This window comes from Clostridium sp. AM28-20LB, assembly GCF_003480665.1.
GTDB lineage: Bacteria > Bacillota > Clostridia > Lachnospirales > Lachnospiraceae > Otoolea > Otoolea fessa.
Genome location: NZ_QUJN01000003.1, coordinates 223,951 through 281,621, shown reverse-complemented (window position 1 = coordinate 281,621; position 57,671 = coordinate 223,951). Strand labels below are relative to the sequence as shown.

49 protein-coding genes and 2 pseudogenes (2 of these 51 only partly in view) are annotated in these 57,671 nt (G+C 47.9%); 36 read left to right on the top strand and 15 right to left on the bottom strand.

Annotation, left to right across the window (positions count from 1 at the left end; translation table 11 throughout):
* Together DW739_RS08925 and DW739_RS08915 are read right to left on the bottom strand one after the other, a co-directional pair.
* Positions 1–633, bottom strand: partial view of a tyrosine-type recombinase/integrase gene (locus DW739_RS08925; RefSeq protein WP_243023754.1) — the 5' portion only. The gene continues 315 nt to the left of window position 1, outside the view; only the first 633 of its 948 coding nucleotides appear in the window; it begins with the start codon at positions 631–633; its stop codon lies beyond the left edge, outside the window.
* Positions 634–835: 202 nt separating this feature from the next.
* Positions 836–1,336 carry a MarR family transcriptional regulator gene (locus DW739_RS08915; protein WP_118742920.1) on the bottom strand — a complete coding sequence of 167 codons (501 nt, stop codon included), beginning with the start codon at positions 1,334–1,336 and terminating at the stop codon, positions 836–838.
* Between the two features lie 259 nt (positions 1,337–1,595).
* Between DW739_RS08915 and ftsH the strand changes: the two genes are divergently transcribed.
* The 8 genes from ftsH to guaA all read left to right on the top strand — a co-directional run bounded on the left by ftsH (position 1,596) and on the right by guaA (position 15,371).
* Complete coding sequence (ftsH, locus tag DW739_RS08910; protein WP_118468261.1) at positions 1,596–3,473, top strand: ATP-dependent zinc metalloprotease FtsH; 1,878 nt, start codon at positions 1,596–1,598, stop codon at positions 3,471–3,473.
* A gap of 428 nt (positions 3,474–3,901) precedes the next feature.
* The gene (locus DW739_RS08905; RefSeq protein WP_118742919.1) at positions 3,902–5,095 is read left to right on the top strand and encodes a BMP family ABC transporter substrate-binding protein; all 1,194 of its coding nucleotides are present in this window, start codon (positions 3,902–3,904) and stop codon (positions 5,093–5,095) included.
* A 192-nt stretch (positions 5,096–5,287) separates the two neighbouring features.
* Positions 5,288–6,844 (top strand): ABC transporter ATP-binding protein, encoded by a 1,557-nt coding sequence (locus tag DW739_RS08900; RefSeq protein WP_118742918.1) that lies wholly within the window; start codon positions 5,288–5,290, stop codon positions 6,842–6,844.
* The gene (locus DW739_RS08895; RefSeq protein ID WP_022360157.1) at positions 6,841–7,917 is read left to right on the top strand and encodes an ABC transporter permease; all 1,077 of its coding nucleotides are present in this window, start codon (positions 6,841–6,843) and stop codon (positions 7,915–7,917) included. Before DW739_RS08900 ends, DW739_RS08895 begins: the two co-directional genes overlap by 4 nt.
* The gene (locus tag DW739_RS08890) at positions 7,914–8,876 is read left to right on the top strand and encodes an ABC transporter permease (protein WP_022360158.1); all 963 of its coding nucleotides are present in this window, start codon (positions 7,914–7,916) and stop codon (positions 8,874–8,876) included. The genes DW739_RS08895 and DW739_RS08890 overlap by 4 nt, the downstream gene beginning before the upstream one ends.
* 329 nt (positions 8,877–9,205) lie before the next feature.
* A complete protein-coding gene (locus DW739_RS08885) occupies positions 9,206–10,009 on the top strand; it encodes a formate/nitrite transporter family protein (protein ID WP_182427965.1) in 804 nt (267 codons plus the stop codon).
* Positions 10,010–10,309: 300 nt separating this feature from the next.
* On the top strand, positions 10,310–13,162 hold the full coding sequence (gene uvrA / locus DW739_RS08880) for an excinuclease ABC subunit UvrA (RefSeq protein WP_118742916.1): 2,853 nt from the start codon (positions 10,310–10,312) through the stop codon (positions 13,160–13,162).
* 667 nt (positions 13,163–13,829) lie between these two features.
* Positions 13,830–15,371 carry a glutamine-hydrolyzing GMP synthase gene (gene guaA, locus DW739_RS08875; RefSeq protein ID WP_117796206.1) on the top strand — a complete coding sequence of 514 codons (1,542 nt, stop codon included), beginning with the start codon at positions 13,830–13,832 and terminating at the stop codon, positions 15,369–15,371.
* Between the two features lie 292 nt (positions 15,372–15,663).
* On the opposite strand, the gene DW739_RS08870 is transcribed toward guaA, so the two are convergent.
* The gene (locus tag DW739_RS08870; RefSeq protein ID WP_009247529.1) at positions 15,664–16,194 is read right to left on the bottom strand and encodes a helix-turn-helix transcriptional regulator; all 531 of its coding nucleotides are present in this window, start codon (positions 16,192–16,194) and stop codon (positions 15,664–15,666) included.
* A gap of 448 nt (positions 16,195–16,642) precedes the next feature.
* On the opposite strand from DW739_RS08870, the gene DW739_RS08865 reads away from it, so the two are divergent.
* Both DW739_RS08865 and DW739_RS08860 read left to right on the top strand, forming a co-directional pair.
* Complete coding sequence (locus DW739_RS08865; RefSeq protein WP_009247528.1) at positions 16,643–16,831, top strand: transcriptional regulator; 189 nt, start codon at positions 16,643–16,645, stop codon at positions 16,829–16,831.
* Positions 16,832–17,821: a site-specific integrase gene (locus DW739_RS08860; protein ID WP_118051342.1), complete on the top strand. Its 990-nt coding sequence runs from the start codon at positions 16,832–16,834 to the stop codon at positions 17,819–17,821.
* Positions 17,822–17,844: 23 nt separating this feature from the next.
* On the opposite strand, the gene DW739_RS08855 is transcribed toward DW739_RS08860, so the two are convergent.
* The 3 genes and pseudogenes from DW739_RS08855 to DW739_RS08845 all read right to left on the bottom strand — a co-directional run.
* Entirely contained in the window at positions 17,845–19,386 is a 1,542-nt protein-coding gene (locus DW739_RS08855; protein WP_117468782.1) for a recombinase family protein, read from the bottom strand.
* Positions 19,371–21,020, bottom strand: coding sequence for a recombinase family protein (locus DW739_RS08850; protein ID WP_118742915.1), 1,650 nt, complete (start codon positions 21,018–21,020; stop codon positions 19,371–19,373). Before DW739_RS08850 ends, DW739_RS08855 begins: the two co-directional genes overlap by 16 nt.
* Positions 21,021–22,478, bottom strand: a pseudogene (locus DW739_RS08845) (recombinase family protein); the annotation flags it as partial.
* A gap of 301 nt (positions 22,479–22,779) precedes the next feature.
* Between DW739_RS08845 and DW739_RS08840 the strand changes: the two are divergent.
* From DW739_RS08840 to DW739_RS08755, 18 genes are all read left to right on the top strand, one after another.
* Positions 22,780–23,763, top strand: a complete 984-nt coding sequence (locus DW739_RS08840; protein WP_118592083.1) for a DUF6017 domain-containing protein — start codon at positions 22,780–22,782, stop codon at positions 23,761–23,763.
* Between the two features lie 23 nt (positions 23,764–23,786).
* On the top strand, positions 23,787–24,005 hold the full coding sequence (locus DW739_RS08835; RefSeq protein ID WP_005422968.1) for a DUF5348 domain-containing protein: 219 nt from the start codon (positions 23,787–23,789) through the stop codon (positions 24,003–24,005).
* Positions 24,006–24,099: 94 nt separating this feature from the next.
* Positions 24,100–24,576, top strand: coding sequence for a PcfB family protein (locus tag DW739_RS08830; RefSeq protein WP_118592084.1), 477 nt, complete (start codon positions 24,100–24,102; stop codon positions 24,574–24,576).
* Positions 24,573–26,354 carry a VirD4-like conjugal transfer protein, CD1115 family gene (locus DW739_RS08825; RefSeq protein WP_118592085.1) on the top strand — a complete coding sequence of 594 codons (1,782 nt, stop codon included), beginning with the start codon at positions 24,573–24,575 and terminating at the stop codon, positions 26,352–26,354. Before DW739_RS08830 ends, DW739_RS08825 begins: the two co-directional genes overlap by 4 nt.
* Positions 26,351–26,563, top strand: coding sequence for a hypothetical protein (locus DW739_RS08820; protein WP_005928546.1), 213 nt, complete (start codon positions 26,351–26,353; stop codon positions 26,561–26,563). The genes DW739_RS08825 and DW739_RS08820 overlap by 4 nt, the downstream gene beginning before the upstream one ends.
* A gap of 210 nt (positions 26,564–26,773) precedes the next feature.
* A complete protein-coding gene (locus DW739_RS08815; RefSeq protein WP_005928550.1) occupies positions 26,774–26,989 on the top strand; it encodes a Maff2 family mobile element protein in 216 nt (71 codons plus the stop codon).
* 16 nt (positions 26,990–27,005) lie between these two features.
* On the top strand, positions 27,006–27,875 hold the full coding sequence (locus tag DW739_RS08810) for a VirB6/TrbL-like conjugal transfer protein, CD1112 family (RefSeq protein ID WP_005928553.1): 870 nt from the start codon (positions 27,006–27,008) through the stop codon (positions 27,873–27,875).
* A 20-nt stretch (positions 27,876–27,895) separates the two neighbouring features.
* On the top strand, positions 27,896–28,306 hold the full coding sequence (locus DW739_RS08805) for a PrgI family protein (protein ID WP_035290041.1): 411 nt from the start codon (positions 27,896–27,898) through the stop codon (positions 28,304–28,306).
* Positions 28,254–30,683: a VirB4-like conjugal transfer ATPase, CD1110 family gene (locus DW739_RS08800; protein ID WP_118592087.1), complete on the top strand. Its 2,430-nt coding sequence runs from the start codon at positions 28,254–28,256 to the stop codon at positions 30,681–30,683. Before DW739_RS08805 ends, DW739_RS08800 begins: the two co-directional genes overlap by 53 nt.
* A complete protein-coding gene (locus DW739_RS08795; RefSeq protein ID WP_118592088.1) occupies positions 30,680–31,561 on the top strand; it encodes a site-specific DNA-methyltransferase in 882 nt (293 codons plus the stop codon). The genes DW739_RS08800 and DW739_RS08795 overlap by 4 nt, the downstream gene beginning before the upstream one ends.
* Before the next feature lie 38 nt (positions 31,562–31,599).
* On the top strand, positions 31,600–33,666 hold the full coding sequence (locus DW739_RS08790) for a CHAP domain-containing protein (RefSeq protein WP_118742941.1): 2,067 nt from the start codon (positions 31,600–31,602) through the stop codon (positions 33,664–33,666).
* A 33-nt stretch (positions 33,667–33,699) separates the two neighbouring features.
* A complete protein-coding gene (locus tag DW739_RS08785; RefSeq protein ID WP_118592089.1) occupies positions 33,700–33,957 on the top strand; it encodes a DUF4315 family protein in 258 nt (85 codons plus the stop codon).
* On the top strand, positions 33,947–34,648 hold the full coding sequence (locus DW739_RS08780; protein ID WP_170158610.1) for a DUF4366 domain-containing protein: 702 nt from the start codon (positions 33,947–33,949) through the stop codon (positions 34,646–34,648). The genes DW739_RS08785 and DW739_RS08780 overlap by 11 nt, the downstream gene beginning before the upstream one ends.
* Complete coding sequence (locus DW739_RS08775; protein WP_118592091.1) at positions 34,645–36,741, top strand: DNA topoisomerase 3; 2,097 nt, start codon at positions 34,645–34,647, stop codon at positions 36,739–36,741. Before DW739_RS08780 ends, DW739_RS08775 begins: the two co-directional genes overlap by 4 nt.
* A 202-nt stretch (positions 36,742–36,943) precedes the next feature.
* Complete coding sequence (locus tag DW739_RS08770) at positions 36,944–40,987, top strand: YodL domain-containing protein (protein ID WP_118592092.1); 4,044 nt, start codon at positions 36,944–36,946, stop codon at positions 40,985–40,987.
* Between the two features lie 3 nt (positions 40,988–40,990).
* Positions 40,991–41,935, top strand: coding sequence for a hypothetical protein (locus DW739_RS08765; RefSeq protein WP_118592093.1), 945 nt, complete (start codon positions 40,991–40,993; stop codon positions 41,933–41,935).
* A 2-nt stretch (positions 41,936–41,937) separates the two neighbouring features.
* A complete protein-coding gene (locus DW739_RS08760) occupies positions 41,938–42,144 on the top strand; it encodes a transposon-transfer assisting family protein (protein ID WP_173795101.1) in 207 nt (68 codons plus the stop codon).
* Positions 42,141–42,506, top strand: coding sequence for a cysteine-rich VLP domain-containing protein (locus DW739_RS08755; RefSeq protein ID WP_118592095.1), 366 nt, complete (start codon positions 42,141–42,143; stop codon positions 42,504–42,506). Before DW739_RS08760 ends, DW739_RS08755 begins: the two co-directional genes overlap by 4 nt.
* A 181-nt stretch (positions 42,507–42,687) precedes the next feature.
* Here DW739_RS08755 and DW739_RS08750 read toward each other — a convergent pair whose 3' ends face one another.
* The 3 genes from DW739_RS08750 to DW739_RS08740 all read right to left on the bottom strand — a co-directional run bounded on the left by DW739_RS08750 (position 42,688) and on the right by DW739_RS08740 (position 44,945).
* Positions 42,688–44,037 (bottom strand): relaxase/mobilization nuclease domain-containing protein, encoded by a 1,350-nt coding sequence (locus DW739_RS08750; protein ID WP_118592096.1) that lies wholly within the window; start codon positions 44,035–44,037, stop codon positions 42,688–42,690.
* Positions 43,998–44,327 (bottom strand): plasmid mobilization relaxosome protein MobC, encoded by a 330-nt coding sequence (gene mobC, locus DW739_RS08745; protein WP_118592097.1) that lies wholly within the window; start codon positions 44,325–44,327, stop codon positions 43,998–44,000. The genes DW739_RS08750 and mobC overlap by 40 nt, the downstream gene beginning before the upstream one ends.
* Positions 44,328–44,591: 264 nt before the next feature.
* The gene (locus DW739_RS08740) at positions 44,592–44,945 is read right to left on the bottom strand and encodes a helix-turn-helix transcriptional regulator (protein WP_118592098.1); all 354 of its coding nucleotides are present in this window, start codon (positions 44,943–44,945) and stop codon (positions 44,592–44,594) included.
* Between the two features lie 160 nt (positions 44,946–45,105).
* On the opposite strand from DW739_RS08740, the gene DW739_RS15135 reads away from it, so the two are divergent.
* The 8 genes from DW739_RS15135 (at position 45,106) to DW739_RS08690 (ending at position 53,658) form a co-directional block, all read left to right on the top strand.
* The gene (locus DW739_RS15135; protein WP_118592099.1) at positions 45,106–45,294 is read left to right on the top strand and encodes a helix-turn-helix domain-containing protein; all 189 of its coding nucleotides are present in this window, start codon (positions 45,106–45,108) and stop codon (positions 45,292–45,294) included.
* The gene (locus DW739_RS08730) at positions 45,291–45,977 is read left to right on the top strand and encodes a response regulator transcription factor (protein WP_118742914.1); all 687 of its coding nucleotides are present in this window, start codon (positions 45,291–45,293) and stop codon (positions 45,975–45,977) included. Before DW739_RS15135 ends, DW739_RS08730 begins: the two co-directional genes overlap by 4 nt.
* Before the next feature lie 8 nt (positions 45,978–45,985).
* Positions 45,986–47,023, top strand: coding sequence for a HAMP domain-containing sensor histidine kinase (locus tag DW739_RS08725; RefSeq protein ID WP_118742913.1), 1,038 nt, complete (start codon positions 45,986–45,988; stop codon positions 47,021–47,023).
* A gap of 71 nt (positions 47,024–47,094) precedes the next feature.
* Positions 47,095–47,778 carry an ABC transporter ATP-binding protein gene (locus tag DW739_RS08720; protein ID WP_118592102.1) on the top strand — a complete coding sequence of 228 codons (684 nt, stop codon included), beginning with the start codon at positions 47,095–47,097 and terminating at the stop codon, positions 47,776–47,778.
* Entirely contained in the window at positions 47,775–50,102 is a 2,328-nt protein-coding gene (locus DW739_RS08715; protein WP_118592103.1) for an ABC transporter permease, read from the top strand. The genes DW739_RS08720 and DW739_RS08715 overlap by 4 nt, the downstream gene beginning before the upstream one ends.
* Before the next feature lie 474 nt (positions 50,103–50,576).
* On the top strand, positions 50,577–51,017 hold the full coding sequence (locus DW739_RS08710) for an RNA polymerase sigma factor (RefSeq protein ID WP_118592104.1): 441 nt from the start codon (positions 50,577–50,579) through the stop codon (positions 51,015–51,017).
* Positions 50,998–51,249: a helix-turn-helix domain-containing protein gene (locus DW739_RS08705; RefSeq protein WP_118592105.1), complete on the top strand. Its 252-nt coding sequence runs from the start codon at positions 50,998–51,000 to the stop codon at positions 51,247–51,249. Before DW739_RS08710 ends, DW739_RS08705 begins: the two co-directional genes overlap by 20 nt.
* Positions 51,250–51,981: 732 nt before the next feature.
* Entirely contained in the window at positions 51,982–53,658 is a 1,677-nt protein-coding gene (locus tag DW739_RS08690) for a recombinase family protein (protein ID WP_118742912.1), read from the top strand.
* A gap of 63 nt (positions 53,659–53,721) precedes the next feature.
* On the opposite strand, the pseudogene DW739_RS08685 reads toward DW739_RS08690, so the two are convergent.
* From DW739_RS08685 to DW739_RS08655, 6 genes and pseudogenes are all read right to left on the bottom strand, one after another.
* Positions 53,722–53,895: pseudogene (locus DW739_RS08685) on the bottom strand (recombinase TnpX); the annotation flags it as partial.
* A 135-nt stretch (positions 53,896–54,030) separates the two neighbouring features.
* Positions 54,031–54,246 carry a DUF6870 family protein gene (locus DW739_RS08680; RefSeq protein WP_005361189.1) on the bottom strand — a complete coding sequence of 72 codons (216 nt, stop codon included), beginning with the start codon at positions 54,244–54,246 and terminating at the stop codon, positions 54,031–54,033.
* A 600-nt stretch (positions 54,247–54,846) separates the two neighbouring features.
* Positions 54,847–55,269, bottom strand: a complete 423-nt coding sequence (locus tag DW739_RS08670; RefSeq protein WP_015542925.1) for a hypothetical protein — start codon at positions 55,267–55,269, stop codon at positions 54,847–54,849.
* Between the two features lie 505 nt (positions 55,270–55,774).
* Complete coding sequence (locus DW739_RS08665; protein ID WP_117504585.1) at positions 55,775–56,167, bottom strand: winged helix-turn-helix domain-containing protein; 393 nt, start codon at positions 56,165–56,167, stop codon at positions 55,775–55,777.
* Between the two features lie 131 nt (positions 56,168–56,298).
* Complete coding sequence (locus DW739_RS08660; protein ID WP_117504583.1) at positions 56,299–56,556, bottom strand: sugar ABC transporter permease; 258 nt, start codon at positions 56,554–56,556, stop codon at positions 56,299–56,301.
* Positions 56,557–57,131: 575 nt separating this feature from the next.
* On the bottom strand, positions 57,132–57,671 hold the 3' portion of the coding sequence (locus DW739_RS08655) for a VanZ family protein (protein WP_025580950.1). It continues 84 nt past the right edge of the window; 540 of the gene's 624 nt are visible here — the last part of the coding sequence; the start codon falls outside the window, past its right edge — the gene reads right to left on this strand; the stop codon is at positions 57,132–57,134.

Here is a 57,671-nt window from a genome sequence, read left to right as displayed (position 1 = left end):
GGTTCGGAGTGACTGTGGGATGTAGATGCGCCGGACTTTATTTCCTTTGGAATAGATGTCCTTATAGCCGGAGAAAATATCTTCTGCCTGGAGCTGAATCACCTCGCTGACCCGGACGCCGGTTGCCGCCATGAAACGGATGAGAAAATAGTAAGTGTACCGTTCATCCCGAAGCAGGCAGCGTTTCAGGTATTCATAATCCGCCTCGCTGATCATGTGATCCAGATAGGTTTTCTGCTGGATTTTTACCATGGGAAGATGCCCGGGATAGAGCTTTTTAAAATCCAGGTAGGCATTCAAAGCCCGGATCCGCTGGTTGATGGTCTGCGGCTTGTAGTGCTCGAGCAGAAAGATTTTGTATAGCTTTAAATTGGGGTAGGTAATGTCACGGTAATAGGTAAAATACTGCCGTACCGCATAAGTGTAAGCGCGGAGTGTCTCATCGGCAAGGTTGCGCGTGAGCAGGTAGCGGGCAAATTCGTCCGCGGCCTTTTGGGCTCTTGCAGGTGTGGCAGCATGCGTTTGACCGGAAAGGCGTGGAATGGCAGCAGAAGTTTGCCTGGATGAGAGGGGGAGAGTGTGCTTGCTATGAGTAGCGTGTGGAAAAATATGATTTTCTATCATTTGTGGCATAATATGTAGGAACCTTCTTTCTGTATCATTGAGAAACGTCCATTGGCACAGAAAGAAAACTCTGCCGAGGTGTGGAACACACCGGAACGGATGAAAGGATGAAATGGCAGAGAAATCAATCCGGAATGCTGCTGGACGTTACAAAAGTCAATTATACAGGATTTAAAAGAAAGCGGAGAAAAAAGTGTCTCCGGTGTCTTTATCATATGGATACATTCTTCGCAGGTTCATCGGTTTCACAGTTGAATTTCTTCATTAATTCCATCAGGCGGCACAGGCACTCGTCCATCGATGCCAGTTCTTCCGGGGTGTAAGCGCGCAGCCCAAACAGGGTGGAAGACAGCATTTCCTGCTTCATCTGGTTCATCATCTCACGGCCGGAATCGCAGATGCGGATGTAGACGCGGCGGCGGTTGGCTGTATCATGGATCCGCTCGACCAGACCGCGTTCCTCAAGAACCTTGATCATATGGGAGAGCTGCTGCTTTGTGATACTCAGCTTGTCCGCCAGCTCAGACATGGTATAGTCCTGATCTGCCCAGCTGTCGAGCGCGATCAGGGCGAAAAATGGAAGCGAGTTGACTTTCATATCATGGCTTGGCTGGTAGTGGCATTTCGCCAGGGAGAGAAAGCCGAGTGCAAACTCCAGGAAGTGGATACCGGTGTTTTTTAAAAGATTTGAATTTTTTTTGCCTGGATTCATAGGAAAACCTCCAAATTTAAATATCAAAGTAATAAAATGCGGTCCATTTCACAAACATAAATTGCAAACAAGGAAACATCAATTTACTTGTACTCTAGCACATCCAGACAAAAAGGTCAACAAATATAAAAAGTAAATAAATATTTACTATTGTGGATTGACAAATAACACAGAATGCTGTATATGTTAATGTATCACGAAACGATGTGACAGAAACACAGAACCATCTGTCACAGACTCACAATAAGGAGAACAATCTATGGTAGAGAACACGAACGGCGGCGGAAAGCAGCCGCCCAGAAAATCATTTTTATATTATTATGGATTGGTTATGCTGATTGTCATGCTGTTAAATATTTTCCTCTTTCCATCTATGATGGATCGGACGCAGCAGGTGCGGTTTGACCAGTTCAGCGATCAGTTGAAGGAAGATAATGTCGATGAAGTGTATGTGACGACGAACAATGAGATCGTTTATACGCTGAAAAATGACAATAAAAACACAGCGTGGAATGTCACCTACAAAACCGGCGAGATTCCGGGTGTCAACCTGTATGATCTGCTGGATGGTAAGGATGTGAAATACAGTGCGGAGATCAACACACAGGCGTCACCGCTGCTGAATTTCCTGCTGACCTGGATCCTGCCGCTGGTTCTCTTTGTGGGAATCGGACAGCTCATGGGACGTTCGTTGATGAAACGGATGGGTGGCGGACCTGGCAACGCAATGACGTTTGGCAAGTCGAATGCGAAGATTTATGCAGAATCCGAGACGGGTATCACATTTGCAGATGTGGCTGGCGAGGAAGAGGCGAAGGATGCATTAAAAGAGATTGTCGATTTCCTGCATAAGCCGGAAAAATACTCGGAGATCGGTGCGGTGCTACCGAAGGGCGCCCTGTTAGTCGGACCTCCAGGAACCGGTAAAACGATGCTGGCGAAGGCCGTTGCCGGGGAAGCACACGTTCCGTTCTTCTCGATCTCCGGTTCGGAATTTGTTGAGATGTTTGTCGGCATGGGTGCGGCGAAGGTGCGTGATTTATTTAAACAGGCCAATGAAAAAGCGCCGTGTATCGTATTTATCGACGAGATCGATACGATTGGTAAGAAGCGTGACGGCGCCGGCATGGGCGGCAATGACGAGCGCGAGCAGACGCTGAACCAGCTTCTGACTGAGATGGATGGTTTTGACGGCAAGAAGGGCGTTGTCATTCTGGCGGCGACCAACCGTCCGGAATCCCTCGATCCGGCGCTGCTTCGTCCGGGACGTTTTGACCGCCGGATTCCGGTTGAGCTGCCGGATCTGAAAGGCCGTGAGGCAATTCTGAAAGTCCATGGCAAAAAGGTTAAAGTGGATGAGAGTGTGGATTACAATGAGATCGCCCGTGCCACCAACGGTGCGAGCGGCGCGGAGCTGGCAAATATTGTCAATGAGGCGGCGCTGCGGGCAGTACGGATGGGACGAAAGACCGTGTCCCAGCAGGATCTGGAAGAGAGTGTCGAGACGGTTATTGCCGGATATCAGAAGAAGGATGCCGGTGTTTCCGGGGATGAGAAGAAGATTGTCTCCTACCATGAGATCGGTCATGCACTGGTAGCGGCGCTGCAGACGCACTCGGCTCCGGTCCACAAGATCACGATTGTGCCGCGAACCTCCGGGGCACTCGGATATACGATGCAGGTGGAGGCGGATCAGCGCTTCCTGATGAGCAGGGAAGAGGCGTTCAACAAGATCGTGACACTGACCGGCGGCCGTGCGGCGGAGGAGCTGATCTTCCATTCTATCACGACAGGGGCTTCGAATGATATCGAACAGGCAACCAAGATCGCCCGTGCGATGGTGACGCGTTACGGCATGAGTGACCATTTCGGCATGGTAGCGCTCGAGACGGTCAACAACGCCTACTTAGGCGGCGATACTTCCCTGGCTTGTTCGGCAGAGACGGCGGCGAGGGTCGATGAGGAAGTGATTGCGCTGGTAAAGAGCGCGTATGAGAAAGCGAAAGCTATTCTTTCCGGGCATGAGGATAAGCTTCATGAGCTGGCAGACTATCTTCTGGATAAGGAGACGATCACCGGTGAGGAGTTTATGAAGATTCTGGAAGAGAAGAAAGAGGATGGCGAGGCAGAGGCTTAAAACAGAGCCGTGTATTATAAGGTGGACGGTTACGTGTTTGCCGAAGTTATAAGAGAAATCAGTTACAGTGAGCTGAGCAGGTATCAGGCATTTTGAAAGGAAATGTCTGGTGCCTGTTTTTGTGTTGTCTGCGTCGAAAAAAGATGCTGGCAGCTGATTCCTCCGGTGTTCCCTTCCTGCATATCGGGGGATTACAGGAGAGAAAAAGAAATAAGTAAAACTTATGAAAAGAGATTAATAAATATCACAGTAAAAATCAGGCAAATTCCTTGAAAATCGTCTGTAAATATGCAATAATATTTCCTGTATCGATCCAAATTTTCGGGAATGCGGTTTTATTTTCGGATTTCAGGTTCTGCGAGGGAATTCTGACAAACGATGAGAAAGGGAGAGAACCGCATTCGCAGGCATTCTTAGGAGGAAATGTTATGAGAAAAGTAGTAAGCGTGTTACTGAGCGCTGCCATGGCGCTGTCCCTGTGTGCAGGCTGTTCTTCTTCGTCTTCTGATACAGCAGATACGAAGGCAGCGGAGGAAAAGGGAGCTGACGCGGCAGACACAGAAGCAGGCGAGGCAGCAGAGGGCGTGATGCCGGCAGTTGCTAAAGAGGATCTGAAGGTCGGAGTGATTCATATTGGAAATCCGGCGGATGGTTCCGGTTACAGCTATACGCATGATCAGGGTATCGTAGCGATGCAGAAAGCCGTTGGTCTGGAGGATGATCAGATTATCCGCAAGAACAACGTAGCGGACGATGATCAGACTGCCATCGAGACAGCAATGCGCGAGTGTGTCGAGGAAGGATGCCAGATTATCTTCGCGACAAGCTGGGGCTACATGGATGCATGCGAGGCACTGGCAGAAGAATATCCGGACGTTATCTTCTCCCATGCAACCGGCTACAAATCCAACGGTGTGAACTTTAACAATTATTTTGGACGGATTTATCAGTCCCGTTACCTCACTGGTATCGCGGCTGGTTTAAAGACAGAGAGCAATAAGATCGGTTATGTCGGCGCCTGGGGCAAGGACAATGCCGAGGTTACCGGCGGATGTGACGCATTTGCAATGGGTGTATATTCTGTAAACCCGGATGCAACCGTTTTCATCAAGACCACCAACAGCTGGTACGATCCGGAAGGTGAGAAACAGGCAGCCGTAGCCCTGATCAACGAGGGCTGTGATGTCATTGGACAGCACTGCGATACACCGAACCCGCAGCTGGCAGCTGAGGAAGCTGGCGTATTTGGTGTTGGTTACAACTCTGATATGAGCAAGGATGCTCCGAAGGCAGTTCTGACCTCCACCGTTTGGAACTGGGGCGCTTACTATACCAAAGCTGTACAGGATCTGATTGATGGTACATGGACAGGCGAGAACTACTTCGGCGGTCTGGAGGAAGGTCTGGTAGACATTTCCCCGTTATCTGACCTGTGCGTAGATGGTACGCAGGAGAAGATCGACGAGGCACGTGCGAAGATCGAGTCTGGCGACTGGGATGTATTTGACGGCGTGATCGAGTGCAACGACGGAACCACCGTTGGCACCGAGGGCGAGCATATGTCTGATGCAGATATCACAGGCAATATCCACTGGTACTTCAAGAACATCGTAGAGAAATAATCACGGAATTATATACTTGGAAGCGATGCTGAAACAGGTTCGGAAACGCTTCCGGGTGTTGCAGATTTCAAGAGTATATAACAGATAAAAGGAGGCAGCTTCAAATGGATCCACTTTCATTTGCGGCACCTCTTTTTTCTTTTTTAAGAAATTGATTAAAAAATTGGTTAAATATTCATTTGAGGTGACGATATGACAGAACAGTATGCCATTGAGTGTAGGCAGATCACGAAAGCATTCGGAAGCGTCGTGGCGAACGATAAGATTGATCTGACCGTCCGGTACGGCGAGATTATGGCACTTTTGGGAGAAAATGGTTCCGGTAAGACAACGCTCATGAACATGCTTTCCGGTATCTACCACCCAGATGCCGGTTCGATTCTGGTTGGAGGAAAAGAAGTCTCCATAAATTCGCCGGTAGATTCGAGAAATTTAGGAATAGGTATGATTCATCAGCATTTCAAACTGGTGGATGTGTTCAGTGCGATGGATAATATCGTGCTGGGAACCAAGGGAAAACGGCTGGGAAGAAAGGCGTTGCGGGAAAAAATTGAAGCGCTTGGACAGTCATTTGGACTTGAAATTGAACCGGAGAAAAAGGTCTACGACATGTCGGTCAGCGAGAAGCAGACGGTCGAGATCCTGAAGGTATTATATAGAGGCGCCCAGATCCTGATTCTGGACGAGCCGACGGCAGTCCTGACGCCGCAGGAGACGGAGCGGCTGTTTAAAATCCTGCGCCGGATGCGGGAACAGGGTTGTGCGATTATTATTATTACCCATAAATTAAATGAGGTCCTTTCTATCAGTGACCGTGTCACGATTCTGCGAAAAGGAAAGAGCATCGAGACGGTGGAAACTGCCGGATGTGATGAGAAGAAACTTACGGAGCTTATGGTTGGACGACCAATCAGCCTGAATATCGAGCGCCCGGAGATGGAGAAGAGAGAGACTATTTTGAAGATTGTCGATCTGACCGTCGATAAGAGTGACGGCGGCGTGGCGCTGGATGATATTTCTTTTGAGATTAAAACAGGCGAGATTCTGGGCGTTGCCGGTGTTGCCGGAAGCGGCCAGAAAGAACTCTGCGAGACGCTGACCGGGTTGATGGACGCGAAAAAGGGCGCTATTTTGTACCGTAAGGAAAATATCATTGGTAAGACTCCGGCGGAGATCATCCGCCTCGGAATCAGCATGAGTTTCGTGCCGGAGGATCGTCTCGGCATGGGACTGGTTGCTTCAATGGGGATGGTTGATAATATGCTGCTCAAGTCCTATTCGGAAGGGAAAGGATTGTTTGTAGACCGGAAACCGGCGAGGAAGATGGCAGAACGTCTGATCGGAGAACTGGGAATCGTGACGCCGGGCGTTGATACGCCGGTGCGTATGATGTCGGGGGGCAATGTCCAGAAGGTACTTTTGGGACGTGAGATTGAGTCGAGCCCGCAGGTGCTGATCACGGCTTACCCGGTGCGAGGGCTTGATATTAATTCTTCCTATCTGATTTACGACCTCCTGAACCAGCAGAAGAAAAAGGGTGTGGCGGTTGTCTATATCGGCGAGGATCTGGATGTGCTTCTGGAGCTTTCAGACCGGATCATGGTACTCTGCCATGGAACGATCACGGGTATCGTGGATGCGAAGAAGCTCACGAAAGAACAGCTGGGACTGATGATGACCGGTACCGAAGCGGGCGAGCTGGGGCTGGATAAGAGTATGGCATCCGAAAAGAAGGAGGAACAGGCATGAAAGAACCGTGGATCCGCGTTGTAAAAAAGGCGGAACTTGGAAAAAGAGAAACATTGATCCTCCGTCTGGAGGCGATCGTGCTGGCTCTGGTGGCAGGCGGATTCTTTATCCTGCTGATTGGGCAGAATCCATTTGTCATTTATCAGACGATTGTAACCGGAGCGCTGCGAAGCGAGATGGCGATACAGGCAACGGTCAAAATCATGATTCCACTTTTAATTGCGTCGCTGGGCGTGACGCTGGCATTTAAAATGAAATTCTGGAACATCGGAGCCGAGGGACAGATCATTATGGGCGGTATTTTTGCCTCGTATTTTGCACTGTTCCATGCGAACTGGAATCACTGGCTGCTGGTGATCGTGATGTTTCTGGCAGGCGCGATCGGCGGAGGTCTGTGGGGACTCATTCCGGCGTGGTTTAAGACCCGGTATGATACGAACGAGACGCTGTTTACGCTGATGTTAAACTATATCGCGCTGAATGTCATCGTATTTTTGAGAGAGGGCGCATGGCGTGACCCAGGTTCCCAGGGATATGCGAAGATTGCCCGTTTCAATAAGAATGCGGCGCTCGATAAGGTGTTCGGCATCCAGTTCGGCTGGGTGATTGCGCTGATTCTTGTGGTAGTGATAGCGGTTTACTTAAATCGTTCCAAGCAGGGATATGAGATCAGCGTCGTGGGAGAGAGCCAGGAGACAGCCCGCTATGCCGGCATGAATGTAAAAAAAGTGGTTCTGCGGACGATGTTTCTGTCCGGCGCTGTCTGCGGCATCGGCGGCATGGTGCAGGCGACCGGTTCGGATGTCACGCTGACGACGGCAGTTGCCGGAGGTGTCGGATTTACGGCGATCATCGTGGCATGGCTGGCACAGTTAAATCCGCCGGTGATTCTGCTGGTTACCTTTTTGTTCAGCGTGCTGGAAAAAGGAAGCAGCGTAGTTCAGTCTTCATTCGGATTGTCCTCGGACTGCGCGGATGTGCTGCAGGGAATCATCCTGTTCTTCATTCTGGGATGTGAACTGTTTATACGGTATCAATTTGTATTTCGCGGAAAAGGAGGTACACGCGCATGAGCAGCGAGATCGTAATTAAATTTCTGGTGGCGGCTGTATTGGCGGGTACGCCTTTCCTGTTTGGCACGGTTGGCGAAATTTTGAGTGAGAAGGTCGGACACCTGAATCTGGGCGTCGAGGGCATGATGTCGATTGGCGCGTGCGCCGGATTCATGGTCGGCTATCAGACGGATAACTTTGTTGCGGCGCTGTTAGCTGCGGCGGTGGCTGGAATGCTGTCGGCATTGATTTACGGTGTTTTGACTGTCACATTTATGGCAAATCAGAACGTAACGGGATTGACCCTGACGATTTTCGGCGTCGGATTAGCCAATTTTATCGGCGTCTTTATGCTGGAAAAATCAGAGAACGGCACCCTGAAACTTCCGGATGCGGTGACGGCACAGATGCGTAACATCCACATCCCGGGACTCAGTGATCTGCCGGTGGTCGGAGAATTATTATTTTCCTATAACCCGTTCGTTTATCTTGGAATCATCATCGCGATTGTGGCGAGTTTCTACTTATATAAAACACAGGTTGGTTTAAATGTGCAGGCGATCGGAGAAAATCCGGGCGCAGCAGATGCGGCAGGTATCGAAGTTACAAAGTGGAGATACATTAATATCCTGCTATCCGGTGCGATCTGCGGTATCGGCGGCGCATATTGCTCGATGATCATCAACGGCGGCGTGTGGCTGCGCGACAGCGTCGGCGGTCTTGGCTGGATTTCCGTTGCCCTCGTTATCTTCGCGGCGTGGAAGCCGATCAATGTTATTTACGGTTCCTTTATTTTCGGGGCGCTGCGCGTGCTGAAATACTATGTGCCGAAAAACACGTATGCGATTCCGACGGCATTTTTCGATGCCCTTCCGTTCATTATCACCGCATTGGTGCTGGTGATCGCGTCGATGCGTAAGAATAAAGGGGCACATATCCCGGCGCATCTGGGCGAGAATTATTTCCGGGAGGAACGGTAGGAAAATGAAGGGGAACTTATAGGATTTGTGGGAGGGCTGCAAAAAGTAGTCACATGAAATAATAAGGGAAGCCCTTGATAGGTGATGTCAGATGGCGGCTTGAGATGATAGGACGACATCAGAAATGATATAGAAATAATAGAAAAGACGGTTGTTTGTCAAAGATTTTAAATGGATAGAACAGAAAGATCGGACGAAAACCGTCTTTTTCTGTTTGAAATGGAAGGAAAGGTTATAAAACGATGTGGCAGGTTCGGAAATTCAGAAGATAAAAGGAAGAATTTGAAAAATGAATTTCGGACATAGAAAGGCTGATGGGAGGAAAATCTATGGTTGCATCGAAACAGATTGCAGAAAATTATGTGGAGACGGGCAGAAAAAAGGCGGAACTTCCGGTGTCTCATATGCTGATACTCGGCTTTTTCGCCGGAATGTTCATCGCGCTGGCAGGCGCGGGGGCTTCGGTTGCCTCGGCAGCAATGACAAATGCCTCGGCATCGCGGATTGCTTCGGCACTCGTATTCCCGGCAGGATTGGCGCTGGTGGTCTGCACCGGGGCGGAACTTTTCACTGGGAACTGCCTGATGACGATCTCGGCGCTGCAGAAACGGATTTCCGTGGACGGGCTGTTTAAAAATCTTCTGTTTGTCTATCTGGGAAATCTGATTGGCGCGATCTTTGTGGCGGTTTTATTTGTCTACGGGCATATTCCAAGCCTGTACGGCGGCGATCTGGCGCAGGTTCTTCTGAATACAGCCGTTTCCAAGGTGACCCTGACGCTGCCGGAGGTGCTGTGCCGTGCGATCCTCTGTAATGTGCTGGTTTGTATTGCAGTCTGGGCGTCGATGAGCTCCGAGCAGGTATCTGGCAAAATTCTGGCGCTTTATCCGCCGGTGGCGATTTTTATTCTCTGCGGCTTCGAGCATTGCATCGCCAATATGTTTTACATCCCGGCGGGGCTGATGATCATGGGCGAGTACGGTCTGGCAGCGGAAGGGCTGACGATCGGAACCTTTATTCTCAATAATCTGATTCCGGCTACGATCGGAAATATGATCGGCGGGATGCTGGTGATTGGAGGCGGGTACTGGCTGGTGTATCTTCGGGGAACGAAAAATCGTGAAATAAAATGAATGCGTGAAAAAATGAAATAGGGCGAAAGGGTATTTTTGTCTGGTCTCCATGTTAGGTTTGGAGTCGGGCGGAGGTGCCCTTTTTGTATTAGAATTGATGAAAAGTTTGACTTCTATTCCCAAGGAATATCTATGTTTAGCTGATTCAATTTCATCAAACAGAACAAATGTTTGCAAAGACTTTTGGAATGTGTTATACTAAGCATAATTACAGGGAAGACTGTGACTATAATGACTATAAAATAAGTCAGCAGCGACATGATAAAACAGAGCAGAGTCAATGATAATTGAGGTACAGATATGGCGAAGCAATATATAAAGATACGAGGTGCCAATGAGCACAATCTGAAAAACATTTCCATTGATATTCCGAGAAATGAGCTGGTCGTCCTGACCGGACTTTCTGGTTCGGGTAAATCATCTCTGGCATTTGACACGATCTATGCCGAAGGGCAGCGGCGGTATATGGAGTCCCTGTCGTCCTATGCGCGTCAGTTCTTAGGTCAGATGGAAAAGCCGGATGTCGAGAGCATCGAGGGCTTGTCCCCGGCGATCTCTATCGACCAGAAATCGACGAACCGGAATCCGCGTTCGACGGTCGGCACAGTGACGGAGATCTATGATTATATGCGTCTATTGTACGCACGGATCGGTATTCCGCATTGCCCGAAGTGCGGTCGTGAGATCCGCCGTCAGACGGTCGATCAGATGGTTGACCAGATCATGGCGCTGCCGGAGCGCACGAAGATCCAGCTTCTTGCCCCGGTCGTGCGCGGGCGGAAAGGACGCCACGAGAAAGTGCTGGAGCAGGCAAAGAAGAGCGGTTATGTCCGTGTGCGGGTGGACGGCAGCTTATACGAGCTTTCCGAGGAGATCACGCTGGATAAAAATATCAAGCACAATATTGAGATTGTGGTCGATCGCCTGGTGGTCAAGCCGGGGATTGAGAAACGCCTTTCGGATTCGATTGAAACGGTCATGGGTCTCTCCAATGGTCTGATGCTGACCGATACGGCGGTGCGGGATAAAAACGGCGAAGAAAAGCACGATACCCTGACGTTCAGTCAGAATTTTTCCTGCCCGGACTGCGGTATCAGCGTGGATGAGGTCGAGCCGCGCAGCTTCTCTTTCAACAACCCATTTGGTGCGTGCCCGGACTGCTTCGGTCTGGGATATAAGATGGAGTTTGATGAGGATCTGATGATTCCAGACAAGAGCCTGAGCATCAATCAGGGTGCGATCACGGCGATGGGATGGCAGTCCTGCACGGACAAAACGAGCTTTTCCGGCGCGATCTTAAATGCATTGGCAAAAGAATACGATTTCAGTCTGGATACCCCGTTTGAAGATTATCCGAAGGAGATCCATGATATTTTAATTTACGGAACCGGCGGCAAGGTTGTGAAGGTGTATTACCGTGGACAGCGTGGCGAGGGAATTTATGATATTGCCTTTGAGGGGCTGATTCAGAGCATGAACCGCAAATACCGTGAGACGTTCTCTGATTCAATGAAGGCGGAATATGAGACATTTATGCGGATCACGCCGTGTCCAGCCTGCAAGGGGCAGCGATTAAAGAAGGAATCTCTGGCAGTCACGGTTGGCGGGAAAAATATTTTCGAGGCGACCGATATGTCGATCGTCAAATTTCGCGAATTTATCGATGCGCTGGAGCTGACGCCGATGCAGCAGGCGATTGGTGCGCCGATTTTGAAAGAGATTCGGGCGAGGATCAGCTTCCTTATCAATGTCGGTCTGGAATATCTTTCCCTGTCGCGTGCGACTGGCACGTTGTCCGGAGGCGAGGCGCAGCGAATCCGCCTGGCAACCCAGATCGGATCCGGTCTGGTCGGTGTGGCATATATTCTGGACGAGCCGAGTATCGGACTTCACCAGCGGGACAACGACAAGCTTCTGGATACCCTGAAACACCTGCGGGATCTGGGAAATTCAGTTTTGGTGGTTGAGCATGACGAGGATACGATGCGCGCGGCAGACTGTATCGTGGACATCGGTCCGGGCGCGGGCGAACACGGCGGCGAGGTCGTGGCGATCGGCACAGCGGAAGAGATCATGAAAAATGAAAAATCGATCACCGGCGCATATTTGAGCGGGCGCATTCAGATTCCGGTGCCGTCCGAGCGGAGAAAACCGGCCGGCTGGCTGACGGTGAAAGGCGCAGCGGAAAATAATCTTAAAAATATCGACGTCAAATTCCCGCTGGGCGTGATGACCTGCGTCACTGGCGTTTCCGGCTCGGGAAAGAGTTCACTTGTCAATGAGATTCTTTATAAAGCGCTGGCAAAGAAGCTGAACCGAGCACACACGATTCCGGGAAAACATAAATCCATTGAGGGCGTCGAGCAGCTCGATAAGATTATCGCGATCGACCAGTCTCCGATCGGGCGGACGCCGCGTTCCAATCCGGCAACCTATACGGGGGCATTTGATCTGATCCGGGATCTGTTTGCGGCATCTACGGATGCCAAGGCAAAAGGCTACAATAAAGGCCGTTTCAGCTTCAATAAAAAAGGTGGACGCTGTGAGGCGTGCTCCGGCGATGGAATCATCAAGATCGAGATGCATTTCCTGCCGGATATCTATGTGCCGTGTGAGGTTTGCGGCGGCAAGCGCTATAACCGGGAAACGCTGGAGGTCAAATATAAGGGGAAAAGCATCTATGATGTCCTCAATATGACGGTCGAGGAGGCGATGAAATTCTTCGAAAATGTGCCGTCCATACACCGGAAGATTGCGACACTCTACGATGTAGGACTTTCCTATATCCGTCTGGGACAGCCATCCACCGAGCTGTCCGGTGGAGAGGCACAGCGAATCAAGCTGGCGACGGAGCTGAGCAAGCGTGGAACCGGCAAGACGATCTATATTCTGGACGAACCGACTACGGGACTTCATTTTGCCGATGTACACCGTCTGATTGAGATATTAAGACGTTTGTCGGATGGTGGAAATACCGTGGTTGTCATTGAGCATAACCTGGATGTCATCAAAACTGCTGACTACCTGATCGACATCGGACCGGAAGGCGGCGAGGGCGGCGGAACCGTGATTGCGAAAGGAACACCGGAAGAGGTGGCAGCGACGCCGGGATCGTATACGGGGAAGTATGTGAAGAAATATTTAAATGTTTAGGACAATAAGCGGGAATCCTCGGCAATTCAATTACCGAGATGAAAGCGCAGGGTGTGCATATCTGCACAATGCAAATAGTATAATAATTCTCATCCTTTGCTCTCAGTTGAGAAGCCCCACCTCTTTAGGTGGCGAGTAATAACAAATTTGTCTTGGTGGGAGTTAGGTCTCCGGTTGAGATAAACGCTCCGCGAGGATGCGCAGTGATTCTGCATAGAATATGCATTTTTACTTGCGGATAGGAATTTTCTGCACTGAAAATTCCGTACGATATCATACTGATAGCGGATTTTGCCGATGCTTCGCTGACCAGAATCACGCGCCAAGTCTCACGGACGTTCGACTTGAATTGAATCGAAAAGCATTTTTCTGGAAAAAGTGCCTGAAAATACTGTAAAAATGGCTTGTCTTTAATTGCCGGGTATTTTATAATAAAAGTTACAGGAATTGACAGGAAGAGAACGTGGTATAGCTGCTGAACAGATTGCGACCGGTTATTTTTCGATTGGCGGCGATGGGGCTGGAACGGAGTGATTACCTGCGGCAGCAGTATGACTGTTACAGTTCACATGTTGTGCAAGCGTGTGACCATAAATCCTGGAAGTTGATTCGAAGCTACAAGTTGATGAAGTACGGATCGCAGCATAAAATTATAGGAGGAATACTCGTGGAGAAAGAGATGATCATTGTACTGGACTTTGGCGGACAGTACAATCAGTTGATTGCCAGAAGAGTAAGAGAGTGTAACGTATATTGTGAGGTTCATCCTTACACCCTGCCGCTGGAAAAAATCAAAGAGATGAACCCGAAGGGTATCATTTTCACCGGCGGACCGAACAGTGTATACAAGGAGGAATCTCCGAGATGTTCAAAGGAAATCTTTGATCTGGGAATCCCGGTACTGGGTATCTGCTATGGCGCACAGCTGATGTCCTACCTGTTAGGCGGCGAGGTTGCCACAGCACCGGTCAGCGAATACGGAAAGACTGAGGTAGAGGTAGACACAACATCTAAGCTGTATGAGGGTGTATCCCCGAAGACCATATGCTGGATGAGCCATACCGACTATATTTCCAAGATGCCGGAAGGTTTCCGTGTGACAGCCCATACTCCGGTCTGCCCGATTGCAGGTATGGAAAATGAAGAAAAAGGCTGGTACGGCATCCAGGCACATCCGGAGGTACTTCATACACAGGAAGGCTCCAAGATGCTGCATAACTTCGTATACAGTGTCTGCCATTGTGCAGGTGACTGGAAGATGGATGCGTTCGTAGAGAAATCCATCGAAGAAATCCGTAAAAAAGTAGGAAATGGTCGTGCCCTTCTGGCTCTGTCCGGCGGTGTAGACTCTTCCGTAGCAGGCGTCCTGATGGCGAAAGCGATCGGCGACCAGCTGACCTGCGTATTCGTCGATCACGGTCTGCTTCGTAAAAACGAGGGTGACGAGGTAGAGGCAGTATTTGGTCCGAACGGTCCGTACAAGCTGAACTTCATCCGTGTCAATGCACAGCAGCGTTTCTACGACAAGCTGGCAGGTGTAACCGATCCGGAGCGCAAGCGTAAGATCATCGGCGAAGAGTTCATCCGCGTATTTGAGGAGGAAGCAAAGAAGATTGGCAAAGTAGATTACTTCGTACAGGGTACGATTTACCCGGATGTGATTGAGTCCGGTCTTGGAAAATCCGCTGTTATCAAGTCCCACCACAACGTAGGCGGACTTCCGGAACACGTAGATTTCAAGGAGATCATCGAGCCGCTGCGTATGCTGTTTAAAGATGAGGTCCGCCGCGCCGGTCTGGAGCTTGGTATTCCGGAAAATCTGGTATACCGTCAGCCGTTCCCGGGTCCGGGACTTGGCGTTCGTATCATCGGTGAGGTAACCGCAGAGAAGGTACGCATCGTACAGGATGCAGACGCTATCTACCGCGAGGAGATCGCAAAAGCAGGTATCGATCGCACACTCGGTCAGTACTTCGCAGCCCTGACCAATATGCGTTCCGTAGGCTGCATGGGCGATGTCAGAACCTATGACTATGCCATCGCACTTCGTGCCGTCCTCACATCCGACTTCATGACCGCAGAATCCGCAGAACTTCCGTGGGAAGTACTTGGAAAAGTCACAAGCCGAATTGTCAATGAGGTAAAAGGTGTAAACCGCGTACTGTATGATTGTACGGGGAAACCGCCGGCTACGATTGAGTTTGAATAAATCGAGTTGCTTAAAAAAGCCAGTGTTTATGCGGGTTTCAGCGATTTCGATTAGTCTTTTGATAACAAATTGATAACAGTCATAGCAAGTGCCATTATTCTTGTTATCCAGTGGTTTATGGGTAACGGAACAATTAACAGGTGGCTTGCAGACTAAAGTTCGGAGCTTGGCTCTGAACAAATTCCATATTATAAACTAAGCCCTTAGCTGTGGTTAATAACCATAGTTAAGGGCTTTTTTGTCGTTGCCAAAGCATCTGTAGGGAGCTGCCAGTGGCAGGTCCTGTAGGTGCTTATTTATCTTTCAAGTGGTCTTTGAATGCTTCCACGAGAGCGTCACTTAATTCCTGTGATGGAACTTTTGCCCAACGCTGTGTGGTGTCGAACTCTGGATAATGGTAACGCCAGTTATCGTATTCTTCTCTGTTGATTTCTTCGGAAGATAGCTTGTCTGCCTGTTCTTTCCAAGCATACAGCATTTTGAGGAGTTCATATGCTTCTCTGCCTTTGTCCTTGTTGACCTTTAAGCATACCTCTCCGTCTGCTTCACTGACAGTAAGACCGTAAATATCTTCAAGGGTAAACAGAGTGTGCATAAGACCGATATAGCTGTCTATGTCAGGAACATCAAGAGCCTGTGGAGAAACATCAAGCACCTGTGCCAATGCATTTGTAAGGTCTGCTTTCGGTTTGCGTGTACCAGTTTCGTACTGTGCCAAACGCACATCAGCACTCTTTTCTGGAAAACCGATTGCTGTACCGAGATACTTTTGTGTCATACCACGCATTAGTCTGAAAAAATGTATTCTTTCGCTGATAGCCATAATGATACGCTCCTTTTATATTTAGTGAAATAAGTATAGCAGAAATGTTTAGTGGAAGTCAAGAAAAACCGAAACAAAAATGTTTAATATTTTCTTTGCAACCACTTGACAATAGCAAATATGTTTAGTAAAATAAATTACGAATTAAACAAATATGCTTAATGCGACAACTGAATGACCGTCCGAAAAGCCAAACCGCCAAGACCTCGTCGGAGCAAGTTCCGTATCGTTCGCTTGTGTGCAAGCACAAAAGCTCATTCGCTGCACTGCTCCTCCTCTTCCCCAAAAGTCTCCGACTTTTCGGGAACCCCTATACGAGCGAGCGCCTGATGTACTGCGGTGCATTGGGACAGCACAGCGCCTGCCGACAAGCAGGAGTGCCTGTTGGAACTTTAACACGGAGAAAGCGGCAAGCAAAAAATTATTTTAAGAAAGGAAGAAAAAGGATATGGAAAACAGATTTATCCGAGCCGAAGATGTGGCTCAGGAACTAAACGTATCAAAACCTTATGCATATAAACTCATCAGACAATTAAATGAGGAATTGAAAGCAAAGGGCTTTATTACGATTGCAGGGCGTGTAAATCGCCAGTATTTTTACGAAAGGCTCTACGGAGCAGGAAAGGGGGAAATGTAAATGCCGGTATTTAAGAATGAAGATAACGGTACTTGGTATGTGATGGCAAGGTATGTGAACTGGAAAGGGGAACGCAAGCAGAAATGCAAGCGTGGCTTTGCTACCAAACGAGAAGCACAGGAATGGGAAAGAATGTTCAAATTGCAGACTTCTTCAGACCTTGATATGAGTTTTGAAGCCTTTACGGAGCTTTATATCAATGATGTGAAGAACCGTTTGAAGGAAAACACGTGGCTTACCAAAGAGCATATCATACGCACAAAGATACTTCCGTATTTCGGGAAACTGAAAATCAGCGAGATTTCCACAAAGGAGATTATTACTTGGCAGAATGAAATGCTTGCCTATCGTGATGAGAAGAAAAAGCCTTATTCACAGACGTATCTGAAAACGCTGCACAATCAGTTGTCCGCCATTTTCAATCACGCTGTCCGCTACTATGAACTGCGTTCCAATCCTGCGGCAAAGGTGGGAAATATGGGACGTGAGGAACACAAGGAAATGCTGTTCTGGACAAAGGAAGAATACAAGAAATTCTCTTTTGAGATGATGGACAAGCCTGTTTCCTTTTATGCGTTTGAAATGCTTTACTGGTGCGGTATCCGAGAGGGCGAGCTGTTAGCTTTGACTCCGGCAGATTTCAACTTTGATAAGGAAACAGTCACAATCAATAAATCCTATCAGCGTTTGAAAGGGCAGGATGTGATTACTTCTCCGAAAACGAAAAAGAGCAACCGCACGATTAAAATGCCGAAGTTTCTGTGTGAGGAAATGAAAGAATATCTCGGTATGCTTTACGGATTGAAGAAGAAAGACCGTATCTTTACGGTGACGAAAAGCTATCTTCATCACGAGATGGACAGAGGGGCAAAGGCGGCAGGCGTGAAGCGTATCCGCATTCACGATCTCCGTCACCCGTATGTCAAGCCCACGACAAAAAAATTTATAACTTTTTTTGAAGTTTTCGGGCAGCCTCATAGCTGCCCATAGCTGTTTCAAATGGGGGTTCACGGTTATACCTCCTTTTCGGATTCCTTTGTTTCTAAGAAATCCTGTGTTGCATATTCAATCTCAATCCGATCTCCTGGAAAGACGTAAACTTTGTTGATAAGCCGGTCAATCAGAGCTTTTGTCAGCATGTTGGCGTTTCCGACTTCCTGCATAATTTCCTGTTGTTTCAACTTGATCTCATAATCACTTTTTATCTGCTTTGTCTGTGCAGTAATGACAGCATGAACATTTTTGGCTTGTACCAGTTCCGTGTCATAAACCGCTTTTCGTGTTCGATAGGTTTCCAAATCAATCTCTCCGAGTGCATACTGCTCATAAAGATGCCGCTTGCTGTCTTGAATAGAACGGAGTTTTTCTTCATGTTCGGCCTGCTGGACTGTCTGCAAATCCAATTTATCCTTATTGCTGTCAATTCCCAATGCCGGACACATCTGAGCCCGAATTGTTTCAAATACAACCTGCTCCAGATCAGCCATCTTTATGCGCACACCATGACAAGGAAGCGTTTCAGCCACCTCGGAATGACGGCAATAAAACCACGCACCATTTCGTAGAGACATTGCATGATCGCAGCATCCACAGAATACCTTACCACGGAGCAGATAATCACGCGGCTTTTTATTTGACAGAGAGAAACGCTTAATAGAAGCATTGGCTTTCTCAAATAGATCCACACTTATAATAGCCGGATGATGGTTCGGTATTTTGAACCACTCACTTTCATCCTTTAACTGTGTATGTCGGCTGCCAATCTCTTTTACCTTTCTCTTGCCAATTACATAGGTACCGATATATCTTTGATCTTCTAAAATACGCAGGACCGTTGATGTACTCCAAACGCCGTTTGTTCGGGAAACATTGTAATAGTCCTTGCCTTTAAGTTTGCGATATTCCCCAGGGGTGGGGATATTCATGGCATACAGTTTTCTTGTGATCTCGGCTGCGGTGTTGCCTTCAGACGCCCATTGAAATATCATCTGCACATTCGGGGCAACATCCTCGTCCAGTTCCATACGTCCGTCTGCACTCTTGCGATAGCCGTAAGGACAGATGACACTCTGATATTCTCCACGACGCATCTTTGCATATTTTGCACTTTTGGTTTTCATGGACATATCCCGGCTATAACACTCGCTAATAAGATACTTGAAAGCAATATCAATCCCTCCGGTGTCACCTTTGAAATTAGCTGTGTCAAAATCATCACTGACGGAAATAAAACGGGTGTGATAAAGAGGAAATACCCGCTCAATAAAATAGCCGGTTTCAATGCTGTTACGTCCAAATCGGGAAAGGTCTTTTACAATAATACAGTTGATTTTTCCGGCCTGAACCATTGTTAAAAGTTCCTGCACCGCCGGACGCTCAAAGTTTGTCCCTGTATGACCGTTGTCAATAAATTCCAAAATCTCACTGCAATCCCATTCTGGCAGAGACATAGCTTTTTCACGAAGAATCAGTTTTTGATTTGGTATGCTCAAACTTTCAGTTTTGAAATCTTCCACAGAAAGACGGATATAAAGGGCAATCACATAGTTGCGCACGGTTCCACCGCCTTTCCCTGAAATTCATTTTTGAAACGGAAGGTCACATGAATATTCCGCTCGTGATCGATCTCAATTCGTTCAATGAGCCGTTCGATCAGTTCTGCAGTCAGCACATGATCCTGTGCCAGTGTTTTTGCATCCTTTTCCATTGCACGGTATCGGGCAAGCTGGTTGTCCAGGGAGTCCATAGATTTTTCAAATACTTCAATCTCACCAGACAGAGCCTTGATAGCATATTCATAATCCGCCTTCAATTCAAAGTATTCATCATTTGTCAAAATACCCTGCACAATATTTTCATATAGACCACGGATCAGCCGGCGTGTTTTTTCAATTTCCTGCCGTTTGGCCGACATCTGAATTTTCAGCTTATCTTTTTCCTGTTTTTGTCTTGCCTCCAACTGAAAGAGAGGCAGCGACATTCCCAGCGCAACTGTCAGCTCTTTTTCAAGAATAGCCGTAACAGTAGAAATCAGTTCCTTTTCCTGCATCGTTGCGCCTTTGCAGCTATCTTTTTCTACCCGGCTGTTTGTAAGGCAGTGGAACCAATAAGTATCGGGGCCTTTCCGGCGCTCGGCACGTTGCCGGTGAAGGCTTCTGCCACAATCAGCACAGAACACTTTGCCTTTGAAAATGTTTGGCGTGTAGGGGCGTTTTGGAGTTGCTTTGCTTTCTTCACAGATCTGTTTTCTGTATTCCTGAACTGCATTAAACAATTCATAGCTAATGATCGGTTCATGGGTGCATTTGGCAATAATCAGATTATCTTCTCCAGCCTTGACCTGCTGATGATCTACAATCTTTGTTTTTCCTTGCACCAGATCGCCTGTATAGGCTTCGCTTTCTAAAATTTTCATCACTGTACGGGTCTGCCATTTGCCGCTTCCGATCAGGCCCGGACTGGTAATCTCGCCAGTAGCCTTTTTATAATGGCTCGGTGCCGGAATCCCCATCTCATTTAGATTGCGGACAATCCGGTTCAGAGACACATGCTCATGTGCCCATTCAAAAATCTGTTTTACCACAGGGGCAGTATTTTCATCAACCAGAAGTTTATGGCAATTATCAGGGTCTTTCCTGTAACCGTAAGGTGCCCGTGCACCAATATAGTCGCCATCTTTCATAGCCTGCCGCGCCTGTGCTTTGATTTTTCGTCCAATGTCCAGAGCATAGGCTTCATTGATCATATTTTTCAAAGGCAGCATGATACCACCATGAAGATTTCCGGAATCCGCTGTGTCAAACTGATCCGTAACAGCAATGAACCGAACATTATGTGCATGAAAATATTGTTCGATATAATAACCTGTGTCAATAGAATTTCGCCCTAATCGGGAAAGATCCTTAACAATCACACAGTTAATGTGGCCTGCTTCAATATCAGATAGCATTTGCTGAAATCCAGGGCGGTGAAAATTTGTCCCTGTTGCTCCGTTGTCGATATAAGTATCATACACAATGAAGTCCGGTTTATCCGAAAGAAAGTCATTCAGTACCAGTTTTTGGTTTTCTACTGAGCAGCCTCGCTTTTTGTTATCCTCCACAGAAAGACGGATATACAGAGCCACATGTACATACAAAGATGGTGCCGGCATAGGAACTGCCGTCTGTTTTCTGCTTTTTCTTGCCATTTAACCCACCATCCTTTCTTCATTTTTTGTAGCAATCTGTTTTGCCAAAAAGATTGCTTTCTGATATTCATCCTGGTAATTAAATTCAATATGCAGTTCATCTTTACCCATTACCCGTATGCTTCGGATAAGCTGCATGACTGCCCGACGGTCAATATCCTCCATAGTAGAAAATTTCATAAAATGGTTGATCCAACGGTTTCGTTCGCTTCGGTTTTCTAATACATCTGTAAGTTTTTCGTTCCATTCAGCGATTGCTTTTTGGAACAGTTCAATATCTGCATTGTATTTTCGCTTGTAAGAGAGAAATTCTTCCTTTGTCAGAATTCCACTTACCAGATTTTCATAGAGTTTTGCCTTAAAGCCCTCGGTCTGTGCCACACGCTTCTCATTTACTCTGATCTGTGCGGCATATTCCTGCGCCAATTCCCGGTTAATCCGTTCTTGACTGATACTGGACAGCAGGGCATCCAGAGAAGCAACATTTTCAATATGTCCTTTCAAACTGTCCTGTACACATTCAATCAGATCCGACTCTTTCAGCATGACCGACGATGTGCAGCCATTCTTTTTGCCGGTCGGGCAGTAATAATAGTGATACTCTTTATCTTTATAGCGGTTCGTCTTGCGGGTCATACGGCAGCCACAGCAGCCGCAGATCAAAATGCCGGAAAACAGGTAAACCTTATCCGATTTGGGAGAAGTCCTTGTGTCAATCCTGCGGAGCCTTTGCACCAGATCAAAATCGTGCTTTTGTATGATTGCCTCATGGGTTCCCTCCACACGAATCCATTCCGAAGAAGGTTTGTCCTCACGCTCTTTTAATTTGAAATGGGGCGTTGTCTGCTTGCCCTGGACCAGTGTTCCGGTGTAAGTTTCATCTTGTAAAATGCGGATGATTGTAGTTGCAGACCATTTGCAATCCTTTCGGTCTGTATAGCCACCTTTTGCATGAGGCATTCCGTGATTGCGCTTATACGCCAACGGTGAAAGAATTCCTAATCGGTTCAGTTCATCCGCTATATGGGAAGCGCTGAATCCTTCCAGCCGTTTTCTGAAAATATCCCGCACAACATTGGCAGCATATTCGTCTACTTCCAGGCTCTTGTGTTTATCGCCGGCTTTCACATAACCATAGATGGTAAAAGCACCCACAAAATCCCCGCTGCGCCGTTTTACTTCCAGGGCGCTCCGTGTCTTAACGGAAATATCCCGACAGTAAGCCTCATTCATAATGTTTTTGACAGAAACTGTGAGATCATCGGCAGCGTCATTTTCCGTATCTACATTATCGTTAATTGCGATAAAACGCACTCCATAGGCTGGAAATACTCTGCGCATATAACGGCCTGTTTCTATGTACTCACGACCTAAGCGGGAGAGGTCTTTGACAATCACGCAGTTAGCTTCGCCTTGTTCGATCATCCGCATCATTTCCTGAAATGCCGGGCGATCAAAAGATGAGGTTAGATAACGATACTTTTTGAAACACAGTAAAATCAAGGTTTTTCGGACAACGGACAAGCATGGTTTGTACTACAACTAAATATTGCACCGCACAAGCGGCGTTTCCCACTTCCACACGGAAGAACAGGAACGCCGCTTTTTTCATGCCCTTTGTTACGCAGTAGGGGCAGAAAAAGCCTTGCTACAAGCGGCTTTGCGGGCGTGTTTTTCGTGCGGTAAGGGATTTATACCTTTTCCCTCAAAATCGCTGTTCTACTGCGTAACAAATCCAAAGCAAAGGAGTGATGAAGCTATGGCAGTTTTCCGTGTGGAACGCAACACAGGCTACACCGTAATGAGCAACCACCACTTACGCAATAAGGAGCTTTCCTTAAAGGCAAAGGGGCTGTTATCTCAAATGCTGTCCTTGCCAGAGGATTGGGACTACACCCTTTCGGGGCTGTCCTACATCAACCGGGAAAGTATCGACGCTATCCGTACCGCCGTTTGGGAGCTTGAAAAAGCCGGATATATCACAAGGCGGCAGGGACGCGACGAGAAAGGCAAAATGACCGCTATCGAGTACACCATTTACGAACAGCCGCAGCCGCCGGAATTGGATTGCCCGGTATTGGAAAATCCAACAGCGGATAACCCGATATTGGAAAATCCGACAACGGATAATCCGACGTCGGAAAATCCAATGCAATTAAATAAAGATATATCAAGAACTAACTTACCAAAAAAAGAAAAATCAAATACTGATTTATCAATTACCCATTCCATTCCTATCCATTCCCTAAATCCCTTGCCTTATGGCGAGGACGAAGCGGCGCAGCCGCCGGAACGGAAAAGAGCGGAAAGGAACGACGCTTACAGAGTGTATGAGGAAATCATCAAGGACAATATCGAGTATGACATTCTCTTGCAGGATATGAAGTTTGACCATGACCGTCTGAATGAGATTGTTGACATTATCCTTGAAACGGTCTGTACGTCAAGAAAGAAAATCCGTATTGCCGGGGACGATTACCCCGCAGAGCTTGTGAAGTCAAAGTTTATGAAGCTCAGCAGCGAACATATCCGCTTTGTGCTTGACTGTATGCAGGAGAACACCACCAAAATCCGCAACATCAAGCAGTACCTAAAGGCGGTACTTTTCAATGCCCCGTCTACCATTGACAGCTACTATACTTCCCTTGTGGCTCACGATATGGCAAGCGGCGCACTTGCACCGAGAAAGCCGAAGTACGGCGACCCGGACTATTACACCTACAATGAGGGCGAAAGCCTGTAAACGAAAAAAGGAGGATTTACCACATGGCACAGAAAACAGGAGCTTTGATTTTTGACGAAACCGCTGACCGCTACGACATTCGCTTTGACATTGCCGACTATTACGGCGGTCTGCATTGCGGCGAGTGCATGGACGTATTCACAGGCGGCAAATGGAAGCCTACCCGCATTGAATACGGGGACAACTGGTATCTTGTGGGTATCCGCGCCGAGGATTTGAACGGGCTGCGGGTACGGATTTAACGGGGCGACGTGAAGAACGGACGCCCTTTTTTCGCACTCAAAAGCGGCGTACCACCTTAACACTATCACTACCGGGAAAGGAGGACGGTAAACATTGCAAGACGAAATCAACGAAAAAGTGGTTGCGCTCTCTGTCAAGGGAGCAAAGCTGACTGCTGAAATGCTGCAAAAGGCAATCAAAGCCATGCTTGCACAGGCAAAAAAGCAGCAGGAAAAACAGCTCCACGGGAAGCAGACCCTAAAGCAGCTTGCGAAGCAGAACGCGGGGCTATCCAACATTGAGATAACCGAGGGCAATATCAAAGCCTTTGAGCAGACGGCGAAAAAATACGGTATCGACTTTGCCTTAAAGAAAGACAGCACCGAAACGCCGCCCCGTTATCTCGTCTTTTTCAAGGGGCGGGACGCGGACGCTCTGACCGCAGCCTTTAAGGAGTTTTCCGCAAAGAAGCTGACACAGGAGCAAAAGCCCTCTATCCGAAAGGCACTTGCCACATTCCGGGAAGCAGCAAAGCAGCTTAACGCGAACCGTCAAAAGACAAAACACAAGGACAGGGAGGTGTCGCTATGAAGCCGAATATCAAGAAGCTGCTTATCCTAAACGCCCCCTATCTGCTCTTTGTGTATCTCTTTGATAAAGTCGGACAGGCGGTGCGGCTCTCTCCGGGGGCTGACCTCTCCGGCAAGCTGCTTTCCATTGGCAGCGGCTTTTCTGCCGCCTTTTCAAATGCCCTGCCGAGTTTTGCCCCTATGGATTTGCTTATCGGCATTGTCGGGGCTGTCGTTATCCGGCTTGCGGTCTATGTGAAAGGCAAGAACGCAAAGAAATACCGTAAGGGCATGGAGTACGGCTCTGCACGTTGGGGCAACGCCGAGGATATAAAGCCGTATATCGACCCCATTTTTGAAAATAACGTGCTGCTGACGCAGACCGAACGGCTGATGATGTCAAGCCGCCCGAAGCACCCGAAATATGCACGAAACAAAAATGTACTTGTAATCGGCGGCTCCGGCAGCGGCAAAACGAGGTTTTTTGTAAAGCCAAACTTAATGCAAATGCACAGCAGCTATGTAGTCACTGACCCGAAAGGAACGGTTTTAATCGAGTGTGGAAAGCTCTTGCAGCGGGGCGGGTACAAAATCAAAGTGCTAAACACCATCAATTTCAAGAAATCCATGCGGTACAATCCCTTTGCCTATCTGCGCAGCGAAAAGGATATTTTGAAACTGGTAAATACCATTATCGCCAACACCAAAGGCGACGGGGAAAAATCCGGCGAGGATTTTTGGGTGAAATCGGAACGGCTTTTTTACTGCGCCCTTATCGGCTACATCTGGTACGAAGCCCCGGAGAATGAGAAAAACTTTACGACGCTGCTTGAAATGATAAATGCGTCGGAAGCCCGCGAGGACGACCCGGAATTTCAATCCCCCGTTGACCTCATGTTTGAACGCTTGGAGGAAAAAGACCCGGAACATTTTGCGGTGCGCCAGTACAAGAAGTTTTTGCTGTCTGCCGGAAAAACAAGAAGCTCTATCCTCATTTCCTGCGGTGCGCGTCTTGCCCCCTTTGACATTCGGGAGCTGCGCGAGCTGATGGAAACCGACGAAATGGAGCTTGACACCTTAGGCGACCGAAAGACCGCGCTTTTTGTTATTATCTCCGACACCGACGACACCTTTAACTTTGTTGTATCAATCCTTTACACACAGCTTTTCAATCTGCTTTGTGACAAGGCAGATGATGTGTACGGCGGGCGGCTGCCTGTTCATGTGCGCTGTCTGCTTGACGAGTTTGCAAATATCGGGCAGATACCGAAGTTTGAAAAACTCATTGCCACGATAAGGAGCCGCGAAATCTCCGCGTCCATCATCTTGCAGAGCCAGTCGCAGCTAAAGGCTATCTACAAGGACAACGCCGATACCATTGTCGGCAACTGCGATACGACCCTGTTCTTAGGCGGCAAGGAGAAAACGACCCTTAAAGAAATGTCGGAAATCTTGGGGAAAGAAACCATTGACAGCTTCAACACTTCCGAAACAAGAGGACGGGAGCTTTCCCACGGGCTGAACTATCAGAAATTAGGCAAGCAGCTTATGAGCGAAGATGAAATTGCGGTCATGGACGGCGGGAAATGTATCTTGCAGCTACGCGGGGTGCGCCCGTTCTTCTCCGAAAAATATGATATTACCAAACACCCGAAGTACAAGTACCTTTCCGACTTTGACAAGGAAAATGCCTTTGACATGGAAAAGCACTTGCGCCGCCGTCCTGCAATCGTGAAGCCGGACGAGGTATTTGACTACTACGAAGTTGACGAAGCAGATTTGCAGGAGGATACAGAATGAATAAGCGTATCAGAAAGAAAAAGGCAAAACAGCAGCTAATCCGAGCTATCAGCGGGCTTGTAGAAGCAGCCGAGGAAATGCAGCGGGAACAGGAACGCAGGACAAGACAGGCGGGTATTTCCTATATCAAGTATATCGAAGCTGTCCGGGAACGGCAGTACGGCATTATGCCTGTCTACACACCACTTTTTGAAAAGGAGGGAGCTTAAAGTAAAAATAATAAACACGGGCTACATGGTACGCGCCCCTACTCCTTGCGCGTATCGCGGCAGGAAGCCGCACCCTTACAACTGAATACCGCCGCGCCGCAGCAACAAACGCAGCGCGGGGACTTATGACCGCGGCAGTTATCGAAAACTGACCGCCGTTTTTTATGCCCTTTTTCGGGCAGCCGCAAAGCGGCAGAAAGGAGTTTTATTATGGCATTTTTCAACAGCGCAGTAGGAGTTTTGCAGACACTCGTTATCGCTCTCGGAGCAGGTCTTGGCATTTGGGGCGTTATCAACCTCTTGGAGGGCTACGGAAACGACAATCCGGGCGCGAAAAGCCAGGGCATGAAGCAGCTCATGGCGGGCGGCGGCGTTGCCCTTATCGGTGGCACCCTTGTACCTCTGCTTTCCGGCCTGTTCGGTTAAGCGGCGGGGTTAGCCTATGCAGAGCATACTTGACGCGATTAACGAATGGATAAAGGAAATCCTCATTGGAGCCATTAACGGTAATCTGTCAACTATGTTCGGGGACGTAAACGAAAAAGTCGGAACTATCGCCGCAGAGGTAGGACAAACCCCGCAGGGGTGGAACGCAGGCATATTTTCCATGATACAGAGTTTGTCGGAAAATGTGATTGTACCCATTGCGGGGCTTGTCATTACCTACGTTCTATGCGTGGAGCTTATCAGCATGGTAACGGAAAAGAACAATATGCACGATATTGACACGTTCATGTTCTTTAAGTGGTTTTTCAAGGCGTGGGTAGCGGTGTATCTCGTTACCCACACCTTTACAATCACAATGGCGGTGTTCGATATGGCGCAGCACGTTGTTTCCGGCGCGGCGGGCGTGATCGGCGGCAATACGAATATCGACGTTGACGCCGCCCTCTCGTCCATGCAAGCCGGACTTGACGCTATGGAAATCCCCGAACTGTTACTGCTCGTTATGGAAACAAGCCTTGTGAGCCTTTGCATGAAAATCATGTCGGTGCTTATCACGGTTATCCTGTACGGCAGAATGATAGAAATTTACCTTTACTGTTCGGTATCGCCTATCCCGTTTGCAACTATGACCAACAGAGAGTGGGGACAGATAGGCAACAACTACTTAAAAGCCCTGTTCGCCCTCGGTTTTCAAGGCTTCCTCATAATGATATGCGTCGGCATTTATGCGGTTTTGGTTGGCAGCATGATTGTAGCGGACAACCTGCACAGCGCGATTTTCTCCCTTGCAGCCTACACCGTGATTTTGTGCTTCTCCCTATTCAAAACAGGCGCACTTGCGAAGTCAATCTTTAATGCCCATTAAGACCGAAAGGAGGTTTTCACTTGGCGTATGTACCCGTACCCAAAGACTTATCAAAAATCAAAACGAAAGTCGCTTTTAATCTGACAAAGCGGCAAATCATTTGTTTTGCGGCAGCCCTCGCTATGGGACTACCGCTTTTCTTTTTGCTCAAAGACAGCGCGGGAACAAGCATGGCGGCATTTGCAATGATTGTCGTTATGCTTCCCTGCTTCCTCTTGGCAATGTATGAAAAACACGGGCAGCCCCTTGAAGTCGTGATAAAGAACGTCATTCAGACAAAGTTTATCCGACCAAAGGAACGCCCCTATCAGACGGAAAATTTTTATGCCGTCATAGAAAAACAACGAAAACTGGAAAAGGAGGTATCGGCTATTGTCAATGGCAGAACGAAAAACCATGACCCGCGCGGTAAAAAATCCCGTGAAGCGTAAGCTGACCCGCGCAGAAAAGAAAGAAATCGCCGCCGTGATACAGGCGGCAAAGGGCGACGGGAAGCCCCACACCGCACAACAGACCATTCCCTACTTGCAGATGTACCCGGACGGGATTTGCAGGGTAACGGAAAAGAAATACAGTAAAAGCCTTGTCTTTGAAGATATTAACTATCAGCTTGCACAGGCAGATGATAAGACCGCCATTTTTGAAAACTGGTGCGATTTTCTCAACTACTTTGACGCTTCCGTATCGGTGCAGCTCTCTTTCATCAATCAGGGCGCAAGAAAGGAAAAGGCACAGGCGGCTATCGAAATTCCGGCGCAGGACGACGCTTTTAACTCTATCCGCAGGGAGTACGCGGATATGCTGAAAAATCAGCTTGAAAAAGGCAACAACGGACTGGAAAAGTGCAAGTACATTACCTTTTCCATTGAAGCGGACAATCTCGCAGCCGCAAAAGCCCGCCTTTCCCGTATCGAAACCGACGTACTCAATAATTTTAAGGTGCTTGGCGTAACCGCCCGCCCCATGAACGGACAGGAACGCTTGAACGTACTGCATGGGATTTTCCACCCGGAGGGCGAGCCGTTCCATTTCTCTTGGGACTGGCTTGTACCGTCCGGGCTTACCACAAAGGACTTTATCGCCCCGTCCTCGTTCCGTTTTGGCGACGGGCGCACGTTCCGCATGGGGCGAAAACTCGGTGCGGTATCGTTCCTTGAAATCCTTGCGCCGGAGCTGAATGACCGTATGCTTTCGGACATTCTCGACCTTGAAAACGGGATAATCGTCAATCTGCATATCCGCAGTATCGACCAGAGCGAAGCAATCAAGACTATCAAGCGCAAGATAACCGACCTCGACAAGATGAAGATTGAGGAACAGAAAAAAGCGGTACGCAGCGGGTATGACATGGATATAATTCCGTCCGACCTTGCCACCTTTGGCAGCGAAGCAAAGAATCTGTTGCAGGATTTACAGAGCAGAAATGAAAGAATGTTCCTGCTGACGTTCCTTGTGGTAAACATGGCAGACACGAAGCGGAAACTGGATAATGACGTATTCGCTACGGCGGGCTTTGCACAGAAAAATAACTGCGCTCTGACCCGCCTTGACTATTTGCAGGAAGCGGGCTTTATGTCCTCTATCCCTCTTGGAGAGAACCTTATCCCCATTCAAAGAGGGCTTACCACATCAAGCACCGCTATCTTCATTCCCTTTATCACACAGGAGCTTTTTCAGCGGGGCGCAGCCCTGTACTACGGCTTAAATGCGCTGTCAAACAACATGATACTCTGCGACCGCAAGCAACTGAAAAACCCAAACGGGCTTATTCTTGGAACACCGGGAAGCGGTAAATCCTTTGCGGCAAAGCGAGAAATGACAAACGCCTTTCTCATTACCGACGACGATATTATCATCTGCGACCCGGAAGCAGAGTATTTTTCCCTTGTGCAGCGTTTGGGCGGGCAAGTGATACGCCTGTCGCCTGCCGGAAAAGGCATGGACGGCAAGCCCCAGTATGTGAACCCTATGGATATTAACCTCAACTACTCCGAGGACGACAACCCGCTTGCCTTGAAATCCGACTTTATCCTTTCCCTCTGCGAGCTTGTTATCGGCGGCAAAGAGGGCTTGCAGCCCGTGGAAAAGACCGTCATTGACCGCGCCGTTAGGAATGTGTACCGACCTTTCCTTGCAGACCCCGACCCGGCAAAAATGCCGATTTTGGGCGACCTCTACAACGAACTGCTGAAACAGCCGGAGCCGGAAGCTGCCCGCATTGCGGCGGCATTGGAGCTTTATGTTTCCGGCTCTCTGAACGTCTTTAACCACCGTACCAACGTGGAGCTTTCTAACCGCCTTGTCTGCTTTGATATTAAGCAGCTTGGAAAGCAGCTCAAAAAGTTAGGTATGCTCATTGTGCAAGACCAGGTGTGGAACCGCGTTACTGTCAACCGCGCCGAAAAAAAGGCAACCCGTTACTACATGGACGAATTTCACTTGCTACTCAAAGAAGAACAGACCGCCGCTTACAGCGTGGAGATTTGGAAGCGTTTTCGTAAATGGGGCGGCATACCGACGGCAATCACGCAGAATGTCAAAGACCTTTTAAGCAGCCGCGAAGTCGAGAATATCTTTGAAAACTCTGATTTTGTCCTCATGCTCAATCAGGCACAGGGCGACCGGGCTATCCTTGCAAAGCAGCTTAACATCTCCCCGCAGCAGATGAAGTATGTAACCCATACCGAAGCAGGCGAGGGGCTTATCTTTTACGGGAATGTGGTGCTGCCGTTCATTGACCGCTTCCCAACCGACACCGAGCTTTACCGTCTGCTTACGACAAAGCCAGAGGAAGTGAGCAAGCCATGAAAACGGACGTAATCATCAACCGCGACGCCCTCTATGCCCTGCGGGAGCTGCCGAGTGAAAGCGTGAACTGCTGCGTCACAAGCCCGCCCTACTATGGACTTAGGGACTACGGGCTTGACGCACAGATTGGACGGGAGGACACGCCGGAGCAGTACATTGACAGGCTTGTAGAAGTATTCCGGGAGCTGCGCCGGGTACTCAAAGACGACGGGACGTTTTGGCTGAATATCGCAGACACTTACTGCGGCACAGGCATGAAAGCGGGCTGCAAGCAAAAGGATTTAATCGGTATTCCGTGGCAGCTTGCTTTTGCCCTGCGCTCTGACGGGTGGTATTTACGCAGCGATATTATCTGGCTGAAAGAAAATCCTATGCCGGAGAGCTGCCGCGACCGACCGAGCCGCTGCTATGAGCATATCTTTTTACTGACGAAATCAAAGAAGTATTACTATGACGCTGCCGCCATTGCAGAGCCGATTGCGCCGGGAACGGCTGCGCGGTACCGGCAGGGGCGCGGCGCAGGACACAAATATGCCGAGGAAATACCCGGACAGGGCAAGGTACAGGGTATCAATAAAACCCGCAGCGGCGGCTATTATGACGACGCTCTTATGCCGACCACAAGGAACAAGCGGGACGTTTGGCTTATCAATACCGTACCGTATAAGGGCGGGCATTTTGCCGCCTATCCCCCGAAGCTCGCGGAAACGTGCATACTGGCGGGCTGTCCGGCAGGCGGCGTTGTCCTTGACCCTTTCTTTGGAAGCGGCACCACCGGGCTTGCAGCGAAAAGCCTTGACCGCCGCTATATCGGCATTGAACTGAACGCCGAGTATTGTACCCTTGCAGGGGCGCGGATTGGAGGTGGTAACACTTGAAAGACCCATTAAAGCCCCGTGACAAAATCACGCAGAAAATGACCCGCGACGGAGCTATCACAGAAAATCAAACGACGGGCGAAACAGAACGTATCAGCAAACGGACACAGGACGCAGAGTTACAGAAAACGCCAGAGCAACAGGCAGCACAGGACGCAGCGCAGCTACAAGGTGCAGCTTCCCCGACTTCTCCCTTGCCCCATGTGCCGGGAGCTGCCCCCAAAGCGGACACAGGCAAAACGGAGCGCGTCATGGAGCATATTGAAGCCGCCCATACCCGTAAAGCGTCTAAAAAAGCGGTACGAAAGGCACAGGCAGAAGCTACCGCCGGGACGAAATCTTCCCGGCTGCAATTTACCGACGAGGAACGCGCTGCCCCGGAGCTTGAAAAGTATATCAAGAAATCCGATAAAGCCGCCGACCGCTTGGATAAGGCAAAGGCAGCTATCCCCAAAGAAAAGAAACTGGTAAAAGAGCGCACCTTTGACGAAACCACCGGGAAAGGCAAGACCCGCCTGCACTTTGAGGAAAAGGACAAACCGCCCGGATTTAAGGAGAAGCACAACCCGCTATCCCGCCCCACACAGGAAGCCGGGATTTTGGTACATAACAAAATCCATTCTGTCGAAAAGGATAATTCCGGAGTGGAGGGCGCACACAAGAGCGAGGAAGCCGCAGAACGGGGATTGAAGTACGGGGCGCGGAAAATCAAGCAGGGCTACCGCAACCATAAGCTGAAACCCTACCGGGAAGCGGCAAAGGCTGAAAAAGCTGCTTTCAAGGCAAACGTGGATTTTCAGTATCATAAGACCCTGCATGATAACCCACAGCTAACCAGTAACCCTATTTCCCGTTTTTGGCAGAAACAGCAGATTAAAAAGCAGTATGCAAAGGAAGCCCGCAATACTGCAAAGGGTATCAAGGGCGCAGCGGAACGCACCCGCAAAGCGGCAGCCAAAGCCGCCGAGAAAACGAAGCAGACAGCGGCGTTTGTGGCAAGACACCCGGCGGGCGTGGCAATCGCTGTCGGGGCGCTGCTACTTTTCATTATGCTTCTGTCCGGGCTGTCCTCTTGTGGTGCAATGTTTTCCGGCACGTTAAACGGCGTGCTTGGAACGTCTTATACCTCCGAGGACAGCGACCTTGTGGAAGTGGAAAATGCCTATGCCGGACTGGAAAGCGGGCTGCAAAACGAGATTGACGCTATCGAAAGCACCCACCCCGGCTATGACGAGTACCGCTATGACCTTGCAAATATCGGGCATAACCCCCACGAATTAGCGTCCTATCTGACCGCAAAATACCAAAGCTACACCCGCGCCGAGGTACAGAGCGAATTACAACGGATTTTCAATCAGCAATACAAGCTGACGCTGACCGAGGAAGTGGAAATACGCTACCGGGAGGAAGAACGCACCGACACATGGACAGACGAGGACGGCAACGAGCATACGGACACCTATACGGTACAAGTGCCTTATGAGTATTACATCTTAAACGTCAAGATGACGAACACCCCGCTATCCACCATTGCGGAAAATAATCTGCCCCCGGAACAACTGGAAATGTACCGGGTGTACTTGCAGACAAGCGGGAACAAGCCCCTTATCTTTGGCGGCGGCTCTCCCGACACTTCCGCGTCCGAGGATTTAAGCGGCGTGGACTTTGTAAACGGAACGCGCCCCGGTAATACCGCTATCGTTGACCTTGCAAAGCAGCAAGTCGGAAATGTGGGCGGCTATCCGTATTGGAGCTGGTACGGCTTCAACTCCCGCGTGGAATGGTGCGCCTGTTTCGTGTCCTGGTGCTACGGGCAAAGGGGACTTTCCGAGCCGCGCTTTGCCGCCTGCCAGTCGCAGGGTATTCCGTGGTTTACCTCTCACGGGCAATGGGGCGCGCGGGGCTATGAGAACATTGCCCCCGGTGACGCTATCTTTTTTGACTGGGATTTAGACGGAAGCGCAGACCATGTAGGGCTTGTTATCGGCAGGGACGCAAACCGCGTTTATACCGTGGAGGGCAATTCCGGCGACGCCTGCAAGATTAAGAGCTATCCCCTTGACTATGCCTGTATCAAAGGGTACGGGCTGATGAACTGGAACTGACACATTTTTGAAAATCGAAAGGAGAAAAAATTTATGGCAATGAGTAAAATCGAAAGAATTGAAAAGGAAATCCAAAAGACCCGTGAGAAAATCACGGAGTATCAGAACAAGCTGCGCGGACTGGAAGCACAGAAAACCGAAGCGGAAAACCTTGAAATCGTGCAGCTTGTACGCGCTATGCGTCTGACCCCGCAGGAGCTTACCGCTATGCTTTCCGGCAACGGTATTCCGGGCATTGCCCCTATGCCCACAGACTATGACGAACAGGAGGACAATGCAGATGAAGAATAAAATCCTTGCAAGCATTACCGCACTTTGCGCCGCCCTTGTCCTTGTGGGCGGCTTTTCCGTTACTGCCTACGCGCAGACCCCGACAGAGGAAACCGACGACAGCGGCGTAATCGTGGAAACCGAACCGCAGCCCCTTACCCCGGAGGGCAACATGACCCTTGTGGACGACATCGACGGGGACGCTGCCGAGGATAAGCAGTTTATCGTCGTGAAAAGCAAAGGCGGCAACTATTTTTACATTATCGTTGACCGGGCAGCCGAGGGCGAAAATTCCGTCCACTTCCTAAATCAAGTAGACGAAAGCGACCTTATGGCGATTATCGGGGAGGAACAGACCGAGCAGCCCCCGGCTGTCTGCAACTGTACCGAGAAATGCAAGGCGGGCGAAGTAAACACCGCCTGCCCCGTCTGCTCCGCAGCCATGAATAACTGCACAGGCAAGGAAGCCGAGCCGGAAGCACCCGCAGAGCCGGAGAAACCCAAAAACAGCATGGGCGGGCTTCTCATTTTCCTTGTTGTGGGACTTCTTGGCGGCGGCGCAGCCCTCTACTACGTTAAGTTTATGAAACCGAAGCAGAGCGTAAAAGGCGGCACCGACCTTGACGAATTTGATTTTGACGAATACGACGAGGACGAGCCGGAGGAAGAAGCTGACAGCGCAGATACCGAACAGGAGGACGAGGAAGCATGAAACTTGTGATTTGTGAGAAGCCCAGCGTCGGGGCGGCGGTTGCCGCCGCCCTTGGCGTTACGGGCAGAAAAGACGGATATATCGAGGGAAACGGCTACCTCATTTCTTGGTGTATCGGGCATTTGGTACAGCTTTCCGAAGCTGCCGCCTATGGGGAACAGTACAAGAAATGGAGCTATGACAGCTTACCCATTCTGCCGCAGGAATGGCAGTACACCGTAGCTGCCGACAAGGGAAAACAATTCAAAATCTTAAAAGACCTCATGCACCGCGCCGACGTTTCGGAAGTCGTGAACGCCTGCGACGCAGGACGCGAGGGCGAGTTGATTTTCCGATTTGTCTATCATCAAGCGGGCTGCAAGAAGCCCTTTACCCGTCTTTGGATTTCCTCAATGGAAAACGAAGCAATCCGAAGTGGCTTTGACAATCTGAAGGACGGGCGGGAATACGACGCCCTCTACCATTCCGCACTATGCAGGGCAAAGGCTGACTGGCTTATCGGCATTAACGCGACCCGCCTTTTCTCCTGCCTGTATGGAAAGACCTTGAACGTGGGGCGTGTGCAGACCCCGACCCTCAAAATGCTTGTAGACCGGGACGCTGCGATTACAGGCTTTCAGAAAGAAACCTACTACCATGTGCGCCTTACTCTCCCCGGCGCAGAAGCGGCAAGCGCGAAGATCTGCGCCGCTGATGAAGCAAGCAGACTGAAAGCAGCCTGCGAAGCGTCGGCGGCTGTCTGTACTTCCCTTGTGAAAGAAAAGAAAACCATTGCCCCGCCGAAGCTCTTTGACCTTACCAGTTTACAGCGGGAAGCAAACCGTATTTACGGGTACACCGCGAAGCAGACCCTTGACCTGGCGCAAGCCCTCTATGAAAAGAAGCTCTTGACCTATCCGAGAACGGACAGCGCATTTCTGACCGACGACATGGGAGAAACAGCGACGGGCATTATCAAGGTGCTTTGTGAGAAACTTTCCTTTATGGAGGGCGCGGATTTTTCGCCGGAGATTGCAAAGGTGCTGAACAGTAAAAAGGTATCAGACCACCACGCAATCATTCCCACTATGGAGCTTGCAAAGGCTGACCTTACCGCGCTGCCGGAAAGCGAGCGCAATATCCTGACCCTTGCCGGGGCGCGTCTGCTTATGGCAACCGCAGAGCCGCACGTTTACGAGGCGGTAACGGCGGTTTTCTCCTGCGCCGACCATGAATTTACGGCAAAGGGAAAGGCGGTAATCGCTGCCGGGTGGAAAGAGATTGAACGGCTTTACCGGGCGACCCTCAAAAAGAAGCCGGACAGCGACGACGAAAACGAGCTTGTGTTAGATGTGCCGGACTTTTCCGAGGGGCAGACCTTTGAAAATCCGGCGGCAAAAGTGACAGAGCATGCCACCACGCCCCCGAAGCCCCACAATGAAGCAAGTCTTTTGTCGGCTATGGAACGCGCCGGGAATGAGGACACCGACCCGGACGCAGAACGCCGGGGGCTTGGTACGCCTGCCACCCGCGCCGCCGTCATTGAAAAGTTAGTCAAAGGCGGCTTTGTGGAGCGCAAGGGCAAGCAGCTATTTCCCACCAAAGACGGCACAAACCTTGTCTGCGTCCTGCCGGATAGTCTGACCTCTCCGCAGCTTACGGCTGCATGGGAAAACAATCTGACGCAGATTGCAAAGGGCAACGCCGACCCTGCCGCTTTCATGCAGGGAATTGAAGCAATGGCACAGGAGCTTGTAAAAACCTACGCTTCCGTGTTGGGTGAGAAACAAGAGCTTTTCAAGACAGAAAAAACAGAGATTGGGAAGTGTCCCCGCTGCAAGTCCCCGGTCTATGAGGGAAAGAAAAACTACTACTGTTCCAACAAAGAGTGCGGCTTTACCATGTGGAAAAATGACCGCTTCTTTGAGGAACGTAAAACCGTCTTTACCCGGTCGATTGCCGCAGCACTCTTAAAATCCGGCAAGGTAAAAGTCAAAAAGCTGTACTCTCCGAAAACAGGCAAAACCTATGACGGAACGGTACTTTTAGCTGATACGGGCGGCAAGTATGTGAATTACAAAGTAACCATTTCAAAGGACAAAGAACTTGAATAGCAAGCATAGGAAGCGGGTACCCACTTCCGTAAAATCCCTGCCACTCTAACCGAGCTTGGCGGGGATTTTGCTTGTTGGGAAGTTTCCCAAACCCTCTAAAAATCCTCAAAAATCTTTGGCAGAAATGCGGGCGCACCGTAGTAGGACTATGTAACCACAAACGCAGCGTCCGCGCTGCCATACGCGAAAGGAGGTTTTACACATGGCAAGTTTGCGCGACAGCGTAAAGGACTATCAAGAGGAACTTAGGGACGGTATTGCATGGGTAGCATTTTGGAAAGAGGGACGTTCATGGAACGCCGAGCTGTTTCATCTTGAAGTGGACGGTACTTTAGAACCGTTTGACAGGAGCCGGTTAGAGGAAATCAAGGCGGCTGACCCCGCCGCCGTTATTCTAAACGGCTACTACTGCGGGCATTTAGGCGAGAATATGAGCCTTGACGAGCTGACCGCCGGAGTGCGCCACCACTACAAAAACGGCACAAATGACGTTGCCGGATTTATCGAAGCCCACGACGACAGACTTCCCCCGGAGCTTATCGAGGAAGCAAAAGCCGCCGCCCATGCAGCGGGGCTTCCCTTTTCCGAAAAGCCCTACCGGGACGGGGAAGATTTTGACCCTTATGTATTTGACGGGAGCATGAGTATTGAGGACTACGAGCTTATGCACCGCATGATTGAAAAAGAAAGGAGCGAGCAAATGGACGAATGGAAAACAGGTTATTCCTCATACGACCATGACAGACTGGAAGCCGCCGACAAGATGAAGATTGAGCGCGGTATCTATTTTGACACGAAAGGCGCGGATATTTCCCCGCTGACCGCCTTACCTCTTGCCGAGCTTGTGAAGCTGCGGGAGGAAAGCGCGGCTGCGGAGCAGACTGTTTTTGAAAATCTGAAAGTACAGGCTTCCGCATGGGAGGAACAGGCAGGAAAGACCCTGCTATTTGACAAGGCGATTGAGTATGCGAGAATACCCGAAGTGAAGCATACGGCGAACAAGTGGCAGGACGAGGACAACGACCGCCACACCATCAGCAACCGGGTATATAAAATGAGCTACCATGTGTATGAAAATACCCGCTACGACAAGGCAGCACAGAAATCTATCCCGTATTCCTATACGCTGTCTTGGAACATCTACACCAACAGCCCCCACGGGTACGGACAGGCGAAAATCGCCGGACAGGACAGAAAGGTATTTGCTGACCGGGCGGCTATGGAAAAATATCTGAATGGGCGTATCAAGGCGTATGAAAAACTTTTTACGGAAATCTCCCCGGCTATCCCGCCGGAATACGCGGAACAGTTTAGGGTAAACGGGCAGCTCTTACCGGGCTACACCGTAGAGGGCGAGGAAATCAAGCAGCCCGCCGCCGACATTCCCGCCGCTGCACCGAGAACCGAGCCGGGACAGGAAACGGAACAATTTGCAATCCTGATTGACAGCCGCACCCGCTTTGAAACGGGAGAACCGGGCGGCTACTGGCTTTCCATGCCCGCCACAAAGAAAGAACTTCACAAAGCTATGCAAAGCGTAGGCATTACCACTGACAATCCGCAGGATTTTTTCATTCACGGCTACTCTGACCGGGAGGACAGGCACATTGCCCTGCCTTATGACATGGTATGCGCGGCACAGGTGGACGAGCTGAATTTTCTTGCGGCACGACTGGAAACCCTTGACGCTGCCGGTATTGCCGCGCTGAACGCAGCCACGCAGCGAAAGAACGGTTTTGAGAATATCGGGCAGCTCATTGACTTTACCTATAACGAGGACTTTTTCGTGCATATCCCCGAAGTACATAATCCCCGCGAATTGGGCGATTATTACCTTAACAAATCCGGCATGGTGCAAATGCCCGCTGAATGGAAAAACAGCATTGACCCTATCGCCTTTGGACGAAACGCCGCCGCGCAGGAAAAAGGCAGCTTTACGGAATACGGCTATCTTGTGGAAAGCGGCGACGCATGGGAGAAACACTTTGAGGGGCGCGATGTGCCGGAGGAATACCGCATTATGAGCTATCCGCAGCCGACCGTCGAACGGGACGCAGCCCCGGCAGTACAGACAGCAGCTATTCCCGAAGCGCAGCCGCAGGAGCCGCGCCCGGTTATCCCTATCGTGCTGACGAGCGAGAAGCCCGCCGAAAAGCTCAAAGAGATTACCGACCGTTTGGAGCAAGGCATTACGGAACTGTTTGACAGCGAGCGTTACAAGGAATATCTGCGCGTCATGTCAAAGTTTCATAATTACAGCTTTAACAATACGCTGCTGATCGCCATGCAAAAGCCCGACGCTTCCCTTATCGCCGGATTTTCCGCATGGAAAAATAACTTTGGACGAAACGTGATGAAAGGACAAAAGGGTATCAAAATCCTTGCCCCGTCGCCGTTCAAGATTAAAAAAGAAATGGAGAAAATCGACCCGCAGACGGGAAAAGCCTTTATCGGCAAGGACGGAAAGCCCGTAACCGAGGAAAAGGAAATCACGATACCCGCCTTTAAGGTGGTATCTGTCTTTGACGTATCGCAGACCGAGGGCAGGGAAATCCCCAATATTGCCGTAAATATGCTGACCGGGGACGTGGAGCATTACAAGGACGTTTTCGCTGCCCTTGAAAAGACTTCTCCTGTTCCTGTCGGCTTTGAAAAAATCGAGGGCGGCGCACATGGTTACTACCACTTGGAGGACAAGCGCATTGCACTTGATGAGGGCATGAGCGAGCTGCAAACCTTAAAAACCCTTATCCATGAAATCGCCCATGCGAAGCTGCACGACATTGACCTTAACGCCCCGTTGGAGGACTTGGAGAACAGACCCGACCGCCGCACCCGTGAAGTACAGGCAGAAAGTATCGCCTATACCGTGTGCCAGCATTACGGGCTTGATACTTCTGACTATTCCTTTGGGTACGTTGCCGGGTGGAGTGCCGGACGGGAGCTTGCCGAACTGAAAAGCTCTCTTGAAACAATCCGCAGCACCGCAGCGGAAATCATCAACAGCATTGATGAACATATCGCAGAGCTGCAAAAGGCACAGGAACAGGAGCAGACTTCCGAGGTACAGGAAATCGGGCAAGACGCACCACCGCAGGAGCAGCCGGAAATCCCCGTACCCGACGCCTCTATCAGCATAAAAGAAATGCAGGACTACGGCTATTCTTGGGACGGTATGTTTCCGCTGCAACAGGAAGCCGCCGAGCATTTGTTTACACAGGACGGTATCGAGGTTTTCCGTATCTATGAGGACGGCACCGAGGGAGCCGTTACCAGTCTGACCGATTTACAGGAACACGCAGAAAAAGGCGGCTTGTTCGGTGTAGAAAAGGAAACTTGGGAAGCCCTGCATGAATACAACGCCATGAAGCAGCAGCTACGGGAAAGTGAGCCGACAAAGGAAGCTCTTTTACTCTATGGCAAAGAGGACAGCTACGGGATTTATCAGTTAGCCCGCGGCGACGCCACAAGGGACTTGCACTTTGAGCCTTACGACCGCCTGCAGGCGGCGGGACACACCGTAGAGAGAGCAAACTATGAGCTTATCTATACCGCGCCCCTTGCACCGGGAACTTCCCTTGAAGATATTTATACCCGTTTCAATATCGACCACCCGAAAGATTTTAAGGGACACAGCCTTTCCGTTTCCGATATTGTGGTGCTTCATCAGAATGGCGGGAACACCGCCCACTATGTAGACAGTATCGGTTTTCAGAACGTGCCGGAGTTTTTACAGGAGAAACAGCCGCAGCTTATCCCCGACGAGCATTTGACCGGGGAACAGATTAAAACGCCGCGCGGCAGTTTTTATGTATCGGATATGAGTGTTGAACAGATGAAAGAAGCCGGGTATGGACTTCATCATCAATCCGACGACGGGAAATATCTGATTATGGGAAACGGTACGCGGGCGTTTGCCGTTGCCGCCGAGCAGCCGGAAAAAGCTAACCCGTTAAAACATATCGAGGACACTATCGAGCAGAACGACAATAACTTTGACGGTATCATCAACAACACGCCGCAGACGCCGACCGTGGACGCTCTGGAGCAGAAAGCAAAGGCGGGCGAGGTTATTTCTCTTACTGACCTTGCCGAAGCGATTAAGACCGACCGTGAAAACGGCAGGGGCAAGAAAGCCGCAGCGAAAGAAAAGCCCTCTATCCGGGCGCAGCTCAAAGCGGATAAGGAACGGACGGGAAAGAAGAAACCCACGAAGCAAAAATCGCAGGATTTGGAAAGGAGCTGACCTATGAATAAGTTTGAAGATGTGGACGTTATCGCTTCCCTTGAAGCGATTATGAAACAAAATACCGCTTTTTATCAGAATGATTTTGACCTTGATAGAAACATTTTACAGAAAGCGGCGGCAAGCCCCACAGCCGAGGACAGGCGGCTTTTATGGTTTTCCCGTCCGTCCGGGACGAGCTGCTTCCGGGAGCGCGACGTTTTTCTAAAAGGCACAAGACAGCATAACACATGGCGGTTTTACGGGGAACAGACGCGCGATAAAGTCCTTGCCTATGCGGTGGAGCTGACCGGGATTGTAAACGGAAAAATCAAAGGCAATCTCTATGAGCTTGACTATCCGCAGCATTTCCGGCACGTTAAGGAACAGGCATTACCCGTAGATAATTACACGCTGCTCTATGAGCACGGAGAACGGGTGCAGCCCGCCGGACAGTATCTTGACGGCAATCCCGACCCGCAGCTTGGGAAGTTTGAACGCTTTGAAGCGCAGCCTAATGACCCGGAAGCATTGCATTTTCTCATGCGGGAGGAAAAGCGCAGCTATGACCGCTTAAAGCCGGGGGATTTCAAGGCGCATATTACCGTATTGCATGACAGCCGGATTGAAGCCGAAGCACAGCGCATTTTAGCGGAAATGAAGCGGCAGGACAGCCCTAACAGCCCCAACAAAACACATTTCATGGTGGAGCTTTCGCCTTACTTTATGCAGTTAGCTTCTACAAAGGACACCGACCGTCTGTTTGCTATGCTGCCATACAAAACACTTTCTTTTTCTAAGATTGAGGGCAGACATGGCACTTTTGCATTTTTAGATAAAAGCGAGGACAGAAGCCGGAATATCCGAAAAGCGCGCCCCTCTGTCCGGGCGCAGCTTACCGCAGACAAGAAAACAGCCGCCCCGAAAAAGGCAGCGGCAAAAAGAAAAAATCACGATTTGGAGGTATGAGCATGAATAGATTTACTGTTGAGGAAACAAACCTTTTGAGCATTTACCATGAGGGAAGCAAGGCGCAGCTTATAGAGAACATGACCGCTGCGCTGCCTTACATGGACGCGGGATTACGGGAGCTTGCAAAGCGCACCCTTTTCAAAGTAGGCGCGCTGACCGAAGCCGAGTACAGGGAGCTTGCCGTTTATCCTGCTGATGAAGTATGACCGGGATTAAGCGGCTGTCGTCGCGACAAAGCCGCAAGGTAAACACCCTTGTGAAAAAGGAGTGCTGCAACTGCGAGAATGGCAACTGTATTTTACTGGACGACGGGGACACTTGCGTATGCCCGCAGCTCATTTCCTATTCCCTGCTCTGTAAGTGGTTTCGGATTGCCGTACTTCCTCTTGATAAGCTGCTCTATGCGGAACTCTATCAGACCGAGGACAGAAAGAAATGTACCGTGTGTGGCACGTTCTTTGCGTCCACCTCTAACAGCGTCAAATACTGCCCGGACTGTCGGAAGCGGATTACCCGCAGACAGGCAGCCGAGCGCATGAGAAAAAAGCGTACTCTTGTTACGCAGTAGGGGCGAAAAAAGCCTTTGATTGCAGGGCTTTTCGGACACAAAAACAAAGAGGTAAAGGATTGATACCTTTACCCCTAAAATCGCGGTTCTACTGCGTAACATTTCAAAAGCTGCACCTATGAGAAAACGGGCGCGGTGGCCAACATATCGGCTGCCGCGTCCGTTCTTTTTTTGCGCTCATTTATCCGCGCTCTGCTTCTTTTTCCCGTTCAGGCTGACGTTCCACTTTCAAAATACTGTCGATATTCTTCTTGATAACGTCGTATTCCTTGACCTGCTTTTTCAGCTTCCCATAGTCGGCATACAGGGCTTCTTTCTGCTCTTGAAGTGCTGCGTACTCTGCTTGCAGGGCGGCAAGGCTTGGTAGCTTGGTTATCCCCGCCGCCTTAATTGCCTTTGCCGCTGCTTCATAGAGAATAATATCGCTCTCATGGGCTGTCCGGTATTTCTCCTTATCTTTTGCCTTGCGGTAGGCAGCATAGGCGGGCTTGGTCTTTTGATAGGTATTGATATTCTTGATAAGCAGCGTCATATCGGTAAGCCGCTTTTCAACCTCTTTCAAGCTGTCCGCTGCCTGTTCGCTTGCTTTGGCAACTTCCGTGATTTTCGCGGTCAATTCTGCGTACTGTTCAATCTTATGTTCTGTCAAGAAATTCATGGTTTTCGCTGCCTGTTTCAGATTATGGATTTTTGCCCATTGCTCATAGCCCCGGCTTTCCTGCACCTTGATACTGTTCTGAATATCAATGAGCAGACTAACGCCGCCGCGATCTGCGCGGGGAGCTTTCGCAGCGCGGGCGCGTTTGCCGCTTATCCGTTCTCTGATAGCTTCCTCTGTATAATCTGCGCCGAGGGTTTTTAAGCGGGTAAACCGTTCCTGTCCGGGAGCGCGGCAGGATATATATTTTCCCTGCTTTATCTCATAGCCCGCCGCCTGCAATTTGGATAGCAATTCTTCAAAACTTGATACTTGGGGAATGAGCGCGTCCACGGCAATTTTCAGCTTGCCTTTCCAACTGGTACCTGTTTTCTCTGCCTGGTACTCTGCATAGCTTTTTCCCTTGCTGCCCCGGTTCGGAAGGACAACTGATAAGCCATGTTCCCGGCACAGCTTATCGCTCATGTTCCGTATACCGTAATAGCTGCGCTTGTTGGAATTGTACTTGTGGTGGTCTACGAAATTGACCGCGCAGAAAATAATGTGGTTATGGATATGCCCCTTGTCAATGTGAGTAGTCAAAACATATTCGTGCTGACCTTTGGTTACTGCGTCGGCAAGCTGCCGCCCTATTTCATGGGCGGTCTGATAGTCTACCTCTCCCGGCTCAAAGGCTTGTATCAAGTGGTGGGCTAAATTGCTGCCCTTATCCAACGCCTGCGACAGGGTAAAGGCAAACTCAATGTCTGCCGTTTCATAGGAGCAGCCAAAGGAGGACACAAGCATTTTCCCGTCCGTTTTCTCCGGGTTTTGGATATAGTCAAGGGCTTTGTTTAGCGTTCCCTTAATAGGCTTAATCTTTGTAACCGCCATATTTCCGCAAGCACCCCCTTTATTTCCTCTATGTCCTCTTGGTAGACGCTGCCCGTACTGTTCACACGCTTTGCAATCTGATTGACGTTGACACCGATTTTCTGTATCTCCGCTGTCATTGCTTTTATGTCGGTATGGTCTACTTGCACGATATACCCGTCAATGGCAATCTTGCGAAGATACGCCGCCATATTCCGGGTGGGTATCAGCTTCATTTTTTCAAGAATTAAATCCCGTTCTGCTTCCGTTACTCTGAATTTGATTTGCACCGTCCTTTTTCGTCCGTCCATGCTTTGACGCTCCTTTCCATTCCGAGGGTTTGGGACACTTCCCAACAAGCAATTTTGCCGACGTTGCCGCAGAGCAGGGCGGGCAAAATACGGAAGTGGGTACCCGCTTCCTATGCTTGCTAAGAAAGTTTTTTATCTTTTATACCCTTATTTCCCTCTACGGAGAAAAAGCCATTTTGCCGAACTTATACAAAAGAAAAACGTTGTAATCTTAAAAAGATTACAACGCTTCCTAAAATCCATATTCAATTTTAACGGACGTTCTCATTTGTCCTCTTTTTCGACTTCCTTAATTTCTTTCGCCGTTGCGGTTACAATCCGTATTCCCTTATCGCTCATAGTATCAAGCAATGTATCGAGCTGCCGACGTTGCGTGTTTTTTGTGTCCGGCTTCTCTAAAAGAAACTGGTCTACGGATATATCATAACGGAGCATAAGCTCAAAAAAGATTTGCAGACTTGGGTGTTGCCCTTTGTTCTCAATATTCGCAAGGTAGCGAGGAGAAATAAACATTTCGTCGCTTACTTTCTTGCGGCTCTCTTTTCTCTCTGTCCGCGCTGCTTTTATCGCTTCTCCAAAAGCCTTGAAGTCATATTTTTCTACTGGTCTTTTTGCCATAATTATTCACCCAGTTACATTGTACTGTTCCTCTTTTCTCTTGGATATGTCTACATAATTCATAGCAGTAGCTTAAATAATTCATAGTTAAGCACTTGCTATTATTCGTCTGTCCGATTATAATTATACTGATTATGTATGAGGAAAGGACTGGTAAATCATGGAATATATGTCTTGCCCCGAAGCAGCCGAAAAGTGGGGTATATCTGAAAGGCGGGTACAGATACTTTGTAGCCAAAACCGCATACCGGGCGTTTCAAAACTGGGGTATATGTGGCTGATACCTACGAACGCTGAAAAGCCGATTGACGGTAGAACAAAGCAAGGAAAGGAACGAGATAAAAAATGAAACAGTTATTTCTATTAGAAGATGATATGAGCTTAATCAGCGGTCTTTCCTTTGCCGTAAAAAAACAAGGATATGAAATAGATGTTGCCCGTACCACACTGGAAGCTGATACTTTATGGGAAAATGGTAAATATGATTTGGCAATTTTAGATGTATCGCTTCCCGATGGTTCTGGCTTTGATTTCTGCAAAAAGATACGCAGTACCTCAAAAGTACCTATCATGTTTCTTACTGCCGCAGATGAAGAAACAGATATTATTATGGGGCTTGATATAGGCGGTGACGATTATATTACAAAACCTTTCAAATTAGCAATATTCCTGTCAAGGCTTAATGCACTGCTCCGCAGGAGTGAAAATTTTAATACCGAAGTTACAGAATTGACCTCCAACGATATAAGCATAAGGCTTTTGAAAGGCGAGGTCTATAAACAGGGAAAGTTACTTGAACTGACAGCAAGCGAGTATAAATTGTTATGTTTCTTTATGGAAAATCCCGACCAGGTACTTTCCGCAGAACAGATTTTGGGGAAACTATGGGATTGTAATGAAAATTATATAGATAATAATTCCCTTACCGTATATATCCGCAGGCTCCGTACAAAAATTGAGGACAATCCGGGAGAACCGAAGCGTATTGTTACGGTTCGCGGCATGGGCTATAAATGGAATACAGTAGATTGAGGTGTATGATGAAAATATTGGCAAACCGAAAAATTAAATTTCTTTTTTGCAGTATCTTGTCCTGTATCTTGGTTTTTGTACTGATTTCAACCGTGTTAGTGAACCTTGATGTTAGAAATACGGTGTATTACATCATATTTTGCAGCGTATGTATGGGAGCTGCAATCCTGTTATTCTGCTACGGATATTTTAAGGAACAACATAAAATAATGGAAAATGCTATATCGCAGATTACAGAATATATTTCCGGGAACAAAGAAGTTACCATTGAATGTAACGATGAAGGCGAGCTATACAGACTGTTCCATGAAGTTAATTCTTTAGTTGCAATCTTGAACGCCCATGCTGAAAACGAAAAGAGCGCAAAGAAATTTTTGCGAAATACCATATCGGATATTTCACATCAGCTAAAGACACCGCTTGCTGCTCTCAATATTTACAATGGTATTATACAGGGCGAAGCAAAGGAACTGCCGACCATACAAGAATTTAGCCAGCTTTCCGAGCAGGAGCTTGACCGTATAGAAACACTGGTACAAAGTCTTTTGAAAATCACAAAGCTGGATGCGGGTACGATTATATTGGAAAAATCTTTAGAAAATGTATCTGAGCTTGCAAAGAACATAAAAAAGCATTTCCTGTTTCGTGCCGAACAGGAGGGAAAAGAAATCTGTTTATCCGGCAATGAAGAAATTAAACTTTTATGTGACCGAAACTGGATTATCGAAGCTATCAGCAACCTTGTAAAGAACGCTCTTGACCACACAGAAAAAGGCGGACTTATCCGTATTGAGTGGCGGGCGTTCACTTCTATTGTTCAGATAAGCGTAAAAGATAACGGAAGCGGCATACACCCGGATGACTTATACCATATTTTTAAGCGGTTTTATCGTAGCCGTTTTTCTAAAGACACACAGGGTATAGGGCTTGGCTTGTCACTCACAAAAGCGATTGTAGAAGCCCATAACGGAACGATTGAAGCTGATAGCACAGTGGGAATGGGAACCTCTTTCACAATAAATTTTCTTAACCCTACAAAATTGTAGGCTGATTGTAATATTGATGTAGGGTTTCTCTGTTATATTGGGGCTATCAAAACAGAAAGAGGTGTTTACACATGAACTTATTGGAAGTCAACAATATTTGTAAAACTTACGGAAGCGGCGAAACCGCCGTACACGCTTTGAAAAAGGTCAGTTTTTCCGTTCCAAAGGGCGAGTATGTGGCTATCGTCGGAGAATCCGGCTCTGGAAAAAGTACGCTGCTTAACATGATAGGCGCACTTGATACGCCTACGTCCGGTAAAGTCGTAATTGGCGGCAAAGAAATTTTTTCCATGAATGACAACAGGCTTACAGTCTTTCGCCGTAGAAATATCGGGTTTATTTTTCAGGCGTTTAATCTTATTCCCGAACTGACCGTTGAGCAAAATATCATTTTTCCGGTGCTGCTTGATTATCAGAAACCGGACAGAAAATACTTGGAAGAACTGCTTACGGTTCTTAATCTGAAAGAACGGCGCAATCATTTACCGAGCCAGTTATCCGGCGGTCAGCAACAGCGTGTGGCAATCGGACGCGCCCTTATCACACGCCCGTCGTTAATCCTTGCAGACGAGCCAACGGGCAATCTTGACACACAGAACAGTAGCGAAGTCATAGCCTTGTTGAAAGAAGCGTCAAGGAAATATGAGCAGACCATTATTATGATTACTCATAACAGGAGTATTGCACAGAGCGCAGATCGGATATTGCAGGTATCAGACGGTGTGCTGACCGATTTGGGGAGGTGCCGCGAATGAAAAGCTATTTAAGCCTTGTGCCTATTTCTGCAAAGGTACATAAGCGTCAAAGTCGTATGACACGCATTTGCATTATCCTTGCGGTATTTCTCGTAACCTCTATTTTTTCTATGGTAGAAATGTGGACAAAAGCGGAAACCACAGCTATGCGCCACAATCACGGAGACTGGCATATAGCTCTGCAAAATATACAGGATAATGAAGCGGAGCAAATCAGAAAAGACAATGATGTAGCATTTTCTTCTTGGTACGACAGTATAAACGCAAACGCAGAACAAGATTATTATATAGGCGGCAAAAATGCTGTTATTTATGGTATCGAAGAAGCATACTCAACCAATATTATGAATTATCCAACCGAGGGCAATTATCCGCAGAATGAAAAAGAAGTGGTACTGAGTGCTGATGCAAAAGAACTTTTCGGAGTTAAAGTTGGGGACAGCATTACCTTAAATACTCATGCAGGGGATTTGGGATATACCATTACTGGATTTTATCAAGATGATTCTGAATTTAACAGTATGGTAAACGGAATTTGCGTATATGTGAACCGGGATACTTTTAATCATATCCGCAGTTTGAACGGAGAAACATCTGCTTCTCAATTCTACATTCGTTTTCAAAATGAAAACAGATTGAAAAAAACGATTGCTGATTTCAAGCTGAAATACAATTTAACTGACGAAAATGTAAAAGAAAATATGGCTGTTTTAAGTATGTTGGGAGCCAGCAGTAACGACAGTATAAATCAGCTATACCCATTAGCGGCAATCTGCTTTGTCATTATACTAATTTCGGGTGTGTTTATGATTTCAAGCTGCATGAATAGTACTGTGGCACAACGGACGAAATTTTTTGGTATGATGAGGTGTATCGGTGCAAGTAAAAAACAAATCATACATTTTGTAAGGCTTGAAGCATTGAATTGGTGTAAAACGGCAATTCCGATTGGTTGTATACTGGGAACAATAACCTGTTGGATATTATGTGCGATATTAAGATTTCTCGTAAAGGGAGAATGGGCAGATATGCCGCTTTTTTCCGTAAGTGTGACGGGTATTCTTTGCGGAGCTGTCGTTGGTATTGTTACAGTATTTATCGCAGCTCATTCCCCTGCAAAACAGGCAGCAAAGGTCTCGCCGGTAGCCGCAGTATCGGGAAACACAGGAACATCAAAGCATGGAGGTTGTGCAGCAAAGTCAGGCGTTTTCAAGATAGAAACTTCTTTAGGTATTCATCACGCAACCGAGGCAAAGAAAAATTTATTCCTTATTACAGGCTCATTTGCGCTTACGATTGCTCTTTTTCTATCGTTTGCCGCCTGCCTTGACCTTGTGCATAAGCTACTTCCGTCTGTAAGCGATTTTACACCGGATATAGTCATAAGTAGCGAAGATGAAACAAATTCCGTAGACAGAAATCTTGCGGAAGATATTTCAGAAATCCCCGGAGTAAAATCCGTTTTCGGTACAAAACTTCATGTAGCATATCCTGTTGAAATTAACGGCAATGCAGGAACAGTTGATTTGTTTTCCTATGACGAGTCCATGCTTGACAGCTTTAAGAAGTCAGTTATGAGTGGAGATTTATCAAAAGTCTATGGTAATTCTGGCTATGCACTGGCGATTTATAATCAAGATAATCGGTTAAATGTTGGCGACAAAATAAAAATCGGAGATACAGAAATTGAAATTGCGTGTATCGCTTCCGAGGGAGTAGGTAGTGTCAGCGGTGCTGCAACAATGGTCTGTTCAGAAGAAACCTATACACAGCTTACAGGAGAACAGGACTATGCCTTAGTAAGTGTCGTATTGGAAAAAAATATATCCGAAACAGAAGTAAGCAAAATCCGCAACTTATCAAGTGATTATGTGTTCGCAGACAACCGGGCAGAAAACAGTGATGTCAATGGTTCCTATTGGGTATTCCGGCTTGCAGCATACGGTTTTCTTGCAATTATTTCATTCATCACGATATTAAACATTATGAACAGTATTTCCATGAGTGTGTCCGCAAGAATAAAACAATACGGAGCAATGCGAGCAGTTGGTATGGGAAATCGGCAAATTACAAAAATGATAACGGCTGAAGCAATCACTTACGCTGCCTGTGGTACAATTATTGGATTTGTTTTAGGTCTGTTGCTTCACTATCTGATTTATGTAAAGATAATTGTTACGCACTTCGGAGGAACATGGAAAGTCCCTGTTGTTCCAATGGAAATCATAGTCCTTTTGGTTCTTGTTTCGTGTATTTTGGCTGTATATGCCCCGGCAAAGCGTATAAGAAACATGGCAATAACAGCAACCATAAATGAGTTATAAAATAGAAATATAATATCTGCCGCACGACGGCAAAAGAAAAAAAGCCGTCGTAAAGCAGACACATTTTCACGCGCCTATTCTATCGCGGCGGCTTTGATTTTTCAGAGCCGCCGTTTCTTTTCGTCTATCCCAAACCTACGACGACCCAAACACCGTGAACTGACACGGCGGCATTTTAGGAGGTTGCCGCCGTGTCTACTTTGGTATTCCATAATACCCATGAGCTTCATCAATTAAAAAAAGCATAGCTCCACCACCGGGCAAGTCTACCCATGAGTATGAACTGTCAAATCATCTGAATACTGCTTACATTTCCTTTGCGTCCGTCTGCGCCTTGCAGACGGGCGCATTTTGTGTTTTTCAAAACTTTTTTGAAAAACTTTTCTATTCCGTTTGGCAAATCTGCGGTGCGTCCGTGGAAGGCAGCCGAAAGGGGATAAATAACCCGCCCCCGGGACGAAAGGGGGTGAGAACATGGATTATCCTAATCGGTTGGAATGGCAGACAAGATGTGAGTTTAATGCGTACTGCAAACACACGCTACGCAACGAACTGATTGACGCCTGCCGGGAAAGCAAAAGTCGGCGAAAGCACGAAGTCAACTTTTCAGACCTTGCCCCGCATGAGGAAAAGCAGCTTTATACCGTTGACAGATATTTTGTCAATGAGGACGAGGACGCTTTTTGTGCAGGCGGTTTGAAGATTACGGCGAAGCTGCTTGCCGAAGCAATGCACTCCCTGCCGGAAGAAAAACGGCAAGCTGTTTTACTGTATTACTTTTTCAGCATGACCGACGCTGAAATCGCGGAGCTTATGAAAGTACCCCGCAGCACAGTACAGTATAGACGGACAAGCTCTTTTGAACTGCTAAAACGATATTTGGAGGAACGCGCTGATGAATGGAACGAATTGTAATGAAAATGAGCGCGGCTTGTTACCCTACCCGGTCATTTTAGCCGCGACAAAGGGCGACCCCGACGCCATGAAAATTGTAATGCAGCACTACCAAAGCTACATAGCCCATTTGTCTATGAAGAAAATCCGCGACGAAAGCGGCAATACCTATTACGGCGTAGACGAGGACTTACGGGAACGGCTGCAAGCAAAGCTCATGCGGGCTGTCCTATCCTTTAAGACAGATAATTAAAAACGCGAAGTGTTCCACCCCTTTCCGCTTTGCGTATTTCTGTCTTTTGTACCTTGACAAAGAAAGCGGCGCAAGATAACGGCGGCGCAGCATAGGGCAAATCAGATACGTTCCTTTTGCGCCGAGCCATGCGGCGGGTGCGCCATGACGTTATCCCGGCGGGACTTTCCCGCCCGGGATAACCGAGCGACCAACACCGACGCCGGAAAACAGGCATAGCAGCCTGTCGGCGACGAAGCGCAAAATACATAATGATACTCCCTTATCGCCATAGTCCGAGCGTTCAGAGCGTCGCAGGCAATGGGTAGGGCTGCGCGAGAACCGCGCAGGGGTGCAATTCCCGTGAGGTTAAGAAGCTAATTGACCGTCTGATTAAAGCTCCTTTATAAATTACCGGGAATAGTGGACTTGCCACTATTCATAAACTGAACTATTAAACGAGCGAAAGAAAGGGGGCTTTTCTTTTGTCGCAAAATCAATCTTCCGTTACCACAACGGAACACAAAATTGGAAAAGTTACTTATCTTGTATGTTCGGCGCAGAGTGAACGAGCGACGGATACACTCGACAAAAAGATAAAAAAGCTCATTCGTAAAGATATGGAGCTAAACGCCGCAAACGCCCGAAAATAGGGCGTTTTTTCATATTTAGGACATGACTTTAGCAGCGGTTCATGGTATAATTTTATCAGTACAAATACCATGCTTGTCTGCTGTCAGAGAGGAGGACAAAATGTTACAGGCAGACAAGATAACCGCTTTATATTGCAGATTAAGTCAAGAGGATATGCAAGCCGGAGAAAGCGAAAGCATACAGAACCAAAAGCTAATTTTACAGAAGTACGCAGACGACCACCATTTTTTCAATACGCGCTTTTTCGTTGATGACGGATTTTCCGGTGTAAGTTTTGAGCGTGAGGGGCTTCAATCCATGCTCCGCGAGGTAGAAGCCGGAAACGTGGCAACGGTCATAACAAAAGACCTCTCCCGTCTTGGACGTAACTATCTTAAAACCGGGGAGCTTATCGAAATTGTTTTCCCGGAATACGAAGTGCGCTATATCGCCATTAACGACGGTGTAGACACAGCAAGGGACGACAACGAATTTACCCCGCTGCGAAACTGGTTTAATGAGTTTTACGCTCGCGATACTTCAAAGAAAATTCGGGCGGTCAAACAGGCAAAGGCGCAGAAAGGCGAGCGCGTCAATGGCGAAGTGCCTTACGGCTACATAGCTGACCCTAACGACCGCAATCATTTATTGCCCGACCCGGAAACAGCACACGTTGTAAAACAGATTTTTGCTATGTATGTGCGCGGCGACCGTATTTGTGAAATACAGAACTGGCTGCGAGAGCATGAAATACTGACCGTTTCCGAAATGCGTTATCGTCGTTCCGGGAGCTGCCGCCACCCGCGCCCACACCCGAACTGTATTTACAACTGGCCGGATAAGACGCTGTATGACATTCTTACCCGTAAGGAATATTTGGGGCATACTATTACAGGCAAAAGCTATAAGGTATCTTACAAATCAAAAAAGACAAAGAAGAACCCGGAAGAAAAGCAATACTTCTTCCCTAACACACATGAACCTTTGATTGATGAAGAAACCTTTGACCTTGCACAGAAACGGATTGCTACCAAACATCGCCCTACGAAAGTAAACGAAATCGACATTTTTTCGGGACTTCTCTTTTGTGGAGATTGCGGCTACAAAATGTATTTGCAGCAGGGAGCCGGAACATTGGAACGTAAACACGCTTACACTTGCGGGAAATACCGAAACCGTATCAGAACCGGGGAGCTTTGCACCACGCATTATATCCGTAAAAGCGTATTGAAAGAACTTGTCCTTGCCGACCTGCAACGGGTACTGTCCTATGTGCAGACCCATGAACAGGCATTTATCCAAACGGCGAATGAGTGCAGCGAGCAAGCCATGAAGAAAACAATGGCGCAGCAGCACAAGGAGCTTGACAAGGCACAGGGCAGAATGAGCGAATTAAACGTCTTATTCCGTAAACTGTATGAGGACAACGCTTTAGGGAAACTCTCTGATGAACAGTTTGCTTTCTTGACTTCCGGCTATGATGAAGAAAAAAAGACGCTGACGCGACGTATCGCGGAATTGACACAGGAGCTTGACACCGCCGCCGAGCGCAGCGCAGACGTGAAAAGGTTTGTTACCCTTGTCCGTAAATATACGGCGATTGAGGAATTGACTTACGAGAACGTCCATGAATTTATCGACCGTATTCTTATTCACGAACTGGATAAGGAAACGAACACCCGAAAAATTGAAATCTTTTATAGCTTTGTCGGCAGAGTTGATACAGGCGACAAGCCAACCGAAAGTATCTCCTATTTCAGACAGATAGGAGCCGACGTAAAGAGTTATGCTATCTAACATATATCAAAAAGAGGTAAGATAACCGCCCCTACAAAAAAGGTTACGTTATCTTACCTCAACAAACAAAACTCCACTATAACCATCGTCAATTTTTTCTGCCACAACCTCAATTTCCGGGTGTCGGGCTATGTAATCATCGATCAGGCGCCGCTGATTGGCAACGCTGTCACTTTCTACTGTTTTATCATCCGTATAAGAAAGACGGATGTACTTAATCGCTTTGTAAACCTGCATAAAAAAACACTCCTTTCGTTGCACAGAAAAATCCCCGCAATTCAAGAAGTGTGGTTATGCCATATTCAATTCCTTTTCCGATTCTTATTCTACCATGCTTTTACGGAAAAGTCAGCCCCTTTCTTAAAATTGCGCCTATCGTAAAATACCCTTGATACATTCTTCCAGGGTAGCTCCTTCAGCAGAAAAGCTGGCCTGTACAGTAAAACGGCCACACTTAAAATGGTATGGATTTTTTATCTGCTGAACAAATTCTGCAATCCGTTCATCACGGGAAAGTTCTTTGTTGACAGAGACATCCCGAATGTCTACCAGCGTACCCACTTCACTGACAATGGTGTTCAATTCCATAGTATCAACTCCCTTCTGAAAACTGTGTTATCAAAACCACATGAATAGGTCGGATCTATGGTTATTGCACACATAAATCCGGCCCATTATATCTGATTTCGATTTTACTGCCGTATTTGCCACGCACCCCGGCAAGTCCTTCTGTTATAAGGACGGGGCTGTTACAGGCTGCGGGTAGCGTCACCGCATCATAGTCCCACATACGCCGCCGCTTTGCCAGAGCAAGCAAACGCCGCAGGAACTCTCCCCAAGTCTTTAGGAAGCTGTGAAGAAGTACCATTATGATCTGTGTCGTTATCGCGTCCGGCTTGCCACAGCCGGTTTCGTAGGTTGCGTTTATCGCTCGGACAGCTTGGATTCATCACCTCCTTAGGCTGCCTGTCACCGCGCCGCCCCATCTGCCGCTCGGAACACAGAATGAAGTACCTGTAACAGCGTATATTCGGTTGTCAAGGAACAAGCAAGGGGCATGGCAGACAAATTGATATTGCAGTTGGGGTGGGAGGATGTATATGCTTCCTTACCACACCCGTCCAGCTTGTCCCACCGAATATGTCCCTCTACTATTCAGTACATTTTTAGGGGCAAAGTTGCCGTCTGTTATAAAATTTCTTTGAAATATTTTTCCAGACTACGCAATCCGGCTTCAATAGAACGGGTGATCCGGCTTTTGTGTGTTCCTTCCGCTTTGGCAATATCTGCTTTGCTCATGCCAAGAAAAAAGTGTGCATAGATCCGTTGGCGCTGCTTTACCGGAAGTTTGGAAAGACCTTTATAAATCAACTCCGTCATTTGACGCTGTTCCCAAATTTCTGCCGGGTTAAGAGGCTTTTGCAATATCTCACGCTCAATACCTTCGTCTCGATCCAGAGAGTAAAATGCTTTATAGCGGTATGTACGAATCCGATAGGCTTCTTCCAACAACATATATTCCCGAAGCAACAAAGCAACTTCATCCGGCACCTCAACGATCATGTCCTGTGTATAATACGGGTAATAATCCCGAAGATTGATTTTCTTCATAGTAATTTCCTCCAATTTCGATGTTTGAGTTGATGGCAAAAATCGAAACCAGAGGGTGGGCTGCGGCAGCGATAAGGTCTAAGTCTCTTTCTGATTAAAAAAAGGGTACAAAAAAGCGCGCCCGTACAAAGAACAGGCGCGCCAAAGCAACAGTATGAAATTTTTCCGGGAGGTTGACAGCGAAAATGCTCAAACTTTGTCGAAACCAAAAACGCCACAATCCATACGAGCTGGACTACGACGTATAGGTGACTGAATGTAAAGCAGTTTATCTGCGGATCTGTGTTGCATAGACGCATAGGCATTTCCTCCCATCAAGGAGGGGCCTGAATCGGCTGCTTGATACCTCCTTGGGAGAAAATTATATCGATTATGTTTCCTGTATCAGTCCGCAGACATTCGCTTTTTACTCTTTATATTCGCAATTTTCTACATATTCTGCTCCTTAGAATATATGCTGCAAAAAGCAAGCCCACAAGGGGAACCGACACCTTGTGGGCTCATATTATAGTTGTTCAAATTTATAGCCGATCCCGGCGACACTCTCAATGTAGTTTGGAAGATCCGGTTCAAAACGCAATTTCTTACGCAACTTACTCATATGATTATGAATCGCTTTTCTCGAATAGAAATCACAATCCTCTTTCCAAACCAAATCGGTAATCAGTTCGTAAGTAAAAACACGTTTGGGATTGGCAATGAGCAATGCCAGTATATCAAACTCCTTACTTGTCAAGTTGATAATCCGTTCCCTAACCCTGACAGTGCGGTGTTCCAGACATAGATAAAGCTCGCCTTCTTGTATTTCTGTAAGAGGATTCTTCTCTGCTGCGGAGAAAGTGTGACAGGAATTGAATACTGTTCCATGACTGACTCCTTGTTCCAAAATATATTGCATTAGAGCATTCTTTTGTTCCTCGTTAAGAAGCAGAAATAACTTTTCACCAATCTTCTTGCCGGATTCTTCAATATCAAAAACAGCTAATGTCCCATCACATCATCACCTCCATATTTTGATAAATTTATTGATTAGAGCTCAATTCTTGCTTTCGATGGCTTATCTTCCCAATAGGTAACTTTAATCGTTGTTCCCTTGTCAGGAACGTTGTTTCCTGCACCAATCCATTTTCGGCAGATGTAATCTTTACCGTCTATCGTATATTTGACCTTGATAGTATGCGGAAAGGCTGCGCCATCCATCGCATGAACGCGGGCAGGTTTACGATTCACTTTTAACCACCATTGTTTTGTAACTGAAATTACAGTTCCCATTGTTTCTTTTTCCATAAGTTATACCTCCAATGATATTTTTGATTGATGATACCTATTTTCTATTCAGCCTTTTCTTTGTTTGTAGTAAAAGCGGAACGCTGCTGCGCCGGTGGCCGCCAACTGTACCAGAATCAGCACAGCAAACAGACCGAAGCTCTCATAGTAGAACAGTTATTTTAAAAAAATATAGTCTGTTCAAATGATGCCATTTATTGTATTCTAAATTTGTAGGTAAGCTGAACGGGTAACTTACCAAGGGATAGCGGCAACAGATGTCTATCTAACCATACTACCATTGAGATCGAAAAGTATGAATTGAAGAGTACAATAATAGGGTTGATTGAGGATCAACTTTTATTTTTTGTACCTTCATGTTAGAAGCCGTTGTGGACTATTACCTAAAAATAATAGATATAACACAAAGAGAATTATTCAATCTGTCCAAGCATAACAGGAAGGAAAAGATTGAAATTCCATAGGTAGTGGCTTCGTTGACGCGACTAAGTTCAATACGGAAAAATCGGTCTGCAGGTGTGTCAAACAGAAGACACTATTTTTTTATATCTGAGACCGATTGTTTCCGATACAATTTATGGAACATTCAGCACATCATGGACAAACCAAGTCTGAGCCGTGACCATAATGGCAAATGTGCAAATAGCAAAGAGAAGTACTTCAGCCACAGCATTGACACGGCTGGATTGAAGTTGCTTTTTCAGATTGGCAGGCAAGATTCTTGACAGCAGACAATAAACTAAAAATCCAATACAGGCTCCAGCGGTATTTGTCATCAAGTCATTGATGTCGGAAGAACCCCAGCCAAACATCTGGACAATTTCAACAGCCAAAGAAAACAGAAAGCCAGTCAATGCAACCGTCTTCATGTGATGATATTTCTTGTACAGCAGCGGCAGGAAAAATCCCAACGGGACAAACAGAATAATATTCAGAATGGTATCAATTGGCCCAGTTATCATACCGATAAATGGAGTCCAAGAAATGTTCGGGCGAAAGGTCATTGTGCTTGTAAAGCCGATGCCTGTGACGGTCAAAAGTCCGAATAAATAATAACCAAAAACAAACACTGCAGCGGTATGGAGAAAACTTTGTGTTCTCCCCAATTTTTTGAG

Bases quoted from the DNA above. Each gene is read 5' to 3' on its own strand.
- DW739_RS08915 (WP_118742920.1), bottom strand. From the start codon at position 1,336: ATGAATCCAGGCAAAAAAAATTCAAATCTTTTAAAAAACACCGGTATC.
- ftsH (WP_118468261.1), top strand. From the start codon at position 1,596: ATGGTAGAGAACACGAACGGCGGCGGAAAGCAGCCGCCCAGAAAATCA.
- DW739_RS08905 (WP_118742919.1), top strand. From the start codon at position 3,902: ATGAGAAAAGTAGTAAGCGTGTTACTGAGCGCTGCCATGGCGCTGTCC.
- DW739_RS08900 (WP_118742918.1), top strand. From the start codon at position 5,288: ATGACAGAACAGTATGCCATTGAGTGTAGGCAGATCACGAAAGCATTC.
- DW739_RS08895 (WP_022360157.1), top strand. From the start codon at position 6,841: ATGAAAGAACCGTGGATCCGCGTTGTAAAAAAGGCGGAACTTGGAAAA.
- DW739_RS08890 (WP_022360158.1), top strand. From the start codon at position 7,914: ATGAGCAGCGAGATCGTAATTAAATTTCTGGTGGCGGCTGTATTGGCG.
- DW739_RS08885 (WP_182427965.1), top strand. From the start codon at position 9,206: ATGGTTGCATCGAAACAGATTGCAGAAAATTATGTGGAGACGGGCAGA.
- uvrA (WP_118742916.1), top strand. From the start codon at position 10,310: ATGGCGAAGCAATATATAAAGATACGAGGTGCCAATGAGCACAATCTG.
- DW739_RS08870 (WP_009247529.1), bottom strand. From the start codon at position 16,194: ATGGCTATCAGCGAAAGAATACATTTTTTCAGACTAATGCGTGGTATG.
- DW739_RS08865 (WP_009247528.1), top strand. From the start codon at position 16,643: ATGGAAAACAGATTTATCCGAGCCGAAGATGTGGCTCAGGAACTAAAC.
- DW739_RS08860 (WP_118051342.1), top strand. From the start codon at position 16,832: ATGCCGGTATTTAAGAATGAAGATAACGGTACTTGGTATGTGATGGCA.
- DW739_RS08850 (WP_118742915.1), bottom strand. From the start codon at position 21,020: ATGGCAAGAAAAAGCAGAAAACAGACGGCAGTTCCTATGCCGGCACCA.
- DW739_RS08840 (WP_118592083.1), top strand. From the start codon at position 22,780: ATGGCAGTTTTCCGTGTGGAACGCAACACAGGCTACACCGTAATGAGC.
- DW739_RS08835 (WP_005422968.1), top strand. From the start codon at position 23,787: ATGGCACAGAAAACAGGAGCTTTGATTTTTGACGAAACCGCTGACCGC.
- DW739_RS08825 (WP_118592085.1), top strand. From the start codon at position 24,573: ATGAAGCCGAATATCAAGAAGCTGCTTATCCTAAACGCCCCCTATCTG.
- DW739_RS08820 (WP_005928546.1), top strand. From the start codon at position 26,351: ATGAATAAGCGTATCAGAAAGAAAAAGGCAAAACAGCAGCTAATCCGA.
- DW739_RS08815 (WP_005928550.1), top strand. From the start codon at position 26,774: ATGGCATTTTTCAACAGCGCAGTAGGAGTTTTGCAGACACTCGTTATC.
- DW739_RS08810 (WP_005928553.1), top strand. From the start codon at position 27,006: ATGCAGAGCATACTTGACGCGATTAACGAATGGATAAAGGAAATCCTC.
- DW739_RS08800 (WP_118592087.1), top strand. From the start codon at position 28,254: ATGGCAGAACGAAAAACCATGACCCGCGCGGTAAAAAATCCCGTGAAG.
- DW739_RS08795 (WP_118592088.1), top strand. From the start codon at position 30,680: ATGAAAACGGACGTAATCATCAACCGCGACGCCCTCTATGCCCTGCGG.
- DW739_RS08790 (WP_118742941.1), top strand. From the start codon at position 31,600: ATGACCCGCGACGGAGCTATCACAGAAAATCAAACGACGGGCGAAACA.
- DW739_RS08785 (WP_118592089.1), top strand. From the start codon at position 33,700: ATGGCAATGAGTAAAATCGAAAGAATTGAAAAGGAAATCCAAAAGACC.
- DW739_RS08780 (WP_170158610.1), top strand. From the start codon at position 33,947: ATGAAGAATAAAATCCTTGCAAGCATTACCGCACTTTGCGCCGCCCTT.
- DW739_RS08775 (WP_118592091.1), top strand. From the start codon at position 34,645: ATGAAACTTGTGATTTGTGAGAAGCCCAGCGTCGGGGCGGCGGTTGCC.
- DW739_RS08770 (WP_118592092.1), top strand. From the start codon at position 36,944: ATGGCAAGTTTGCGCGACAGCGTAAAGGACTATCAAGAGGAACTTAGG.
- DW739_RS08765 (WP_118592093.1), top strand. From the start codon at position 40,991: ATGAATAAGTTTGAAGATGTGGACGTTATCGCTTCCCTTGAAGCGATT.
- DW739_RS08760 (WP_173795101.1), top strand. From the start codon at position 41,938: ATGAATAGATTTACTGTTGAGGAAACAAACCTTTTGAGCATTTACCAT.
- DW739_RS08755 (WP_118592095.1), top strand. From the start codon at position 42,141: ATGACCGGGATTAAGCGGCTGTCGTCGCGACAAAGCCGCAAGGTAAAC.
- DW739_RS08750 (WP_118592096.1), bottom strand. From the start codon at position 44,037: ATGGCGGTTACAAAGATTAAGCCTATTAAGGGAACGCTAAACAAAGCC.
- mobC (WP_118592097.1), bottom strand. From the start codon at position 44,327: ATGGACGGACGAAAAAGGACGGTGCAAATCAAATTCAGAGTAACGGAA.
- DW739_RS08740 (WP_118592098.1), bottom strand. From the start codon at position 44,945: ATGGCAAAAAGACCAGTAGAAAAATATGACTTCAAGGCTTTTGGAGAA.
- DW739_RS15135 (WP_118592099.1), top strand. From the start codon at position 45,106: ATGGAATATATGTCTTGCCCCGAAGCAGCCGAAAAGTGGGGTATATCT.
- DW739_RS08730 (WP_118742914.1), top strand. From the start codon at position 45,291: ATGAAACAGTTATTTCTATTAGAAGATGATATGAGCTTAATCAGCGGT.
- DW739_RS08725 (WP_118742913.1), top strand. From the start codon at position 45,986: ATGAAAATATTGGCAAACCGAAAAATTAAATTTCTTTTTTGCAGTATC.
- DW739_RS08720 (WP_118592102.1), top strand. From the start codon at position 47,095: ATGAACTTATTGGAAGTCAACAATATTTGTAAAACTTACGGAAGCGGC.
- DW739_RS08715 (WP_118592103.1), top strand. From the start codon at position 47,775: ATGAAAAGCTATTTAAGCCTTGTGCCTATTTCTGCAAAGGTACATAAG.
- DW739_RS08710 (WP_118592104.1), top strand. From the start codon at position 50,577: ATGGATTATCCTAATCGGTTGGAATGGCAGACAAGATGTGAGTTTAAT.
- DW739_RS08705 (WP_118592105.1), top strand. From the start codon at position 50,998: ATGAATGGAACGAATTGTAATGAAAATGAGCGCGGCTTGTTACCCTAC.
- DW739_RS08690 (WP_118742912.1), top strand. From the start codon at position 51,982: ATGTTACAGGCAGACAAGATAACCGCTTTATATTGCAGATTAAGTCAA.
- DW739_RS08680 (WP_005361189.1), bottom strand. From the start codon at position 54,246: ATGGAATTGAACACCATTGTCAGTGAAGTGGGTACGCTGGTAGACATT.
- DW739_RS08670 (WP_015542925.1), bottom strand. From the start codon at position 55,269: ATGAAGAAAATCAATCTTCGGGATTATTACCCGTATTATACACAGGAC.
- DW739_RS08665 (WP_117504585.1), bottom strand. From the start codon at position 56,167: ATGCAATATATTTTGGAACAAGGAGTCAGTCATGGAACAGTATTCAAT.
- DW739_RS08660 (WP_117504583.1), bottom strand. From the start codon at position 56,556: ATGGAAAAAGAAACAATGGGAACTGTAATTTCAGTTACAAAACAATGG.